Origin of the sequence: Niallia laureatilytica, assembly GCF_046613985.1 — a bacterium.
Lineage (GTDB): Bacteria > Bacillota > Bacilli > Bacillales > Cytobacillaceae > Niallia.
Window position 1 is genome coordinate 346030 of the sequence record NZ_JBKKHP010000003.1, and the last position, 50556, is coordinate 396585.

47 protein-coding genes and 2 pseudogenes (1 of these 49 only partly in view) are annotated in these 50556 nt (G+C 39.4%); 38 read left to right on the top strand and 11 right to left on the bottom strand.

The genetic code is table 11. From position 1 onward, the window contains the following. Positions 1-822, bottom strand: partial view of an aminotransferase-like domain-containing protein gene (locus ACLIJJ_RS11420; protein ID WP_411410891.1) — the 5' portion only. It extends 609 nt beyond the left edge of the window; 822 of the gene's 1431 nt are visible here — the first part of the coding sequence; the start codon lies at positions 820-822; its stop codon lies beyond the left edge, outside the window. 123 nt (positions 823-945) lie between these two features. On the opposite strand from ACLIJJ_RS11420, the gene ACLIJJ_RS11425 reads away from it, so the two are divergent. From ACLIJJ_RS11425 to ACLIJJ_RS11445, 5 genes are all read left to right on the top strand, one after another. Beyond that, entirely contained in the window at positions 946-1548 is a 603-nt protein-coding gene (locus ACLIJJ_RS11425) for a LysE/ArgO family amino acid transporter (RefSeq protein ID WP_237942027.1), read from the top strand. Between the two features lie 72 nt (positions 1549-1620). Further along, on the top strand, positions 1621-2163 hold the full coding sequence (locus ACLIJJ_RS11430) for a YdhK family protein (RefSeq protein ID WP_233315847.1): 543 nt from the start codon (positions 1621-1623) through the stop codon (positions 2161-2163). A 683-nt stretch (positions 2164-2846) separates the two neighbouring features. Next, the gene (locus ACLIJJ_RS11435; protein ID WP_233315846.1) at positions 2847-4244 is read left to right on the top strand and encodes an NCS1 family transporter; all 1398 of its coding nucleotides are present in this window, start codon (positions 2847-2849) and stop codon (positions 4242-4244) included. Between the two features lie 29 nt (positions 4245-4273). After that, a complete protein-coding gene (gene allB, locus ACLIJJ_RS11440) occupies positions 4274-5647 on the top strand; it encodes an allantoinase AllB (protein ID WP_411410913.1) in 1374 nt (457 codons plus the stop codon). Between the two features lie 81 nt (positions 5648-5728). Next, on the top strand, positions 5729-6988 hold the full coding sequence (locus tag ACLIJJ_RS11445; RefSeq protein ID WP_411410892.1) for a hypothetical protein: 1260 nt from the start codon (positions 5729-5731) through the stop codon (positions 6986-6988). Between the two features lie 39 nt (positions 6989-7027). Here ACLIJJ_RS11445 and ACLIJJ_RS11450 read toward each other — a convergent pair whose 3' ends face one another. Further along, on the bottom strand, positions 7028-7654 hold the full coding sequence (locus tag ACLIJJ_RS11450) for an FMN-dependent NADH-azoreductase (protein ID WP_233315844.1): 627 nt from the start codon (positions 7652-7654) through the stop codon (positions 7028-7030). 215 nt (positions 7655-7869) lie between these two features. On the opposite strand from ACLIJJ_RS11450, the gene ACLIJJ_RS11455 reads away from it, so the two are divergent. Further along, positions 7870-8448, top strand: coding sequence for a TetR/AcrR family transcriptional regulator (locus ACLIJJ_RS11455; protein ID WP_233315843.1), 579 nt, complete (start codon positions 7870-7872; stop codon positions 8446-8448). Positions 8449-8542: 94 nt separating this feature from the next. Here ACLIJJ_RS11455 and ACLIJJ_RS11460 read toward each other — a convergent pair whose 3' ends face one another. Continuing rightward, positions 8543-9436 carry a helix-turn-helix domain-containing protein gene (locus ACLIJJ_RS11460; RefSeq protein ID WP_248574457.1) on the bottom strand — a complete coding sequence of 298 codons (894 nt, stop codon included), beginning with the start codon at positions 9434-9436 and terminating at the stop codon, positions 8543-8545. Between the two features lie 75 nt (positions 9437-9511). Here ACLIJJ_RS11460 and ACLIJJ_RS11465 point away from each other — a divergent pair, with 75 nt between their 5' ends. Then, positions 9512-9712, top strand: coding sequence for a hypothetical protein (locus ACLIJJ_RS11465; RefSeq protein ID WP_411410893.1), 201 nt, complete (start codon positions 9512-9514; stop codon positions 9710-9712). A 61-nt stretch (positions 9713-9773) separates the two neighbouring features. Further along, positions 9774-9935 (top strand): hypothetical protein, encoded by a 162-nt coding sequence (locus ACLIJJ_RS11470; protein WP_233315841.1) that lies wholly within the window; start codon positions 9774-9776, stop codon positions 9933-9935. Between the two features lie 273 nt (positions 9936-10208). Here the strand turns inward: ACLIJJ_RS11470 and ACLIJJ_RS11475 are convergent, their stop codons facing one another. Continuing rightward, complete coding sequence (locus ACLIJJ_RS11475) at positions 10209-11078, bottom strand: AraC family transcriptional regulator (RefSeq protein ID WP_251646563.1); 870 nt, start codon at positions 11076-11078, stop codon at positions 10209-10211. Positions 11079-11286: 208 nt separating this feature from the next. Here ACLIJJ_RS11475 and ACLIJJ_RS11480 point away from each other — a divergent pair, with 208 nt between their 5' ends. The 4 genes from ACLIJJ_RS11480 to ACLIJJ_RS11495 all read left to right on the top strand — a co-directional run bounded on the left by ACLIJJ_RS11480 (position 11287) and on the right by ACLIJJ_RS11495 (position 16137). After that, entirely contained in the window at positions 11287-13686 is a 2400-nt protein-coding gene (locus tag ACLIJJ_RS11480; RefSeq protein ID WP_411410894.1) for a hypothetical protein, read from the top strand. Between the two features lie 5 nt (positions 13687-13691). Next, positions 13692-15071 (top strand): glycoside-pentoside-hexuronide (GPH):cation symporter, encoded by a 1380-nt coding sequence (locus ACLIJJ_RS11485; protein ID WP_411410895.1) that lies wholly within the window; start codon positions 13692-13694, stop codon positions 15069-15071. Positions 15072-15257: 186 nt separating this feature from the next. Continuing rightward, a complete protein-coding gene (locus ACLIJJ_RS11490; RefSeq protein ID WP_251646559.1) occupies positions 15258-15575 on the top strand; it encodes a PadR family transcriptional regulator in 318 nt (105 codons plus the stop codon). Between the two features lies 1 nt (position 15576). Next, positions 15577-16137, top strand: a complete 561-nt coding sequence (locus tag ACLIJJ_RS11495) for a DUF2812 domain-containing protein (RefSeq protein WP_251646557.1) — start codon at positions 15577-15579, stop codon at positions 16135-16137. A 73-nt stretch (positions 16138-16210) separates the two neighbouring features. Here ACLIJJ_RS11495 and ACLIJJ_RS11500 read toward each other — a convergent pair whose 3' ends face one another. Further along, positions 16211-16507 carry a hypothetical protein gene (locus ACLIJJ_RS11500; protein ID WP_285109871.1) on the bottom strand — a complete coding sequence of 99 codons (297 nt, stop codon included), beginning with the start codon at positions 16505-16507 and terminating at the stop codon, positions 16211-16213. A gap of 700 nt (positions 16508-17207) precedes the next feature. Between ACLIJJ_RS11500 and chvE the strand changes: the two genes are divergently transcribed. From chvE to mmsB, 3 genes are all read left to right on the top strand, one after another. Further along, positions 17208-18287 (top strand): multiple monosaccharide ABC transporter substrate-binding protein, encoded by a 1080-nt coding sequence (chvE, locus tag ACLIJJ_RS11505; RefSeq protein WP_233315834.1) that lies wholly within the window; start codon positions 17208-17210, stop codon positions 18285-18287. Between the two features lie 65 nt (positions 18288-18352). Beyond that, positions 18353-19855 (top strand): multiple monosaccharide ABC transporter ATP-binding protein, encoded by a 1503-nt coding sequence (gene mmsA, locus ACLIJJ_RS11510; protein WP_237942019.1) that lies wholly within the window; start codon positions 18353-18355, stop codon positions 19853-19855. 110 nt (positions 19856-19965) lie between these two features. Then, positions 19966-21084 carry a multiple monosaccharide ABC transporter permease gene (gene mmsB, locus ACLIJJ_RS11515; protein ID WP_233316145.1) on the top strand — a complete coding sequence of 373 codons (1119 nt, stop codon included), beginning with the start codon at positions 19966-19968 and terminating at the stop codon, positions 21082-21084. 52 nt (positions 21085-21136) lie between these two features. Here the strand turns inward: mmsB and ACLIJJ_RS11520 are convergent, their stop codons facing one another. After that, a complete protein-coding gene (locus ACLIJJ_RS11520) occupies positions 21137-22159 on the bottom strand; it encodes a zinc-binding alcohol dehydrogenase family protein (RefSeq protein ID WP_251646556.1) in 1023 nt (340 codons plus the stop codon). 122 nt (positions 22160-22281) lie between these two features. Between ACLIJJ_RS11520 and ACLIJJ_RS11525 the strand changes: the two genes are divergently transcribed. Beyond that, the gene (locus ACLIJJ_RS11525) at positions 22282-22632 is read left to right on the top strand and encodes a winged helix-turn-helix transcriptional regulator (RefSeq protein WP_233315831.1); all 351 of its coding nucleotides are present in this window, start codon (positions 22282-22284) and stop codon (positions 22630-22632) included. 28 nt (positions 22633-22660) lie between these two features. On the opposite strand, the gene ACLIJJ_RS11530 is transcribed toward ACLIJJ_RS11525, so the two are convergent. Further along, a complete protein-coding gene (locus ACLIJJ_RS11530; RefSeq protein ID WP_233315830.1) occupies positions 22661-23578 on the bottom strand; it encodes an ArsR/SmtB family transcription factor in 918 nt (305 codons plus the stop codon). A 36-nt stretch (positions 23579-23614) separates the two neighbouring features. Beyond that, positions 23615-24241: a YesL family protein gene (locus ACLIJJ_RS11535; RefSeq protein WP_411410896.1), complete on the bottom strand. Its 627-nt coding sequence runs from the start codon at positions 24239-24241 to the stop codon at positions 23615-23617. Between the two features lie 350 nt (positions 24242-24591). Between ACLIJJ_RS11535 and ACLIJJ_RS11540 the strand changes: the two genes are divergently transcribed. The 4 genes from ACLIJJ_RS11540 to arfA are packed head-to-tail and all read left to right on the top strand — an operon-like array spanning position 24592 to position 29253. Continuing rightward, on the top strand, positions 24592-25893 hold the full coding sequence (locus ACLIJJ_RS11540) for an ABC transporter substrate-binding protein (RefSeq protein WP_411410897.1): 1302 nt from the start codon (positions 24592-24594) through the stop codon (positions 25891-25893). A gap of 55 nt (positions 25894-25948) precedes the next feature. Further along, positions 25949-26878: a carbohydrate ABC transporter permease gene (locus ACLIJJ_RS11545; protein ID WP_233315827.1), complete on the top strand. Its 930-nt coding sequence runs from the start codon at positions 25949-25951 to the stop codon at positions 26876-26878. Further along, the gene (locus ACLIJJ_RS11550; RefSeq protein ID WP_233315826.1) at positions 26875-27717 is read left to right on the top strand and encodes a carbohydrate ABC transporter permease; all 843 of its coding nucleotides are present in this window, start codon (positions 26875-26877) and stop codon (positions 27715-27717) included. Before ACLIJJ_RS11545 ends, ACLIJJ_RS11550 begins: the two co-directional genes overlap by 4 nt. A 48-nt stretch (positions 27718-27765) precedes the next feature. Then, a complete protein-coding gene (gene arfA / locus ACLIJJ_RS11555; protein WP_411410898.1) occupies positions 27766-29253 on the top strand; it encodes an arabinosylfuranosidase ArfA in 1488 nt (495 codons plus the stop codon). Positions 29254-29448: 195 nt separating this feature from the next. On the opposite strand, the gene ACLIJJ_RS11560 is transcribed toward arfA, so the two are convergent. Beyond that, positions 29449-29613 (bottom strand): hypothetical protein, encoded by a 165-nt coding sequence (locus ACLIJJ_RS11560; RefSeq protein ID WP_233315824.1) that lies wholly within the window; start codon positions 29611-29613, stop codon positions 29449-29451. Positions 29614-29698: 85 nt separating this feature from the next. Then, positions 29699-30460, bottom strand: a complete 762-nt coding sequence (ytvA, locus tag ACLIJJ_RS11565) for a YtvA family blue-light photoreceptor (RefSeq protein ID WP_411410899.1) — start codon at positions 30458-30460, stop codon at positions 29699-29701. 316 nt (positions 30461-30776) lie between these two features. On the opposite strand from ytvA, the gene galU reads away from it, so the two are divergent. Continuing rightward, positions 30777-31673 carry a UTP--glucose-1-phosphate uridylyltransferase GalU gene (gene galU / locus ACLIJJ_RS11570; protein WP_233315822.1) on the top strand — a complete coding sequence of 299 codons (897 nt, stop codon included), beginning with the start codon at positions 30777-30779 and terminating at the stop codon, positions 31671-31673. 298 nt (positions 31674-31971) lie between these two features. Here the strand turns inward: galU and ACLIJJ_RS11575 are convergent, their stop codons facing one another. Further along, positions 31972-35499, bottom strand: coding sequence for an Ig-like domain-containing protein (locus ACLIJJ_RS11575; protein WP_411410900.1), 3528 nt, complete (start codon positions 35497-35499; stop codon positions 31972-31974). A 213-nt stretch (positions 35500-35712) separates the two neighbouring features. On the opposite strand from ACLIJJ_RS11575, the gene ACLIJJ_RS11580 reads away from it, so the two are divergent. The 17 genes and pseudogenes from ACLIJJ_RS11580 to ACLIJJ_RS11660 all read left to right on the top strand — a co-directional run bounded on the left by ACLIJJ_RS11580 (position 35713) and on the right by ACLIJJ_RS11660 (position 50051). Then, a complete protein-coding gene (locus ACLIJJ_RS11580) occupies positions 35713-36042 on the top strand; it encodes a hypothetical protein (RefSeq protein WP_233315820.1) in 330 nt (109 codons plus the stop codon). Between the two features lie 90 nt (positions 36043-36132). Further along, the gene (locus ACLIJJ_RS11585; protein WP_233315819.1) at positions 36133-37065 is read left to right on the top strand and encodes a glycoside hydrolase domain-containing protein; all 933 of its coding nucleotides are present in this window, start codon (positions 36133-36135) and stop codon (positions 37063-37065) included. A 166-nt stretch (positions 37066-37231) separates the two neighbouring features. After that, positions 37232-37606, top strand: coding sequence for a YkvA family protein (locus tag ACLIJJ_RS11590; protein ID WP_233316143.1), 375 nt, complete (start codon positions 37232-37234; stop codon positions 37604-37606). A 188-nt stretch (positions 37607-37794) separates the two neighbouring features. Next, positions 37795-39741, top strand: a complete 1947-nt coding sequence (locus ACLIJJ_RS11595) for a T7SS effector LXG polymorphic toxin (RefSeq protein ID WP_411410901.1) — start codon at positions 37795-37797, stop codon at positions 39739-39741. A gap of 5 nt (positions 39742-39746) precedes the next feature. Further along, positions 39747-40232 (top strand): DUF6985 domain-containing protein, encoded by a 486-nt coding sequence (locus ACLIJJ_RS11600; protein WP_034767638.1) that lies wholly within the window; start codon positions 39747-39749, stop codon positions 40230-40232. Between the two features lie 417 nt (positions 40233-40649). Next, positions 40650-41422: pseudogene (locus ACLIJJ_RS11605) on the top strand (recombinase family protein). Positions 41423-41579: 157 nt separating this feature from the next. Further along, positions 41580-42810, top strand: a pseudogene (locus tag ACLIJJ_RS11610) (IS110 family RNA-guided transposase). A gap of 124 nt (positions 42811-42934) precedes the next feature. Beyond that, positions 42935-43207 (top strand): hypothetical protein, encoded by a 273-nt coding sequence (locus tag ACLIJJ_RS11615; RefSeq protein ID WP_411410902.1) that lies wholly within the window; start codon positions 42935-42937, stop codon positions 43205-43207. Beyond that, positions 43200-43550: a transposase gene (locus tag ACLIJJ_RS11620; RefSeq protein WP_376846852.1), complete on the top strand. Its 351-nt coding sequence runs from the start codon at positions 43200-43202 to the stop codon at positions 43548-43550. The genes ACLIJJ_RS11615 and ACLIJJ_RS11620 overlap by 8 nt, the downstream gene beginning before the upstream one ends. Before the next feature lie 479 nt (positions 43551-44029). Beyond that, entirely contained in the window at positions 44030-44806 is a 777-nt protein-coding gene (locus ACLIJJ_RS11625) for a recombinase family protein (protein ID WP_411410903.1), read from the top strand. A gap of 147 nt (positions 44807-44953) precedes the next feature. Then, entirely contained in the window at positions 44954-46189 is a 1236-nt protein-coding gene (locus ACLIJJ_RS11630; protein ID WP_411410904.1) for an IS110 family RNA-guided transposase, read from the top strand. Between the two features lie 194 nt (positions 46190-46383). Continuing rightward, the gene (locus ACLIJJ_RS11635) at positions 46384-46527 is read left to right on the top strand and encodes a hypothetical protein (RefSeq protein WP_411410905.1); all 144 of its coding nucleotides are present in this window, start codon (positions 46384-46386) and stop codon (positions 46525-46527) included. A gap of 35 nt (positions 46528-46562) precedes the next feature. Then, a complete protein-coding gene (locus ACLIJJ_RS11640) occupies positions 46563-46895 on the top strand; it encodes a hypothetical protein (protein WP_411410906.1) in 333 nt (110 codons plus the stop codon). A gap of 18 nt (positions 46896-46913) precedes the next feature. Then, complete coding sequence (locus ACLIJJ_RS11645; RefSeq protein ID WP_411410907.1) at positions 46914-47888, top strand: hypothetical protein; 975 nt, start codon at positions 46914-46916, stop codon at positions 47886-47888. Between the two features lie 15 nt (positions 47889-47903). Further along, the gene (locus ACLIJJ_RS11650; RefSeq protein WP_411410908.1) at positions 47904-48359 is read left to right on the top strand and encodes a DUF6630 family protein; all 456 of its coding nucleotides are present in this window, start codon (positions 47904-47906) and stop codon (positions 48357-48359) included. A gap of 574 nt (positions 48360-48933) precedes the next feature. Beyond that, positions 48934-49413, top strand: coding sequence for a hypothetical protein (locus ACLIJJ_RS11655; RefSeq protein ID WP_411410909.1), 480 nt, complete (start codon positions 48934-48936; stop codon positions 49411-49413). Positions 49414-49418: 5 nt separating this feature from the next. Then, positions 49419-50051: a hypothetical protein gene (locus ACLIJJ_RS11660; RefSeq protein ID WP_411410910.1), complete on the top strand. Its 633-nt coding sequence runs from the start codon at positions 49419-49421 to the stop codon at positions 50049-50051. Positions 50052-50556: the final 505 nt, after the last annotated feature.

The following is a 50556-nucleotide window of genomic DNA, read 5'->3' on the forward strand; positions in this document are numbered from 1 at the left end:
CAGCTCCATCCGTTTCGTTTCTGCCATGCAGTAACCTGTTGGGTTATGAAAGGTAGGCGTCGTATACAGCAGTGCCGTATTATGCAGCCGTTTTGCCCGGCTAATCGCCGAGAAAGACAGCTCACCGTTAAGTGGAACCATCCGAATTCCTGCCGATGGAAACACCATAATGGAATTTAAATAAGACGGTGATTCTGTCAAAATGGCAGAATTTTGGTCGAGCAGGCCGACTGAAATCAGCTGCAATGCCTGAATGGCTCCAGAAACAATCATTATGGAATTTGGTGTCGTGCCAATCCCCTTTTTTTGCAAATAGTCACTTACAGCCTTTCTTAAGAGAAAGCTGCCTTTTCCTTCTGGATAGCTTAATGACAAAGCAGCTGTTTCTGCGAAGGCCTGCTGAATCATCGCAGTCGGCAGAAGGCTTGGAGACAGCTCACCTGTTCCAAGTCTAATGATAGTAGGGGAGAATTCTGCTTTGTTTATCTCTTGAATCATTTGAATATTAGGCAGATGAGTTCCTGATTGAACATAAGTTTTCCAGTCGGCACGTGATCCTGCTGTAAGCGAACTCCATGTATTTTGACAAACGACTGTGCCTCGTCCGACTTGTGATTCAATCCAGCCATCTGCCTTCAGCTCCTCTAACGCATACACAACCGTGCTTCTGTTGACCTGGAAATTGTCAGCTAACTCTCGTTGGGGAGGCAGCTTGTAGCCAACAGGCCAGTTCCCTGAAATAATCTGTTTTTGAATAAATTCGTAAATTTGCTGATAGAGAGGAAGAGCACCCTGCTTGCTTGGCTTCCAGTGATTATCCATACTTGTTCTCCTGTTTTTGTCTCATTATATAAAATGGTTGGGGAGATTACCAACCAATTGGTTGGAGACAAGGACGAAGTGTTGCCGTAAACTGATGGATATTAACGATTTGGAGGGAATATCATGCTAGAAGCAGCTATTCATGGAATGTTATTAGCACTAGGGCTCATCCTGCCTTTAGGTGTGCAAAATATATTTATTTTTAACCAAGGAGCAGGCCACAGGAAGTTCCGCAGCAGTTTGCCTGCCATTTTGACAGCAAGCATTTGTGACACCTTGTTGATTTTGCTTGCAGTATTAGGAGTATCGTTGTTTTTATTTCAATTCATTTGGCTGAAAAACCTCCTCTTTATAGCAGGGGCATGCTTCCTTATCTATATGGGCTATGCAATATGGAAAAGCAAGCCGAAGACAGACGGCGGCCACACACTTACACCTGGTAAGCAAGTCGGCTTTGCCATGTCCGTTTCGCTGTTGAATCCACATGCAATTATGGATACAGTCGGAGTAATCGGCACAAGCTCGCTTATCTACAGCGGCACAGAAAAGCAGCTGTTTACTCTAGCCTGCATCGCCGTATCTTGGGTTTGGTTTTTCTGCTTGGCAATTGCCGGAAGAATGCTAGGCAAAGCAGATAAGTCAGGAAAGCTGCTTGTTCTGCTCAACAAAGCTTCCGCTCTCGTTATGTGGGCAATGGCAATTGTGATGGTCAAACAGCTTCTATAACAACCCTTCATGTTTAAAACCCCTCCTTTAGTGATAACAATAGGAATAATACATAAAGGAGGAATTTTACAGATGAAGTGGAGAATGCTAGGATTGCCAATACTAGCAGTTGCCATCATTATGGGCAGTTGTACTGCAAATAACGATAATGAAACAGACCATAATCATACAGATGAAGAACATACACATACAGGCACTGCTGAACTGCCAGAAGGATTAGAGCTTGCCGCTGAACCAAAATTCATTGACGGCAGCCAAGTGACCATCCTCGCTGATCATATGAAGGGCATGAAAGATGCTGAAGGAACGGTGCTAAGCTCCTATGATACGATTGCATATGAAGTATCCTATACTCCTGTTGGCGGAGGCGAAATGGTGCATAACCACAAATGGGTCGTGCAGGAGGAAATAAAAGACGCCGGCAACGAAAAGCTTGCCCCAGGAACAGAAGTAACCCTAGAAGCGGACCATATGGAAGGTATGAAAGGCGCAGAAGCAGTGATCGATGCAGCGGTAGAAACTACTGTTTACATGGTCGACTATACACCAGCAAACGGTGGAGAAAAAGTGACGAATCATAAGTGGCTGACAGAGGATGAACTCGAGGCTAGATAGTGAGGGAAGGAAGCTTGTTATAAGGACAGGCTTCTTTTTTTTCTTAACTGTAAAAATATGGGGCAGCTAACAAATAAGCTCAGCTGTTGTTAAGCTTATCCATTTATTAGTCTATTAAACGAACATAACTAAGATAACATCCTTCTCACCAATCATTTTTATAATAAAAGAAATATTGAAATACTGCGGCAATAAGGGGTTATCGTATTTAGCATAGCTATTATAAGTAAGATTTATAGTAGTGCATTTATGCTTAAACTTAGTTCGCGTGAATTTTTTTATGATTTTTACCTCTACTTATATGTAAAAAAGCTTACATTTGGTTCTGCCATAATATCACTAATAACTGAAAGAAGTAGAGGTGTATTCAGAATAGGGTAACTCCATTTTTTGTGTTGTTAACTAAATGCTTACTTCAAAAGCCGATCTTCCTCCAAAAATGTGCAAACAGTCTAGAAATCTTGTGTAAATTTTACATTTTCTCCAATGCTTTTCAAAAACAACTCTTATATTATTAACACATATTAAAGTATGTGAGGTTTATTAACAACTATTGTCACTTTTCATAACGGATGGAAAGGAGCATTTGTCAGACTGTAAAAGGGCTCTTTATAACTTAAATTTTCATAATAATCATAATATTCAAGTTGTTGAATCACTTATTTAAAAGGAGATGATGGAACATGTCTACAAACTTGGCAAGTCAACCAATTGCAGAAGCAACACTTCCAAATGGGGGAGATGTAGATGAATCATTAAGACCGAAATCGGTTGAAGAAAGAAGTGTCGGTAAGCTTTCGTACATGTTCATGTGGATTGGTGATGGCGTTAATTTAGGGAATATGACCTTAGGTGCAAGCTTGATTGTCGCTGGAGCAGCAACGCTGAATCTTATGCAAACATTCGTAGCTGCGATTATTGCGATTGGAATTATATCTATATTTTTTACATTGAATGACCGGCTCGGTTATAAAACGGGAGTTCCTTATGTTATGCAGCTGCGGATGTCTTTTGGGATCAAGGGTTCTGCCATTACAGCTTTATTGCGTGGGGTTCCTGCCATCATCTGGTTTGGCTTCCAAAGCTGGCTTGGCGGTACAGCTTTGAATGAGATTGCGAAAATAGTGACAGGCGGTGCTTTTGATAATACGGTTATCTGCTTTGTAGTGATACAGCTAGTGCAAATTGTTCTTTCTTTATATGGATTCCACGCAATTAAATGGGTCGAGATTTTAGCATCTGTTGTTATCATGCTGGGACTTGTTTATGTGTTTTATCTTCTTATGGCATCACACCGCGAAATTATTGCAGAAAGATGGGTTCATTCTGAAGGGACATGGGGGCTGCCATTCTTTGCATTCATCATGGTGTTCCTCGGCAACTATGCAGCCATTTTCCTAAGTGCAGCAGATTACTCTCGTGAGTTGAAATCAGGTGTCAGCAGCACAAAGCGCGGCTTCTTATACTTCTCACCAATCTTCATTGCTTATGGTTTTGTTCTTACAATCGGTGCGATGCTTGCATCAGCAACAGGTATCTCAAATCCGGTCAAAGCATTTGCAGTAGTGGTTGATAATCCTTATATAACGGCAGCTGTTTCGGCATTTATTGTGATTGGTGCTATTGCTGTAAATATGGTAGCGAACATCATTCCGCCAACATATGTGATTACCATGCTGACAAAAGCGAAATACAAAGTTGCTGTCATCATTACGGGCCTGCTTGCATTTGGTTCATTCCCATGGGTGCTTGTCCAAGATGATTCAGCAGCCGGCTTGAACACATTTGTGTTAATCTACTCCGCCTTTTTAGGTCCAATTGTTGCCATCTTGCTCGTAGAATATTATCTATTGCGAAGACAAACGGTGAATGTTGCTGATTTATATGACGAAACCGGCCCGTTTGCAGGCTTCAATCCTTGTGCAATTATTGCGATGCTGCTCGGTGCAGGTGCTGCATTTATTGAAGTAGATCTCGGCTGGATTGTTGGAGTTATTGTTGGCGGATTGTCGTACTTCCTGTTGATGAAATATACCTTTAAAGATTCGGTCTTCAAGAAAGGAACAATATTCGAGCGGTAATGGTATAAACATATGAGAAAAAAGGAGAGATAGTAATGTTTGATATGCTGATTCAGAACGGAAAGGTTGTTTTTCCTGATAAAGTACAGACAACAAATATCGGAGTTAAAGACGGCAGGATTGTGGCGTTTGGTGCTGAGTTAGCAGGAGCAGACTCTGTTATTGATGCAGCTGGACAGTATGTTTTTCCAGGCATGATTGATGTGCATGTTCATTTCAGTGATCCTGGCCGTGATTATTGGGAAGGCTTTTGCACAGGCTCACAAATGATGGCAGCTGGCGGTGTGACAACCTTCTTTGATATGCCACTAAACGGCATTCCTTCTACTGTAAACAAAGAAGCTCTTTACTTGAAAAGTGACAGAGGAAAGGCAGAATCTTACACAGATTTCGCCTTATGGGGCGGACTTGTTCCTGGCAATGAAGAGGATTTAGCAGAGCTTGCAGAAGAGGGCGTGATTGGCTTTAAGGCATTCCTGTCTACAACAGGCAATAAGGAATTCGAAAATGTCGATGATATCACCTTGCTGAATGGAATGAAGATTATCGCCGGCTTAGGGAAGGTGCTTGCGCTTCACTCTGAAAGCGGTCCGATTACAGACTGGCTTGCTGCCCGTAAGATAGAGGCAGGACATGTAACAGCAGATGATTATTTAGAAACACGTCCGGTTGCTGCCGAAGCAGAAGCAGTACAGCGTGCTTTGTATTATGCAGAAGTAACTGGCTGTCCCTTGCATTTTGTTCATATCAGCTCACATGAGGCAATCACAAAGATTGAAGAGGCAAAGAAAAAAGGCATGGATGTTACCGTCGAAACATGCCCGCATTATTTGCTGTTTAACCATGAAGCACTGCGTGATTACGGTCCTGTTGCTAAATGTGCTCCGCCTTTGCGCAAACAAGACGAACAGGAAAAGCTCATCAAACTCCTGATCGACCAGAAATTTGATATGATTTCCTCCGATCACTCCCCATGTACAAGTGATTTGAAGGACTCGGCTGTATATAATATTTTTCAAGCATGGGGCGGCATTAGCGGCGGCCAGTTTTCCTTCTTGTCGATGATGGAATTAGCGTTAAAATACGAGATTCCTTTTGAACAAATCGCCAATATCACAGCCTTAAATCCAGCCGAACGATTTGGACTGAAAGCAAAAGGTAAAATTGCTGAAGGCTATGACGCTGACTTTATCCTTGTGTCTACAGATGAACCATTTACTGTGAGTGAAGATAATTTCTTTGCGAAAAATAAAATCAGCTTATATATAGGCCATACTTTTCCTTGCAGAATAAACAGCACGATTAATCGAGGCAAACTTCTATTTCATGATGGAAGGATTCAGGCAGCTGGCCCTGAAGGAGAATGGATTAAACCAGTACAACAAATAGAAATCAAATCCTAAACCAAAAGTGTTTAGGATTTTTTCTATGTTAGTTAATGGTATAATTTACCTTAAGAGATTATGTACGAGGAGGAAAACAGAGTGGATGCCAGAATACAAGCATTGGTAGATTATACGAAAGAGAAGCTTAGTTTAGGAAACTATTATCTTTACTCCTGTGACCTTGATAGAAAAGTAACAAATCAGAACAAAACAGTGTACTCATTGGAAATGGAATGGCTGCCTGAGCATATTAAAGCATATGATGAGGAGGACGAGGTTCCAGAAGGGACAGCTTCTGTCAGTATTTCAATAGATACAAAGCGGTTTAATAGTATTATATTTGTTGGTGGAAAATCGTATTTAGATAAGCCTGTTCTGCAGGTGAAGAATAAAAAAGAGATAATCCGTTGGATAGAGAGGGAATCGGGTTTAACGTATGAAGAAGATTTTATATCCTGGCAGGAAGATGAGGACAAGCTTTCTTTTATTAGGATAATCGATGGATTGGAGATTCGTCCGAAAGAGTGGATGGAAATTGAATTTGATGAAGCAGGACAACTTGTCTTTTATAGTGTATATGGAAGCTTTATAGATAAGCTGGTAATCAGAAACGAACCGTACACACTTAATCTCCATAAAGCAGAACATTTGGTTAAGAAGCAATTCCAGCAATGGGATTTTTCAGCAATGGAGCAACAGCGAATTGTGCCCGCATATGCGATTGAGGAAGTCTATATCCGTAATGACCTGACCGGAACGCTGCCCTTTGATTTGTCTGAAAATACCCAGAAAGTTAATTTTGTATTGGAATGGGCTGAACCGATATATAAACGATTTAAACGAAAGCCAGTTAAGCTTTTGGAGGAATTAACGCCAGAACAGGCTTTTGCATGTGAACCGCATCCGGAAACCTTCCCAATATCAGATAATGTTGTCCAAATATGCGTGAAAGAGGTGAAATGTTTCCTGCAGAAGATGCACCCAAATGATTCATGCAAGTGGAGAATGACTGAAATTCACCGTCGCTATAATTATATTGGTGTGAAGCTAGTACAGAATCAACAGTCGCGGAATATTTTAAATAGAAAACTACTAATCATGCTGGATGGCAGCAGCTTTAAGGCATTTAATTATATGGACAATGAAATGATGCTAGATAGCTTTCCAGAGTATAAAAAGCCGAGGGAAATCAAAATTTCCCAACAGGAAGCATATGAAGCAATAAAGGATTACCTCATTTTGAAGCCATACTATGTTTACGACAAAGAAAAAGAAGAATACGTCTTATGCGGATTCCTTGACTGCCACCATTATGTAGACGGAGAAACAGGCAAAGTCGGACTCTTAAATGACCTGTGAGAACATAAAAAAGGGCTGCTAGATAGCAGCCCTTTATAATTAGAATTTTGCAGCAGCAGTTGCAGCTTTAGAAACACCAGCAGCAATGATTTCTGCAGCTTGATCTGGGTTTTGGTTGTGTCCTTCAATGATAATTGTTTCAGGATTTTGTACGCCCCAGAATGCAAGGATTGTTTTTACATAACGAACTGCTAATTCAACAGAAGCAGCAGGTCCTTCAGAGTAAACGCCGCCAGCAGCGTTCAATAGCATAACTTTCTTATCGCCAACAAGGCCTTCTGGACCTTCAGCAGTGTAACGGAAAGTTTTGCCTGCTTGGCTCAAGTAGTCAAGGTATGTGTGCAATACTGCAGGCACAGTGAAGTTCCACAATGGGAAACCGAATACTACTTTATCAGCAGCAAGGAATTGATCCAAGTATTTAGTTACTAGGTCAGATGCAGCTTTTTCGCCTTCTGTTAATTCCATTCCTCTAGCAAGCTTGAACATACCGTTGATTTTGTCGTTGTCCAAGTAAGGAAGGTTTTCTTGGAAAAGATCCAATTCAGTGATTGTGTCTTCTGGATGAGTTTCTTTGTAGCTTTGCAAGAAAGCATCATATAACTGAACGCTCACTGCTTGATCAGCTGGACGTGAGTTTGCTTTTATGAATAATACGTTTGCCATTCTTAAACACCTCTATTTTAAATTTTATATATTTCTAGCAGTTATAGTTAAACGCTTATCGTTTAAACAACATGTGTTGCTTACTTTATGATAGAATATAATTATACTAGTAGCAATCGTCATTATTTTTAATATGTAGCCTAAACAACATAAGTCGAAAAATGTCGTTTAGTTCAATATATAGAACATTTTTTTTACATATGGAGGTGGGGAAAATGGAAACGACCACAACAAAAAGCGACCCAAGAGTACTTAGAACGAGACAGCTTATTTTGGATGCCTTTACTGTTTTAATCCAGGAGAAGGATTTCAAAGACATAACCGTCAAGGATATCACGGAAAAAGCAACCATCAACAGAGCAACCTTTTATGCACATTTCCTCGATAAATATGAGCTGTTGGACCTGACATTACTTGATGGTTTCAGAGAAACACTGCATCAGCGTCTTTCTTGTCATGCCGTCTTCAACGAAAATTCACTGAGCAGCCTATTTTACGTGATGTGCCAATACCATCAAGAATTAAGCGGCCAATGTGCCAAAAACTATGAATCTCTCGGCGACCACTTCCAGAATAAGATGATTGAGGCAGTTTACGATGTCATCCTTCATCTTCTGGAGCATGAGACAAATCCGAAGGACGAGCATATCGCAATAGCCACCTCATTAAGCTGGGGCATTTACGGAGCGAGTTACACTTGGAATAAAGAAGGCAGAAAAAGATCTGTAGAAGAGCTTATTGAGCAGGTTGTACCGATGTGGACAAGCGGTTTAGAGCATTATTTTAAGGGATAAGTTAAAACAGAAAAAACACCGTCGATTCGGATGATATTGGCGGTGTTTTTTCTTCTATCTTAAATTAGGAATTTAGTTTTTTCCAAGTACATCTTTACATAGAAGAGAAGATATCCTGTTTTTGTTCCTTCACCATAGCTGCATACTGTTCATTTCCAAGCAGTTCAAAGATAAAAAGCGACTTCCTGTATGCCTCTTTGACAGCATCCAAGTCCTCATCCAATTCTTCTAAGCATTCTCCCCGCTGGAAATACAGCTGGCCGGCCATTGAGATATCTTCCTTTTGTTTAGTAAGAGCGATGCCGCTGTCGGCATGCTCTAAGGACCGTATATATTCTTTTTGCAGAAAGAATAATTTCGAAATATTATAATGAAGCTTAATTTGGAATTTATGCTGCTGTTTCAAAAATTCTTGATAAGAAAGGATTTTTTTATATTGCCGCAGGCTTTTCTGAAACAGGCTGTTTTCTGCATAGATGATAGCGATGCTGTTTTGAATACGGAAATCAATGAAGTCTTGCCCGAAAAGGGGATGATCATCATCGAGAAGATTCTCCAGTTCCTTGATAGCGATTCGATAATCGTATTTTTGCAGATAATAACCAGACACAATATGCACCCACGCTATCAGCTGTTCGAATTTATAGCCGAGATTTCTGTTTCCTTGCTTTCGTTCACTTTGACAAATTTCATAGGCTTCTTTATAATTTTTTTGTTTCATTAAATCTTCCAGAAGCTCTTCTGTTTCTTTAATATAATCCTCGGCATCATTTAAGAGAATTTTATATAAATATTCTAGCGTTACCTTCAAGCGAATAGAGATAATATACAGAATATCCACACTTGGATAGCCCCTGCCAGCTTCAATGCCGCTGATTGTCGCCTGTGTACAGATTCCGTCTGCAAGCTGTGTTTGTGAAAGCTTATTCAGTTTCCGCAGCCGCTTAACCTCTTCCCCAAGTGCTTTAGCGTTCAACTCTACCATCATTCTCACCATTTTATAAAAATTTTTATATTTTTTGAGGGAAATCCAGCTTTTCTGCCTCTCATTATAGCATATCCGTTGAGACAAGCTCTCATCATAAACGCACCGATTCTTCAGCCAAAGTATACTGGAAAAAAAGCGAAAGATGAGGGTGATCTTATGAAAAAACTATTTGCAGCCATTTTGTTGTTTGGTCTATTGATCTCACCATTTGGAAACATAACTCAATCCTTAGACACTTCAGTCGTTAAGGCAGCCGGACTGCCATTTGAGCATTGATAAGTTTTGCAGATATTCACCATGAGTCGCTAATCTCATTCTAAATAGGAGGTTCAACCATATGCTGTCATTGGGAAAAAAGGTCAAATATAAAGGGAGAAAATACCGAATTATACATATCTATAACTCTGGTTTCCTGGAAATAAAGGATCTTCAGCAAAACAGCTATACGGTAGAGCTTGTCAGACGGTCAGAAATTGAGCTGGTTGGTGGAACAGAATAATAGATAGTGAGCTGCTAATTTGCGGCTCTTTTTTTATGCAGTTTTGGTATCATTCGCTAAACAATGATGTTATTAATATTTCAATTATGGATTGTTTAGTTTCGTAAAAGAATTACTGGCAATTGAACCTTATGCATATAAAGGGGACTATACAGCCGTGATTAATTGGATTTTTATGATGCACCGTAATAAACTTGCATATTATGAAAAAAGGGGCATACTAGCTGCCAACAAATGAAAATAAAGGGGAATAAAGCCATACGAAGTTTGGCTTCATTTTTCTTTCCCCATATGCTTCTTCCGATAATTCAATGGCGAAATGTCATAAGTTTTTTTAAAAGCACTGGAAAAATAAGGACCATAGCTAAAGCCGCACTGCTCTGCAACAGACTGAATTGGATAATCTGTTTTAAGGAGCAGAATTCGGGCTTGCTCTAGGCGGTACGTATTTAAATATTCCAGTGCCGTTACTTTATAGAATCTTTTCATATACTTTGCAATCGTATTTTCATGAATATTAAATTCTTTTGCCAGAATCGTGTTCGTAATTGGTTTGTGATAATGATCGCGTATATATTGGGCAACTTTTTCAGAGATAATGTAGCCGCTGTCCTTTGCCATGCCTTGTGATTCTAATAGATTGATAAGAGAGAAGAAGCTGATCTGAATATCCCAGAAAGACAAATCCTTATTTTCCTTCGTGGTGGCCGCTAACAGCTGGTCTATTTTTTTATAAATTTCTTCATAATCAACTAGAGTGCATTGTTTTTGCAGGTGCAGTGTGTAACTGTGATTATGGAAATGCAATGCTGGGATGGGAATCGTTGATTCTAGCTTCACAGGTTGATTTTCTTCTGTATAGTAGCTGTTTGTATAGAAATGCAGCCAATAAAACTCTGTCTCCTCATCTGCCGGAATGGTGGAGAAATGGTGTTTGAAGGGCAGTAAGAGCAGCATCTCATTCTTATTAACTATAAATTCTTTCTTATTCTCCGTTAAATACAGCCGGCCTTTCTTCACAAGAATAATATCAAAATACTCTAATTCGCTTCTGTCCGGATGGCTTGTTCCTTTTTCATATAACGTTATATTGCCTTCAATAAAGATAGGAAAGGGCGGTACAGCGATTGAAACTATTTCCATCCAACTCACCTCTTTCTCTAAAAAAATTTTGTAAATCGAGTGAAATATCTTAAAAAATGATTAGAATCCTTTATGTTCAATGATAATTTATTTTGTTATATTTTAGTGGCGATATTAAAAGTTAGCGCTTTCAACTTATTATACCTTCAAAAACACCGTTGCGGGATAGGAAATTACCACAGTATTTTAAATAAAGGAGGTATTTTTTATGGAGAATAACCATTTTACATTAGAAATTTCACCGAGTGGAAATTTAACAAATTTAGTTTTAAAAGAAGATACACATCAAATGAATTGGGTCATTGACTCAAACTATCTTACGCAAACAGGATATGAAGAAAAAGATAAATTATTTGGGAGCTTTTCACTGACAGTTGACGGTATGAAGCTTACTAGTGCAGATACAGCCCCAGCAATTATAAGAGAAGCGGCCCAAGCTTTAGTCACATACACCTTTGAACAGATAGAAGTCATCATGAAGTACGATTTAAAGCAAGCTGAAGACAATCTCGTCTGGAATATAACGATAAAAAACCTGCAAGCAGAGGAAGTGAATATTTCTGATTTTGCCATCTGGTCTTCCTTTTCTTACGTGATGTTCCGCAAGAATGACCTTAATCAGCAAACCAATCATTCTGCGGCTGTATTTACTTTTATCTCTGCCGATTATTCGAAGCTGGCATGTATTCGCAGAAGTAATGAAGCCCCGCATTTAGGTATGTTTCAAACAAAAGGACAAACATTATCGGTAGGAACATACTGTGCGTATAATAATCTCTTTTTTGAAAGCGTTTCCCCATCTCTTGATGGTCTGCTTTTTCATCAATTAATCTTGGCAGGCGGATATCCAGATAGTTTTGAGAATGCCGATTGGTTATACAACAAAACTGACTTTGCGCTGTCTGGCTTAAGTGAGAAGGAATGGGAATACAAGCTGCAATCATTTGAAAGTCAGCAGGACTTCTATCAAATTGGCCAAGAGCAGCACGGCCATCCTGTTTTTAACTTTGAGCCCCTTGCGATAGCAGGTAAATATTATGATTTTTCGGTACAGCTGCCTGACAACAAGTATTTAACAGATGCCTATATCGAGTATTTGGACCGGAATGGCAACCGAAAGAAAGAAAATATTGTCGGTAAAATTAAACGCATGAAACAAACATACGCTGGGAAGCTGCTGTTCACTGTACCTGGCGAACATAAAATTACGATTGAAATAGATGACCAGTCTTTTGACAGCATTATCTTAAATGTAATGGAGCCAATCAAAACCATCATTGAAAATCGCTCCCGCTATATTAGCGATGTGTTATTTAATGGAGCAGACAGCGAAAATCCTTACAGCTATTCGCCGCTATCTAATCAAGGTGAGTCATTAGGAAAATTAAGCTTAGTATTGAAAAATAACCTGCTTGGTAAAGTGAATGCGAAAGAAGTACAGCAAGTAGAAGCAAGCTGCGTTCATTATATTCGTGAAAAATGGTTCGAAAACGGTGAGTTTACAAAGCCTGTTTACCTTTATGGCGACTTCTATCGCTGCATGGATTTCGAATATATAGCCCATGTTTTCTATCTTCTTTCCCAGTTCGATCAAGATATTTTGCAGCTGAATGAGCCAGATACCTATTTATCTTGGGCTGCCGACGTGTTCTCTTTAAGAGTAAACCCTGATCTCCACAATACGCCAAGAGGAAAAGAAGAAGCGCAAATGTTAGGGGTGTTTTTCTTATACATTGACGAATTAATGGCAGAGCTGAAAAATCGCGGACTAACAGAAAAATATGAAGAAATCAGCGCACTATGGTCTAACATAGCACAGACTGTAGCTAAAGACAGCTCGACATATAAAGCGGCCGTCACAGAGCATTTCTATGATAATGCCGGATTTGGGCCAGCTGCAGGAGCGTTGGCAAGCACAAAACATCATAACGCTGCCAAACGATATGGAGAATTAGTGCTTGCGAATATTGGCTTTTCTAATGACTTCCGCGCCCAAAGCCCTGACCGCTGGTGGGAGGCATTATCTTATATGATTCATTCCCTTTGGGGAGGAGTTACAGCAGCTGCCTGCTTGAAAGTTTACGAGGAATTACAGGATATCCGCTACTTAAAAGCGGCATACCGGGCAACAATCGGGATTCTTTACTGCTATGACACGAATGCAAAAGCAACAGATACGAAACTAACTACTGGAGAGGCTGCTTCCACTTACAGCATTGCTGGTCCTCATATAAACAGGCCAGACCTGTCTCGCAATCGCTTTGGTCAATCAACCTTCTTCCGAGATGGCGGTATATTTACCCGCTTATTTACAAAAGAAGAAGAGACAGCGGATTGGGATATGGGGGAAGAGCTGGTTGCCTATTTAGACGGATTCGGCAAGAAGACATTCTTGTATGAGGAAGACGGTAAAATCGCTGTTGTGAATGGTTCTATTGAAGATACAGAGGATGGACTGTTAGTCACAAGCTATGCCCCATACCCTTCTGAATATTATTTTTATGAAAAAGACTTACACTTCGTTTCAGAAAACGGCCGATTAATGCCGCAAATTTTGTTAGTAGATGGACAGTTCAAAGCGAAAGAACAATTACTGACTAGGGAGTGAGTGAGATGGAACAAAGCAGCACAGCTAAACAGTTACCAGAAAATAATATCGATGATAATAATTCAAAAATGCCCCTAAAACGCGTGTTAGCTTATGCAAGTACAGATACAGCCGGAAATTTGCTTTATTGTACGCTTACTAGTTTTATCATGTATTTTTATACCGATGTCTTTGGGATTTCTATTGCAGCAACAGGAACAATATTGCTGGTTGCCCGGATATTCGATGCATTAGATGCACCTATCTGGGGATTAATCATCGACCATACGAACACAAAACACGGAAAGAACCGCCCGTATTGGCTCTGGCTGGCCGTTCCTTTTGGTGTCATGTTCTTTTTAACATTTTTAGCTCCAGACTTATCGGGAAATGCGAAGGTAATTTACGCTTTAATCACCTATATTCTAATGGGGATTGTCTACACAGGAATTGCCACACCAATTACAGCGATTTTGCCGAACTTAACAAATAACTCCAATGAGCGTGTGCGCTTAAATTCATGGAGAAGCAATGGCGGCATGATCGGTTATTTAATTACTGCGTCCTTCACTCTGCCGCTTGTAGCCTTTTTTGGAAACGGAAACGATAAACTAGGCTTCCAAGTAACGGTTGGAATTTACGCTGTTATAGCAATTGCTTTAATGCTGTTTGCCTTCGCAGGAACAAAGGAAATCAATACAAAAACAATCAAATCCATCCCAATTCGCCAAAGCTTCAGAGCAGTTAAAGGAAATTGGCCATGGATAACATTAGTGCTTGCCTTCATCTTTTATTGGTTAGGCAACACATCAAGAACATCGACATTAATCTATTACTCCCAGTACAATTTAGATCAAAAATCTTTAGCATCCATACTAAATGGATTGGTCGTTTTCCAAATGATTTCAATCACGATTATTCCATTTATCGTGAAGAAATTTTTGAAAACGCACACACAAATCTTAGGCTTTGCTGTAGCAGCAATCGGTCAAGTAATTATTGCCTTCGCAGGAGCAAGTACGTCAATGATTATCTTTGGCTGGGTTATTGCTTCACTAGGAACAGGAATCGCCGTTACCTTGCCGTTTGCCATGCTGTCTGACACAGTCGACTATGGCGAATGGAAAACAGGTATCCGTGCCAGCGGCTTCCTAACAGCAATCGGCAGCTCCTTCTGTATCAAAATCGGAGCAGGCTTAGGCAGCTTTATTCCATCCATCATTATGGATAAAGCAGGCTATGTAGCCAACGCCACCCAAACAGCTTCCTCACTTGCAGCGATTAAGTTCTGCTTCACATGGCTGCCGGCAATCTTCTTTATAGTTGGAGCAGTAATTATGCTTAATTATAAAAAGTATGAGAAGAATGAGGAGAAGGTTCGGAATGAGTTGTTGTTGAAGCGGTAAATAGAATAGATTACGAGGCTTAAGTAAAACAGAGATGTTTTGCTTGAGCCTTTTTTATATGTTGGAGTTGTAAAAAGGACACTGAGAAACATGACAAAATTATCCAACTATATATTGACCTCCGATATATCGTGTGTAATACTATGTGTATAAATATATCGTCACTCTGAATATTAAGGAGACTGTATGAAACCACTAACTGAATCAACATATTTAGTAATGCTGGCTCTTTATAATGATCCCTTACATGGTTATGGGATTATTAAGATGATAGAGCGCATAAGTGAAGGGAATTTAATAATCGCACCAGGAACCCTTTATGGGATACTTAGCAATTTAGAAAAGCAAAAGCTCATTAAAGCATGGAAAGAAGAATTGGATAGTCGTAAAAAAAAGACATACACTCTTACAGAAAAAGGGAAACAGGTATTTCAAGAGGAGTTTAATAGATATCAAAAGATGGTGAGTTTTACAGAACGCATCATTGAACAGAGGGAGAAGTGAAATGAGAAAAGATAAAAATTCTAAAAAAATTAGTGCGAAATTTATTAATTTAAATGAAGAAGAAAAATGGTTGCAAGACATGTTAATGGATGGCTGGGTCCTTAAAAAGTATGATTCTGAAGAAGTGGAGAAATGTGAATATGAATTTGAACGGATGGAGAGTAATGATCAGAAAGAATTAATTTATAAAATTGACTATCGTTTATTTAATAGAAAAAGAGATTACATAGAATACAAGTCTATTTTTGAAGATGCAGGCTGGACAATTCTCTCTAAGAATGTTTTCTATTCTAAACATATTTTCTACTCTGATAGTACAAATGAGTATAAAGAGATATTTTCTGATAGTGATTCCTATAAAGGACGCGACAAACGAAAAATGAATGGATATCTCCTTAATATTGTTATGTACATTGTATTTTCTATTATCTTATTCTCTTTATACTTTCAATTTGATAAAAGTGCATTCGGAGCTGGTGGATTTTTTACGATTTTTTGTACAATTAAATGCTTAATAGATTTCGTTAAGCATAAAAAGATATATCAGTCGTTAAAACAATAATGAGGGAAGTTTAATAGTTACATACTAAATGGAAGTAAAGAAGCTCAGCCTGACATAAAATAGAGCTTCTTTATTAACCCCTAAACTTCTCCTGTTCCCTTCTGCAATAATCAACAAACTCTCCCCAGCTTTCACCATTAAGGATAGTCGGTTGCTTTGTTTTAATTCTCCACATCCCGCTGCCAGGATTATTTCGTTTAGCCTCCAGTATCCCTTCGTGACAATACTTTCTGATTACTTCTGGAGGTAACTGCAAAATTTTAGCTGCATGTGTCACTTTTATATAATCTGGTAAAGGAACATCCGGTTCTAATTTTCCGTGTGAATTAATAGTGCTAGCTTTCATTTCTTCATTAAAATTAAGCTTCATTTCATTCACCCTTTTCCTACTGCTAATTTTAATTCTCTATTTCTATAAGTCTCTTAAACTCCTAAAAATTTGTCTTTATAAGGCTCATCTTATTTTTTTGCGTTTATACATAATCTATTATCTTAAACTTCCATTTTTTCTCCTGTAAGGAATTGGTGGCAGATGTTGAAAAGCAATAAGCAAAACACAATCATTTTTCATGACCAACTCTCTTTTTTTATCTTTATGTCATCAGGAAGCCCTTTTATATGAATTTCTATATACACTATTATATTAATACAATTTCACAGCAGGAATATTTCAAAAAAGAAACAGCTTATTTTAGAATTGAAACTGCTCTTTCATCCGTTTCTGAAATCCAGAAAATTCACCTTCATATGAATATCGAAAGTCTCAAATCATGAGCATCCTTAAGTAAATATTATTAACCATAGAATTAGCTGAAACTCTGCAGCTGTTAAAACTATCAATTTCCAATCCAACTTTTCCACTCCCTGTCCCGCACACCGGAAAAAATAAACTGGCATATTCCAAAATGGTGGCACATAGCAATATTATTGGGCTTTCGTCGGAGAGATAAGCTCCTTTTTTAGAGATTCAAATGAAAGCGTATACTTGCTTGCGAGAGTCTTTAAAAAAGACAAGTATGGCACCAAGCACAGAAGGCCCAAGAAATAGACATATGGGAAGGGGTTCACGGATGAAGAAGCTTTTATCTGTAATTTTAGCTGCTGTTTTATTGTTTGCGCTGGCTGCCTGTTCGGGGGGCGGCGGAGGCGGTGAGGATGAAAAGGGCTTTGTTGGTGTCAGCATGCCTACGAAATCATCTGAGCGCTGGATTAGTGATGGTAAGTATATGAAGGAAGAGTTTGAGAAGAAAGGCTATAAGGTTGATCTTCAATATGCAGAGGATGTTGTGGAAAACCAGGTTTCCCAGATTGAAAACATGATTACAAAGGGTGTAAATGTGCTTGTTATTGCAGCGATTGACGGCGAGGCGCTGACAAATGTTTTAGAAAAGGCGCATAAGCAGGAAATTAAAGTAATTGCCTATGACCGTTTGATTAAAAAGAGTGAGTATGTCGATTATTATGCTACATTTGATAACTTCCAGGTTGGTGTGCTGCAAGGCAGCTATATAGAAGAGCAGCTTGGCTTGAAGGATGGCGAAGGCCCATTTAATGTGGAGCTGTTTGGCGGTTCTCCTGATGATAATAATGCGTATTTCTTCTTTGATGGGGCGATGTCTATCTTACAGCCTTATATTGATTCAGGCAAGCTTGTTGTTCAAAGCGGACAGACGAAGTTTGAGCAAGGTGCAACATTAAGATGGGATGGAGCGACAGCTCAAGCACGGATGGATAACTTGTTGAGTGCTCATTATACGAAGGAAAATGTGGATGCAGTCTTATCTCCGTATGACGGGATCAGCATCGGTATTATCGCGTCCTTAAAAGGTGTCGGCTATGGTACAGCAGATAAGCCGCTGCCAGTCGTGACTGGACAGGATGCAGAATTGGCGTCTGTTAAGTCCATCATTGCAGGCGAGCAAACACAAACCGTCTTTAAGGATACGAGAGAGTTAGCGAAGAAAGCAGTTGAAATGTCAGAGGCTGTTTTGAATGGTGAAGAAGCGGAAGTCAATGATACAGAAACATATGATAATGGCGTTAAGGTTGTTCCTGCTTATCTATTAGAGCCAGTGTCAGTTGATAAGGAAAACTATCAAGAAATTGTTATCGACAGCGGCTATTATGATGAGTCTGAATTGAACAACTAAAACTATTTCGGCAGTTCCTCTTCATTAAAGGGGAACTGCCGCAAGTAAGAAAGGGGGAGGACAGCATGGGGAATATTCTCGAAATGAGAAATATTACGAAGGAATTTCCCGGCGTCAAGGCGCTTGATGATGTGAACTTGAAGGTTGAAGCAGGCGAGATTCACGCATTATGCGGCGAAAATGGAGCGGGAAAATCAACGCTCATGAAGGTGCTGAGCGGTGTGTATCCTCATGGCACATATGCAGGAGATATTCTCTTTCAAGATGATGTCTGTATGTTTAAAGACATAAAGAGCAGTGAAAGCTTAGGGATTGTTATCATTCACCAAGAGCTTGCCCTGATACCAGAGCTGTCGATTGCAGAAAATATTTTCTTAGGAAATGAACAGGCGAAAGCTGGTGTTATCAATTGGAATGAGACCGTAGTAAAAGCAAGAGAGCTATTGAAGAAGGTCGGCCTGTCTGAAAATCCGAATACACTCATATCACAAATTGGTGTCGGCAAGCAGCAGCTTGTGGAGATTGCTAAAGCTCTGTCGAAGGATGTTAAGCTGTTGATTTTGGACGAACCTACAGCGGCGCTAAATGAAGAAGAAAGCGAAAATTTGCTGCAGCTGCTGCTTTCCTTTAAGAAAGAAGGTATGACGAGCATCATGATTTCCCATAAATTGAACGAAGTCTCAAAGGTTGCTGACAGCATTACTATCATCAGGGATGGAAGGACAATTGAGACATTGAAATGGGAGGAAGTCTCAGAGGACAGAATCATTAAAGGCATGGTCGGCAGGGAGCTGACGAACCGCTATCCAGACAGAACGCCGAAGATTGGCGAAACCATTCTTGAGGTGAAGGATTGGGAAGTGCTGCAAAGTGACAGGAAAGTCATCGACAAGATTAATATGCATATTAAAAAAGGTGAAATCGTCGGGATTGCTGGGGTAATGGGCTCTGGAAGGACCGAATTTGCAATGAGCATTTTCGGCAGGTCGTTCGGCACGAAAATCTCTGGCCAGCTTTATAAGGATGGCAAAGAAATCACTCTCAAAAATGTTCCAGAAGCTATTGAGAATGGACTGGCTTACGTGACAGAAGATCGAAAGAATTATGGACTTATTTTAATAGAAGATATTAAACAAAATATATCGCTGCCTAACTTAAAAAAGCTTTCAAAATTCACTGTTTTGAATGAGCAAGTGGAAGTGAAAGAAGCGGAAAACTATCGAAGGAAGATGAATATTAAAACACCGTCGATTCTGCAAAAGACAGGGAATTTAAGTGGCGGCAACCAGCAGAAGGTTGTGTTAAGCAAGTGGATTTATGCAGAGCCAGATATCCTCATCCTCGACGAACCGACAAGAGGGATTGATGTTGGCGCGAAATATGAGATTTATACAATCATTAACCAGCTTGCCGAAGAAGGCAAAGGCATTCTTCTTATTTCCTCGGAGATGCCAGAGCTGTTAGGAATGTGTGACAGAATTTATGTGATGAACGAAGGCAGGATAAAGGGAGAGCTAGAAGCAGCGGAAGCGACACAGGAAAGCATCATGAAATATATCACAAGCTGATATTTTCCTATAGTAGGGAAGGGGGAATTAAGGTGAATACACCGTTGGAAGATTATCGAAATAAAGGCTCTGTGTTATCACTGATTCAGAGTAATTTACGCCAATATGGAATGTTTACCGCATTAGTGCTTATTATGATATTGTTTCAAGTTTTAACAGAGGGAATTCTGCTGCGGCCGCTGAATATCACCAATCTGATTTTGCAGAACAGCTATATTCTCGTCCTTGCAATTGGGATGGTCCTTGTTATTATTACAGGCCATATCGATTTGTCAGTCGGTTCTGTTGCTGCCTTTGTTGGCGCCATTTCTGGAATATTAATTATCAACCATGATATGCCCGTCTTTTTGGCCGTTATTCTTTCCTTATTAGTAGGCGCAGTAATCGGTGCATGGCAAGGCTTCTGGGTTGCATATGTCAAGATTCCCGCCTTTATCGTCACACTTGCAGGGATGCTTCTGTTCAGAGGCTTGACGATGCTTGTCCTTAAAGGCAAGTCAGTTGCGCCATATCCACAGTCTTTCCAGGATATCAGCTCAGGCTTTATTCCTGATATTTTTGGCGGCAGCACCTTGCATATGCTCACAATCGTCGCGGGCATTGTCTTTTCAATTATTTATTTGCTGCTTGAAGTACGAAATCGCCGAACACAGCTTCGTTATGATTTTGAAGTTTCTTCAAAAGGACTGTTTATCACGAAAATAGCCGCTGTGATTGTTTTGATTAATGTGTTCACATATGTATTAGCAACATATGAAGGGATACCAATGATTCTAATTATCCTGATTGCTTTAGTTGCTATCTACAGCTTTGTGATGAAGAAAACTGTAATGGGCAGACATATTTATGCGATCGGCGGCAACGAAAAGGCTGCAAGTCTTTCTGGAATCAAAACAAAGAAAGCTACTTTCTGGGTGTTTGTGAATATGGGTGTTCTTGCTGCACTGTCTGGCTTGATTTTCGCAGCAAGGCTTAACGCTGCAACACCAAAAGCCGGGAACCTGTTCGAGCTGGATGCAATCGCAGCCTGCTTCATCGGCGGTGCGTCCGCATATGGCGGAATCGGCACAGTCGGCGGGGCCATTGTCGGCGGTCTTGTTATGGGTGTAATGAATAATGGTATGTCCATCATCGGCCTTGGGATCGACTGGCAGCAGGCCATTAAAGGACTTGTGCTGCTGATTGCGGTTGCTTTTGATATTTATAATAAGAATAAATTAGCATCGTAAATGCTTAAAACCCAAGCTCTAGTAGAGCTCGGGTTTTTGCTTTTATGAGTGATTATGCAAAGTCCTCTAACACTATTTTTCCTATTGTTTTTCCAGACTCGACTAAAGCATGTGCCTTCCTAATATTTTCAGCATGAATAGGAGACAATGTCTTCTTTAATGTTGTTTTAATAACACCTATATCAATTAGCTCACTCAAATGGTTTAAAAGCTGTTGCTGTTTCTCCATATCTTCTGTTTCATACATAGATCGTGTGAACATAAACTCCCAAACAAATGTAGCACTTTTATTTTTTAACACATTTAAATCAAGAGGCTGGGCATTTTCTACAATGGAACAAATCATTCCTTGTGGTTTAATGGCATCTGCCATGGCTAGCCAATGCTGGTCAGTATTATTCAAGCATAGAATGAAATCAACATTTTCCATGCCATGCTGTTTCAATTGTTCCTGAAAGGAATGATGATGGTTCATAACAAAGTCTGCTCCCAGTTCTTTGACCCAATCGCTTGTACTTTGACGAGAGGCGGTGGCAATGACAGTAAGACCGGCCCATTTAGCAAGCTGAATCGCGATAGAACCAACTCCGCCAGCTCCGCCGATTATTAGAATGGTCTTTTGTTTGTTGTTTTCCTTGTCACTAGCTTCAATGGCTAATCTGTCGAATAAAGCTTCCCATGCTGTAATCGAGGTAAGCGGCAATGCTGCCGATTCGGCAAAAGTTAATGTGTGCGGTTTTTTGCCGACAATCCTTTCATCCACTAAATGGAATTCGCTGTAAGTTCCTGGACGGATAAGGCTACCGGAATAATAGACTTCATCACCGACTTGGAAATCGTGACAATCTTCTCCTGTTTCAACGACCACGCCACTTGCGTCCCAGCCAAGAATCTTTGGCTGTTCTTCTGTTTTTGATTTTGGGGAGCGCACCTTTACATCAACAGGATTTATCGATACAGCCTTGACCTTAACAAGCAAATCCCTTCCTGTTGCACGAGGCTTCGGCAGCTCTACATCAAACAAACTTTCTTCATCCTCAATAGGCAAATATTTTAATAGTCCAACAGCTTTCATACTAATGACAACTCCTTTAATCTTTGTTAATTGAAATTATAGGATGATAATCAAAATAATGTAAGAAGGCACATTTATGTTGTATAGTATCATTAATGTTACTAACTGTGAGGTGAGCTTTTATGCGAAACAGAAAAAGCGGGTATGGATGTCCAGAAGGATGTCCTGTCGAATCAACTCTTGATGTGATAGGGGGAAAGTGGAAGGGAGTAATTCTTTATTACCTCCTAGAAGATAAAAAACGATTTAATGAATTGCGGCGCCTGATGCCGGGAATTACTCAGAGAATCTTATCCCTCCAGCTAAGCGAGCTTGAAAAAGATGGAATTATTCACCGTGAGGTTTTTCCAGAGGTTCCTCCAAGAGTGGAATATTCCATGACAGAGTTTGGCAGAACATTAGAGCCAATTATCACCCAAATGAAGGACTGGGGCGATAAATACAAATCAAGAATCGAAAGCGTCAAAGAATAATAAAAGCGGGCAGAAAACCCCGCCCCTATCACTCCGGCAATACTTCCTCATAAAGAATCCGCGCCGTGATATCCTGTTCATAATTCCCAAAGCTTCTGCCGTAAAGGGTCAGGCCGCCAACTGTGCCTTCATCTGTGACAGCAAACTTCAACTTGATGTCAGGATGGTCTTGCAAACCGACATCCTCAATGGTTACATCAGAAATGCGGCAGCCATCAATAAATGTACCGCTTTTATTGATGCGCAAGAGCTTTAACAGCCCATACTGATTCAAGTGAGGCGGCCACCAGCTTGGGTTGCAGGCGCCTTTCGTTCCGCCGAAATCTCCTGGTGAATTCCAATAGCCCAGCTCAACATTATTTAAAGAAAAGAAGATATCAGAAGGCCAGTCATTATTATAGAAGGGTGCTTCTGAGCTGATTTCAAAAATGAATTGGATTTCTTTGAACTGTTGATTTTTCTTTAAATAGTTAGGAATTCGGTATTCTAGATAGCCTTTCTTCAGCCAGACGATTTCGGCATGAATATGGTCAGGGTCGGCAAAGTAGCGGGGGTTGTCAAACTCGCCGATAATGCTGTCCTTTGTCGCAAGGCCGCAGGTTGGATCTGCGGCATAATCACAGTAATGACCGACCTTTATTTCGTATTCGTAAAAGTTCTCCACCCCCTTGTCCTGCAGCTCGATTGTGAGGATATCTTCATTTAAATAACAGATTTTCTGGATTCCATGCTTGCCCCCTGCAGTTGTTATGTCAATCAGCCCGCTTTCCTCAAGCTTTTTTATATGCATTGTTACCGCTCCGTTCGAGAGCTGGAGCTTTTGGGCGATGTCGTTTAAATTTAAACTTTGATTTCTTTGCAAAAGGGTTAAGATTTCAAGGCGGATTTCAGAGCTTAACGCTTTGTAAATATTTAAGCCAGACCGGAGATCTTTTATATGTATCATCGATATTACCTTCTTTCTAAATAGTAAGCAGGCTTGTTATTTGCCTGCCCGTTTTTGTTCATATTGAGTAAATGTTTTTAAGCTGATCCACATCATATAAAATGCCGGCACACTTGCGCCAAAGAGAATAATGCTTCCTGGAAAGGTAATAAACAGATAGACGATGACAAGGAGTCCGCCGACCAGCTTTAATCCTGCTAGCGGCATCGCCAAGGTGAACAGCAGCGCATTTTTAATGATATGAAGTCCTTTCAGCTCGTAATGAACATAAATAGAGAAGAAATGGAGAATGCTGCAGGCATACAGTAAAGCGATAAATAACACTGGAAAATAGAGATACTGCAAGAAAGGAATGGACGTATGCTGAAGCGCCAGTAAATCAGCATATAGAACAAGTCCGCCAAAGCTGAGCAGCATACCTAGCAGATTGCTTTTCATAAATTCCTGCTTAAAAACAGACAAAAAAGTCGCAAAAATCGGCATGTCTGTTTCGCCAAGGAGCCATTTCCGTGTCACTGCAAACAAGCTGACAGTGGCAGGGAAGACACCGAATATTACTAGACCCAGCAAAGAAAATCCCATCCATAATAGATGAATATATAAAAAGCGCAGAATCCAGTTGGAGATAGAATAGATAGAATCAATGAGCACAGCTCTTTTCATAGAAGACACTCCTTTTCTTTTAATAAAATATAAAATAAGCAGCTGCTTCTCTTTCATGTTTATGTGAAGGAATCTATAAAAATATAAAAAAACGGAAAAATCCTCCTATTTTCCTTTGCATAAGGAAAGAATATGTCAATTTGTAAGGGAGTAAAAGGAATTTCCTTTAAAATATTCCAAGTGATTACCGACTATTTTCACTTTATGACAGCGTTTTCCTAGACCATCTTCTTAATTATGAAAACGCATACATTTTTAAAGGGATGGCTTAATACTATGTAAATGTGTAAAACATTTTATGTTCTTTTAAAATAAACTGTTTTCCCAACAAGCTAAGAGGAGGAAAAAGGATGAAAAAGGGTCTTTTAGGAATGCTGGCTATCATTCTAGTAAGCTCCATGTTTTTAGCAGGCTGTAATAAGGGCAGTTCGGATAAAGGCTATTCGAACAGTGGAAAGGGAACAAAGATTGAATTGTGGACCTTCAACGAGCTTCATGAACAATATTATGAGCATATGGCGGACAAGTGGAATGAAGAAAATCCTGATGATCAAATCAGCATCAAGGCCACTACATACCCATATGAGGATTTGCATAACAAGCTGCTTGTTGCCTTGCAGTCAGGCAAAGGTGCCCCGGATATTTCTGATGTGGAAATCTCTAAATTCGGCAACTTCCTGAAAGGTGAACCGCAAATCCTGTCTTTAGATGATGTAATTGACCCAGAAAGAGAAAATATCGTGCAATCACGACTTGATATTTACGCCAAAGACGGCAAGACATATGGAATTGACTTTCATGTCGGCGCTGCCGTTATTTATTACAATAAAGAAATTTTAGATAAAGCCGGAGTCAATCCAGATGACATAAAAACATGGGCTGATTACAAGGAAGCTGGCAAAACAGTCCTTGAGAAAACTGGCATTCCGATGACGACACTTGATATTGAAGATCAATGGTCGTTCTGGCCGCAGGTTGCTCAGCTTGAAGGAAAAGACGATCTTTTGAAGGAGAATGGCGAGGTTAACCTGACAGATCCGCGCATTGTGGAGGTGCTTCAATATGAACAGGATCTTGTTAAAGAAGGAATTGCGATTCCATCTCCAGGAAATGACCATCATTCTGAGGAATATTACGGCTTCATGAATAATGGTGGAGCAGCCTCTGTGTGGATGCCGATGTGGTATATGGGCAGATTCACTGATTATATGCCTGATTTGAAAGGGAAAATCGTCATCAAGCCAATGCCTGCTTGGTCTGAAGGAGCACCGCGTTCAGCAGGGATGGGCGGTACAGGCACTGTTGTGACAAACCAGTCTAAAGATCCAGATGTAGCGAAGAAATTCCTTGCTTATGCAAAGCTGTCGAAGGAAGGCAATATCGAAATCTGGAAGCAGCTTGGCTTTGACCCGATTCGTTCTGATGTATGGGATTTGCCGGAAGTCAATGAAGAGAATAAATTCACAGAATACTTCGGTCCCAATATTTTCGGCACATTGCTGGAAGTGAAGAATGAAATTGAAGGTGTCAATATTGGCGAAAGAACACCAGATGTCTCAAATGCTGTTAAGACAACGATTTTATTCCAGTCATTAGTCGAAATGAAAGATCCGAAGCAAGCGCTGGAGGAAGCAGCAAGCCAGATTAAATAAATCATCTTCAGGAGGCTTTGCCTTTGCCTCCTGATTCTAAAGGGGGGATCTTTACATGGAAGCAAGCAGCAGACAGGGCGGGAGGAAACAGAAGAAAAGAAGTCTCCTTTATTCTCAAAATGCAGCACCTTACTTTTTCATCTTTCCTTTCATTCTGTCTTTTTTCATCTTTTTTGCGTATCCCGTTGTCACGACGATTATCATGAGCTTTCAGGAAGTGCTGCCAGGGCAGACGACCTTTATCGGCTTAGACAACTATAAGGAATTATGGAATCCAACCTTTCTGACAGCCATCCGCAACAGCACTGTTTATACAATTTTGACATTAATTATCTTAATCCCAGTGCCGCTGATTCTTGCTGTGTTCCTTAATTCGAAGCTGATGTTTGCGAAGAACTTCTTTCGGTCTGTTACGTTCATTCCAGCACTCACATCTGTCGTTGTTGCAGGGATGATCTTCCGCTTAATCTTTGGCGGACAAGAGGGTGCATTGCTGAACTCTATTTTGATTAATTTTGGGATGGAGCCGAAAGCATGGCTGAACCATGGGGGCACAAGCATGTTTGTTCTTGTTGTGCTGGCAACATGGAAATGGATGGGCATCAATATCCTTTATTTCCTGGCAGGACTGCAAAATATCCCGCGGGAGTTGTATGAGTCGGCAGAGGTGGACGGTGCTTCAACATCACGGAAATTCTGGCATATTACCTTACCGCTGTTAAAGCCCATCAGTATTTATGTGTTTACCATCAGTATTTACGGCGGTTTCTCGATGTTTGCTGAAAGCTATATGCTTTACGGAAGCAACAGGTCGCCTAATAATATCGGGCTGACAATTGTCGGCTATTTATACCAAAAAGGCATCGAGCAAAATAATCTCGGCTTCGGTTCTGCAGTCGGCATCGCTTTGCTTGTGATTACGCTGATTATTACGTTAATTCAGCTTAAATTCTTTGGAATGTTCAAAAAGGAGGAACAAGGATGAAAACGAAGAAAAAGCTGAAGCTGTCGTCCATCCTATTGATCCTGCTCTTTGTGGCAATCGGTATTTTCGCCTTATTTCCGCTGTTTGCGATTACACTCGGCTCCTTGAAGCCGTCAACAGAAATTATGAGATACGGACTCAATTTAAAGCTGCAGGCAGACCTGTTATCATTCGATAACTATTCTTATTTGTTCAACGGGGAAACAGACTATTTCATATGGTATAAAAACAGCATAATCATCACCATTGCATCTACTTTATCCTGCCTGCTTTTAACAAGCATGGTCGGCTACGGTCTTGCTGTTTATGACTTCAAATTTAAGAACCTTGTGTTTGGACTCGTTTTAATTGTGATGATGATTCCTGTTGAAATCATTATGCTTCCATTATATAAGCTCACGATGAGCCTTGGCTTAATGGACACATTAGTCGGTGCCTTTCTGCCATTTGTGGTTGCACCGATTCCAATTTTCTTCTTCCGCCAGTATGCGAGTGGGCTGCCTCGTGATTTGCTTGATGCAGCAAGGGTCGATGGCTGCACCGAAATCGGCATTTACTTCCGGGTGATGATGCCGTTAATGACACCAGCCTTTTCCTCGATGGCAATCCTGCAGGCATTAGGAAGCTGGAACAACTTCCTCTGGCCGTTGATTGTTTTACGGTCAAGCGAAAATTTAACATTGCCGATCGGCTTATCTACATTGCTTACACCGTACGGCAATAACTATGATGTGCTGATTGCCGGGTCTGTGATGGCGATATTCCCAGTGCTGATTCTGTATATTTTCTTCCAGCGCTACTTTATTGAAGGCATGACTGCCGGCGGTGTGAAGGGTTAATCTAAAAAAATGTGAAGGGAAGAAAGATATATGTACAAAAAAGCGAAGATGATTTTAGAAAAAGATTTTAAAATTGCTGAAGTCGATAACCGAATATACGGCTCCTTTATTGAGCATCTTGGCAGAGCCGTTTATGGGGGGATATTTGAGCCAGGTCATCCTGAAGCAGATGAAAAGGGGTTCCGCAAAGATGTAACAGGATTAATAAAAGAGCTGCAAGTGCCGCTAATCCGCTATCCTGGCGGCAACTTCGTGTCAGGCTACAATTGGGAGGACGGTGTCGGGCCTGTTGAAAGCAGACCAAGCCGCCTTGAGCTTGCATGGCGGACAACAGAACCGAATGTCGTCGGCACAAATGAGTTCATGGAGTGGGCGAAGCAGGTTAATGCGGAGGTGAATATGGCAGTCAACCTTGGCACAAGAGGGATAGATGCAGCCAGAAACCTTGTCGAGTACTGCAATCATGACAGCGGCTCGTACTATAGTGATTTGCGCATAAGCCACGGCTATCGAGAGCCTCATAAAATTAAAACATGGTGTCTTGGCAATGAAATGGACGGTCCATGGCAAATCGGGCATAAAACAGCGGCAGAATATGGCCGCATTGCCCAAGAAGCGGCAAAGGTCATGAAATGGGTAGACCCGAATATTGAGCTTGTCGCCTGTGGCAGCTCCAACCGAAATATGCCGACATTTGCAGAATGGGAAGCAACGGTTTTGGATCATACGTATGACCATGTCGAATATATTTCCTTACACCAGTACTATGGCAACCGTGATAATGACATCAGCAACTACTTGGCTCTGTCTCTAGAAATGGATGATTTTATTTCATCTGTCATCTCGATTGCAGATTATATTAAAGCAAAAAAACGGAGCAAAAAGAAAATCCATCTGTCCTTTGATGAGTGGAATGTTTGGTATCACTCTAGAGAAGCAGATAAGCTGATTGAACCGTGGACAGTCGCACCGCCGCAGCTTGAGGATATTTATAATTTTGAGGATGCGCTGCTTGTCGGCTGTATGCTGATTACGATGCTAAAGCATGCCGACAGAGTAAAGATTGCCTGCCTTGCACAGCTTGTGAATGTCATTGCGCCAATCATGACAGAAGAGAATGGGCCTGCGTGGAAGCAGACAATTTTCTATCCATATATGCATGCGTCCGTTTACGGCAGAGGTGTTGCCTTAAATCCAGTTATCTCCAGCCCTAAATATGACAGCAAGGACTTCACCGATGTGCCAACATTAGAATCAACAGCAGTATATAATGAGGAAAACGAAGAACTGACAATCTTTGCTGTCAACAGAGATCTTCAAGAAGGCTTGCTGCTTGAATGCGATCTGCGCAGCTTTGAAGGCTATAAAGTTATCGAGCATATTGTGTTAGAGAATGACGATATTAAACAAACGAATTCTGCTACAGCTGAAGCAGTGAAACCACATACTAATGGAGATGCTGCCATAAGCGGAGGACAGCTGGCTGCGATGCTGCCTAAGCTGTCATGGAACGTCATCCGCCTCGTAAAAGCATAATGGATAACAGCCATGCTAAATTTTTAGCATGGCTGTTTATGTAGAAGAAACTTAAATGTAAAAGTTAAGTAGCACAGGCCCCACCTACGCCTTATGCCATTGATAGCCACTCATGCTATCCACGCTATCTTTATCATAATGGACAAATATGAACAGAATACGGACATACTGTAAAAGGTATGTTAAAAAAATATGTCAACTATGTCTTTTTGTTCGAAAAACAATATATTCTGCCTGAAGCAGCAAAGCGATAAAGAAAATAGGGAAGGAGATAGCTACTAACCTTCTGTGCCAATCTAAATTTCGCTTCAGCAAGCCTCCAGAAAAAAGCATTTCTATTAATGAAAACAAGAATTGCATGTTCACTCAACTCCTTTTTCTTAGTTTGCAATCTTCTGAAGCTGTTATACATAGCCCATAAAAAAAAGCCCGAAACTCCGGGCTGTTATTTCAAGGCAAGAAGCGCCTGTTTACATGATTGGAAGAAACGGATATTCAAGTCATTGCCGTTCGTATAAGTAATCGTATCCTGTGCCATCTTAACCTGCACACCGCTGATAATCAGCTCTGTGCCCATTAAGCCAAGAATATCATTGATCATTTTGAGACCATTATGTACAACTTCATCATATTTCAATAAACCTTGCAAGTCGATAATGAAATAATCTTCCTTAGAATTGCCGACATATGTTGATATATCCTGAACAAGCTGTTCAAACCGATCCATTGTTAAATCGCCAATAAGCGGTAAAATAGATGTTTTTTCGTTAATGGAAATAATAGGAGTAGAAAGATTCGCTATTTGCTCTAAATATTGGTTGATAAGCTGCTCTGATTCTTTTCTGTCAGTAATATCTTTTTGAATGCCAACAAAAAAGAGCTTACTGTCGTCTCCAATGCGAATGGGAGAAAGCTCAAGCTCATTCCAGAACATTTCACCGTTTTTGCGATAGTTACGCAGCTGAACAACAATATGTTCTTCATTTCTGATCGCATCCCGCAATGCTGTTACTGATCCTTGCTTTTTATCATTTCCTTGTAAGAACCGGCAGTTTTTGCCGAGAATGTCTACTGCCGCATACCCCGTCAACCGTTCGAATCCTCTATTTACATAAATGATGGGGTTATCCAGTAAGCTTGGGTCTGTGATGACAATACCGGTTCCAACTCTTTCCACTGCTTCTCTGATAAAGCTGTCTCTAAACATGTCAGGATACTGATTTGATTGGATGTTATTCCCCTCCTCGAAAGTTAAATTCCATTTAATAATAATCATTATAACAAAATGGAAAAGACAATAACATCACAGACTCTTATAGATATGTTAAAATGACAAATGCAAGCAATATGTCACATTATTTTCCATTATTTTTAAAAATTATAAAATAGTGCTAAAAAACCTTTGCAATACTAAGAAAAAGTGTTACTATAATTGTACGTTATTAAGAACATTTTGTTAAGTAAAAATTAAAGTGTACATATTATTATTTTTTAGATAGAGAGAGAAGATTGGAGAGGTTAAAATGAAACAAGTAAAAAAAGCGATCATTCCAGCAGCAGGATTAGGAACAAGATTCCTGCCAGCAACAAAAGCAATGCCAAAGGAAATGCTGCCAATTGTTGATAAACCGACAATTCAGTATATCGTTGAAGAAGCAATCGCTTCTGGCATTGAAGACATCATCATCGTAACAGGAAAAGGCAAAAGAGCAATTGAAGATCATTTCGACTATGCTCATGAGCTGGAGCAAAATTTGCTTGAGAAGAAGAAGTTTGATCTTTTGGAGAAAGTTCAATACTCCTCCAATCTTGCTGATATCCACTATATTCGTCAAAAAGAGCCGAAAGGACTTGGCCATGCTGTTTGGTGTGCGAAAAGCTTTATCGGCAACGAGCCATTTGCTGTCCTGCTTGGTGATGATATCGTTCAAAGTGACACACCTTGCTTGAAGCAGCTGATTGACCAGTATGAAGAAACACTTTCACCTGTCATCGGCGTACAGACTGTTCCAGACAGTGAAACAGACCGTTACGGCATTGTTGACCCTATCGAGCAAGAAGGCAGACGCTATCAAGTAAAGAACTTTATTGAAAAGCCGAAGCGCGGAACAGCACCATCTAACCTGGCTATTATGGGCAGATACGTGCTGACACCAGAAATCTTCATGTTCTTAGAAAAGCAGCAAACAGGAGCTGGCGGTGAAATTCAGCTGACAGACGCTATCCAAGAGCTGAACCAAATCCAACGAGTATTTGCTTACGACTTTGCAGGCAGCCGCTATGATGTTGGGGAGAAGCTTGGCTTCGTGAAGACAACATTGGAATTTGCTCTGCAACAGGACGAAATGAAGCAAGAGCTGATTGATTATATGAAGCAATTGATGAAAAAGCATGATAATGCAGAAATTAAAATTCTTTAATTAGAGCTAAGAACAGGGCATAATGGATGTCCTGTTCTTTTTTGTTCTATAACGCTATCATTCCATAATTTTACTGTATAATAATTACAGTAGAAAGGTGGAGGGAAATGAGTAAGGATACAAAGCAAAATGAAAAGAAGGATTTCACTGATTCAAGCTGGTTTATTTTTGTAGTTGTTTTGGTGGCGGGTCTTATTAATGTTTTTATTATTAAATAAAAGACGAGGGAGTCGCATCTTCGTCTTTTTTTACAACAAAAAAAGACAGACGGAAGATTAGCCTCCGTCTGTCTTGTCGATTATTTCGCTTTTGTGACTGTTTTTTCTGTCACTTTGCTAGTGTTCCCAGCTTTGTCTTTTGCTGTTGCAGCAAGCACTGTTTTTTCTTTTTGCTTTTTAATTTTAATCGAGTAGTTGCCTTTTTTATCTGCTTTCCCACTGGCAATAGCTTTTTTATTTACTGTGATAGTAACAGTTGCATTAGCTTCTGTGCTGCCTTTTACCTGTGTTGTAGCAGTTGTGACATTGTTAACCTTTGGAGCCTTTGGCGCTGTTTTATCAGCAACCGTGATTGTTTTGGCTTTGCTGACATTGCCAGCTTTATCCTTCGCTGTGATGCTCAGCTTCGTGCCGGCCTTTTGCTTTTTGATGGCGATAGAATAAGCGCCTTTACTGTCAGCTTTTCCACTCGCAACTGTCTTTTTGCCATCTTTAATGGTGATAGAAGCATTTGCTTCTGCTTTACCAGTTATTTTTGTGCTGTTATCGCCGACTGTGCCGCTGACGGAAGGTGCGCCAGGTGCTGTTTTATCAGCCACCGTAATGGTTTTAGCTTTGCTGACATTGCCAGCTTTATCTTTGGCTGTAATGCTCAGCTTCGTGCCAGCCTTTTGTTTTTTAATGGTGATAGCGTAAGCGCCTTTGCTGTTCGCTTTCCCGCTGGCAACAGCTTTTTTGCCATCTTTAATTTCAATGGAAGCATTTGCTTCTGCTTTGCCTTCAATTTTTGTGCTCTTGTCACTGATTGTGCCAGTCACAGAAGGAGCAGCTGGCGGTGTGCTGTCGCCAACAGTGATAGTCGCAGCTTTGCTTGTCAGCTTCGCACCGTCTGTTGCTGTAACACTTAGCTTCGTGCCCATTTTTTGTTTAGCAATCTTAATAGAGAACTTACCTTTGCTGTCAGCTTTGCCTGTGCCGATTGATTTTTTACCAGCTTTAACGGTAATCGCTGCGAATTCCTCTGCTGTTCCTGTCACCTTCGTATCATTGTCACCAACTTTATTAACTTTCGGTGCATTAGGTGCTGTTGTGTCTTCAAGGACAGCTGTGCGGATCGTTGCTTTTGCTGGTGTTCCATTTACTGTCTTTTCAAATGTTACCTCCAAAATGCTGTCTGTTTTTTGCAGCGGAATTTCGATAGCGTAATTGCCATTTTTGTCTGCTGTTGCTTTTTTTACGTCCTTGCCGATTTTTACGCTAACAGCAGTGCCGCTTTCAGCTGTGCCTTTAAGAGCATAGCTGCTGTTGTAAACATCAGCGACAGTTGCTTTCAGCAATGCTGTGCTGTATGCCCCGTAAACATCGAGTCTGCCCCAGCCGGAAACATAATCATAGCCTGGTGGGAGGCTGTCTCCTTCTTCGTAAATAATTTCGCCGTCCTCTGTGATTACTTCTACTATATCTTCAAACTTGTACGGGTTGTCCTGCTCTTCAAAAGCAATGTTTGTTGCTGTTTCTGTCAGGATTTTTTCGACTTGCACAGGCTTCAAGCTGCTGTCTAATGACAGAAGCAATCCTGCAGCTGCGGCAACATGCGGTGTTGCCATTGATGTACCGCTGTAGTAAGTAACATTACCGTTTGGCACAAGGCTTGGGATATTAGTGCCTGGAGCGACTAAATCAGTGCCGATACCATAGTTGGAATAATCGGAAACAATATCCATGTCATTAGTAGCGCCGACAGATGTAGCATACTTGCTTGATGCAGGATAGCCGACTTCTTCCATACCGTCATTTCCTGTCGCAGCAACGATAGTTACATTATGGTTGTACGCATACTGCATCATATATTCCAATGTTCTGCTGTAAGGTCCGCCAAGGCTCATGTTAATGACTTTAGCACCTTTATCAACAGCATATTTAATTCCTTTAGCGATTTGTTCTGTATCACCTGCGCCGCTTGCGTCCAGAACTTTTACAGGAAGAATCTTCGCATTAGCATGAACACCAGAAATCGAATAGCCATTATCCATACCTGCTGCGATAATGCCGCTCACATGTGTTCCGTGACCGTTATCGTCAAGGACATTATTATTGTTGCCAATATAGTTATAGCCTTCAGAAGCTAATACATTGCTGCTTAAGTCAGCAAGTGTGCTGTCCACACCTGTATCTACAACAGCAATTACCGTTTCACTTGGCTTAGCTGCTGTCAGCAAGGAATGAAGGGGACCGAACTGAATATCTGCACCGCTTGTTCCTTGTGTTTGGCCAGTGTTAGATAAAGACCATTGGTATGGATTAGAGACGTCATTTGTTGTCTTACCTAATGCTTTATATGTTTGAATTTGTTCTACATATTCAACTGCCGATGATTTTTTGACAGAGTTCACAATGCTGTTCTTTTGCTGTGTCGAATAGCTGTTGTCTTTTACTTCACTGCCAAGGTCGATTACATATAAATCATCTGCGATTTTATCTGAGTTGTTTAAACCTTGGATTGTTTCACTTTGAGCAGCTTGTGCGCTTTTCTTAAAAGTTGATAGGCTTTTGCCTGATTTCAGTTTGACGATGTACTTGTTAGAAGTATTCTTGTTAGAAATAGCTGTTGTAGAAGCTCCCAATTTATTAAATACAGTTGAGAGTGTTTTATCTTCTAAGTTGCTGATGTTGATTTTTGCTTCCGTCTTTTTCAGCTGTTCCTTCAATGTCTCAGGTGCAGCATCATAAGCATATTTGTACAAGCTGTTGATTGCTTTCACGTCTGCGCTTGTAAAGGTGTAAGTAGAGCTTGTGCCGTTTTTAAGCAATTCCGTGTAAATTGGCTTAAGCTGACGCAAGTTCTTTAACACATCACTGCGCATGCCTTCATCAAAAACGATTTTTGCACTTAAGAAAGGTGCCACCTTGTAGTATAAAGAAGACAGCTTTTTGCCTTCATCTGTTTGCGATAAAATCGAATCTCTGATTTCACGCAAGTCCTTCAAGATAGACAAACCATCCTTCTGCTCGCTAGTGCTCAATTCAACAGGGCATTCTTCCGCTGTTTCTGTTGAAGGCTCAAGCACTTCGCCTTTCACATTCAGTGTAAAGGAAGTATCAGCTTCGATAGGCTCTGCTTCTTCCGTTTCTTCACCTTCTGGTAATCCTTCTTCTGCTAGCTTCTCTTCTGAGACCTCTTCTTCTAAGACCTCTTCTTCATATGGATAATACTCAACCTTCACATAGTAAGAGCCAATCCATGCTAACGGAAAATGAATAACCGCTGGCGATTCGATAAAGCTGTAGCCTTGATACTGATCAAATGTGTTTTCAGCATTTGCATTTTCAAGACTAGAGTAAACGGAAACATTCATTTCCTCTGTTGAATCTAATGTGAATTCATAGTGCGAAAAGTTCTTAATGTCTTCTGCAGTCGGCGTGAATTTAAACCATTTAACATACTCTCCGTCTGCGAAGCTGTCTTCAATTAGCTTCCCGCTAACTCCAGTGTCTGCTTCATCTGCAGTCGAGGCTGCCGCTGCTGGAAGTGCTGTCCAATTGCTGACAACTAAAACAAAGGCTAGTAAAAAAGTAAAGATCGAACCAATGCGTTTTTTGCTTTTCATCACGTTCCCCCTAGGAAAATTAATAGATTACAAATCTATTAAAGCATGTTTTTGGGAGAAGTGTTAATAATATCTAGTAAAAATGGAAAAATTATTCAGTTATTCCTATTTGTTAAAAAAGTTCGTAGGCATTAAGTCTGGAAATAGGAAATGACAGAAATTTTCTACTATTTATGGTAAAATAAACATTATCTGTAAATAGGAGGAGAAGAAATGAACAAAAAACTGATTCTGCCAATCCTCACACTCGTGCTGGAGGCAGTTGCCACCTTCCTCGTCGCTTCGTTTTTTTCAATTCGCTTTATTGAAGTAATGTTTTTTACTGGACTTGTGTTTACACTGATTATTTTTACCTTTTCCAGCAGCGGCGGAGCATGGACAAGATTTATCGACAGCCAGACAAGTGCACAAACAGGCATTATGCTCGAAAAAGAGCCGTTTTATTTACGAATGAATCTTTCCCTTATCACATCTGCTGTGTATACAGCAATCGGACTTATTCTGTTTATCTTATTAATCGCAAAGGTGATTCCGCCTGCTTAACTTGTAATTAAAAGCCCTCAATTGGGCTTTTTTATAGTTTGCCTGTCTGAAAAACTGTTTTTCTTCTATATATAAGGTAAGAAAGGAGAGATGATGATGGCAAGAGGATTTGATTGTGCAACAAAGCTCAACACTAAATCAGCAAGTGCCTTAAAGAAAGAAGGATTTGACTATACGGCCCGCTATCTTGGGAACAGCTGGAAGACATTTGATAAAACAGAAGCAGAAGCCATCAGCAAGGCCGGCTTAAAGCTGATCAGCATCTTTCAGAAAAGCGCCGACAGAGCAGCCTATTTTACAGAGGCACAAGGCAAGGCTGATGGACTGGAGGCGGTGAAAGCGGCAAAGGCAGTCGGCCAGCCACCGGGAACAGCGATTTATTTCGCAGTTGACTTTGATGCCAGAAGCAGTGCTATGCCAAACATTCTAGCTTATTTCAATGGAGTCAAAAAAACATTCGAAACGTATAAGCTCGGCATTTACGGGTCCTATGCCGTCATGCTTGCAGTAAAGGGCAAGGCCGATTATTACTGGCAGACATATGCCTGGTCGAATGGAAAGATTGCTGACTTCATTCATATGCACCAATATGAAAACAATATTAAAGTCGCAGGGGTGCTGATAGACAGAAATGATGTTCGCAAAGAACCAGGGCACTGGAGTTCGACAGGAAAAAGCTCCGCCACTAAAAGCTTTGAGGTGAAAACAGAAACAGCTGCCTATTTAACAGCAGCAGATGCAAAGCTTGGCAAGCACAAAAAAGGGATTGTAAAGACTGGAAGCTACTATATTTTCAATGAATCAGCAGGAATGGTTAATGTCACGAAACAACAGGGAGTGCCAGGCTCATGGATTAACCCAAAAGCAAGTGGCTCAACAGAATACCATACTGTCGCAAAAGGAGACAGTCTTTCAAAGATTGCCCAACAATATGGCATAACCCTCGCCAATCTCCAAAATCTAAACCCGCAGATTAAGAATATTCATCTTATTTATCCAAACCAAAAAATTAAAGTAAAGTAGGCCAATGCTGCTCCCTAATTCTGAAGGGGGCTTATTTTTTTGTGAAATTTTTTCCAAGTAAGGCGAACAGCAATACATTTTCCCTCTGTTTTTAGTATGATAGAAGTAGATAAATAACAAGGAGGCGATATGGTTGGAGAATAAGCAAGAAGAACTTCAAGTGACGATGAATGCTGCCGGAAAACATTTCTCAGAGGAGAAGTTCTGGGGAAAGCTCGCGAAGTTTGCCAAAAAGGCAGGCGCATCTGTCGTGTATGCAGTGCTGCTCTTGTATTTCACATTAAAGAAGCCAGAAGTGCCGGTTAAAGCGAAAACCACGATAATCGGGGCCTTAGGCTATTTCATTCTTCCCATTGATTTAATTCCAGATATGGCAGTCGGAATCGGATTTACAGATGACCTCGGAGCGTTAGGAATTGCACTGATTCAAGTAGCCATGTATATAGATGAAGATACAAAGCAAAAAGCAAAGCAGAAATTAGCAGACTGGTTTGGAGACAATGTCAGCACAAAAGAGATTGACGCTAAAATCGGCGGTTAACGATAGGTGATAAGAAAGTTGTATGAACAGTGATAGTAAATTATGGGTATTTCGACTGGTGTAAAATGAACCTTTTGGCATATGAAAACAGCTTTTTTCTTTTTTACAATAAAAGGATATTAGGTAATATATCGGATAATGAGGCTTTACATGTTCGAAATCCTTTGTGAAAAAGAGAGGAGAGTTTCGTGAAAATACTAGATGCTTCCAGTTTACAAGATACAATGGAACAGAGGGCGAAGCATTATGATAAGCTTCGCGACCAGTTTACCGCACTACGAAAGGCCTTTCAGGAAATCATTGATTTAGACGACTTCGAAGGAAGAGGCGCCGAAGCAATCAAAGCCTTTTACCAAGGCCAAATCGAAGTAGTCGAAGCATGGCAGCGCCTGTTTGACAGACAAATCGCCTTTTTTGAAAGCGTCGGCGGCAAGCTCAGCGACAAGGATTTAGACGGCAACACAAGAGTAGAGACAGCCTTTCTGGAGGAAGATCTTGTCCAGAAAGAACGCCAAGCAGATGAAATGATAACCGAGCAGCGCCGCGCACTCGAAAACATCTTTCGGGATATCGATGATCTCGTCTCATTAGATGCCTTTTCCCGAGATAAATTCGATGATTTAATGATGGACGCAAGCAAAAAACGCACAAAAACAATTGAAGCAGTCGAAGATACAGATCAAGAGCTCAAAGAAGAATATCTGACCTCAGAAGGGGAAGAAGCCTATGCCATTCAGCTGTTCAGTGCCCTACTTGGCGCAACAAAACAAGGCAGCAGCATCTCCCCCATCCATTTCGACGCAGATGCCTATCAAGCAAGCGACATCTACAAGCTGAAAGGAGAGGCAGAAGCCGCCACCTTAAGCTACATTACATACAAAAAAGAAGAACAACAAGCAAGAGAAATCGCCGAACAGCCCACATCCGAAAAAGTATGGGGCGGCATCAAAAGCTTCGTCGGCGAATTCACCGGCTATTATGATTACAAGCGCGCAGTCGAAGGCGTCGATCCCGTCACAGGCGAAAAGATGTCAACCGCACAGCGCTTAGCAGCAGGAGGTATGGCATTAGCCGGCTTCATTCCAGTCGTCGGCTGGGCAGGCAGAGCCGTCAAAGGCGGCAAAGGCATCTATTCGGCAACAAAAGGAATCAGCGCCGCCGAAAATGCCATGAGCACCTACAAAAACGTAAAAGCCTTTAGCACCCTAGAAAAAACCGAAATGGGCATCTACGGCCTCCTTTCCGCCAACGGCCTGTCCGAATACGTAACCGGCAAAGACATGTTCGGAAACGAACTCACAGACCAGCAGCGCCAAGCAAGCCTAACCCAAAGCATCTTCGCAGGCCTACCATTTGTGCCAGGTATGGCGAAAGAAGCAAACCGACTCGGCCAACAAGCCTTGAACTCAACCGTGCAAATGAGCAAGCAAGGAGCGGACGTTTCAAGAGCGTTTATGGATGATCTTGGACGTAGTCTTAATACTTCTCCTAATGCAGCGTTTGCGGGTGGGGTTGGTAATATGAGTTCCTACTTGAAAGCTGAGAGCAGGGCTGATGTTGGGAAGGTTAGTGGGGATAAGGAAGAGTATTTGAGTATGTTGAGTGGGCGTGCTAGTGGTGTTGTGGATAAGGGTACGGATAATTATAGGCAAATAGACTTTACAAGAGGTTTTGACGTAGACCCTAAATACAGTACTTATGAACAAAGGGTAAAAACTACCCCTGTTAACAAAGGTGAATGGAGTAACGAACGAGCAGAATCGTTATTTATCTCCGATAAGACCGGTGAAATAAAAAAATACCTTGATGAAGCTGGTGTTGATGGAGTTGAGTATAAAAACGGAATGCCAGACTTTTCTCCATTTTCCAAAGGTGAAATTAAATTAGAAAATATGACTAATGATAGAAAATCAAACTTTTCGACTGCTGATGAAGAATTGGCTAAAAAGTGGAGTACACCAGAACAAAAATGGACAGCAGAAGATATAGCTGATTGGCGAGAAGATAATAAATATACTTGGCATGAACTTAACGACTTGGAAACAATACAATTGGTGCCAAGTAAAATCAATAGTGTTTTTAAACATTTGGGTGGAGTTGGAGAATATAATATAAAAGTTAAGTTAGGAGAGTAATTAGGATGGCTATAATCAATGATGAATTATTTGGAAAGCTTGAATATAAAAACAATTTTTGGAGAGGAAAAACAACCATTAGAATGTTTGATTTGGAAAGAGAAATACTTTTAAGTGTTGATGCACATGAAAACGCTGATTTTTCAAATGTGCAAAGAGAAGCATTTATTAACTTTAATCAAGAAATGAATAACATAATACATGAGGCTGAAAAGCAAGTCTACGATTACTATATTGAGAACTATGAAGAGTATAGAGAGATGTTAGGTAATGAATCAGAAGCAGATAAATTTGCACCAAAGATTGATTCTATCTCAGATTTAAAAGGAATAGTAAAGCCAGTTGAATTAATTGTAAGAAGAGTAAGAAAGAATGGAAAAAGAAGATTAGGTTTACTTTGTGATGTTTCCTGGGATATTGACAATGGGATGGGAATAAAAATCGAAGATGAAATGGTAGAAGAAGTAGGTTATCAAGATATTGTATTATAACTTTCGAAATATTCTGGACGATAAAGTTGACCTTGAATGGAAGTGAGTTCCTTCAAGGTTTTTTCCATAATTAATAGATGAGAGGTAATTTAAAAAGACTGTATGAAATTCATAACTCATGAAGGTTGTACCATCATGGAGTATCGGTTTAATACTTGGATAGTAAAAAAAGTATGATAATTAGGCGAGATGACATTTTACATGGCAGGGGTAGTTATGACAGGGAATGGCTAAAAAACTAACGAGAATGACAAAGCTCGTGGCGATAAAAGGTAGGTTACGTAAGAAGGTAACTAGTTTAGCGTCAAGGCAGACAAAAATTGGGTTGTGTTTTTACAAGAGACGGTTGTATAATACTCGCTATTCGTTTAAAAAGCGTTACACAAATTACAATTTATGTAACGGGAGGGTGAAAAGTTGAACGTTGTTGGGTATATACGAGTCTCCACTCAAGGGCAGGCAAGAGATGGATATAGCTTGAAATATCAAGAAGAGGAAATTAAAGCATATTGTAAGGAACAAGGCTTAAACTTGATTCATATTTTTAGAGACGAAGTAGTGGCGCAAAACTAAATGAAGAAGCATTAGAAATTGACAGGGTGGGCTTACAGGAGATGTTGGCTCACCTTTCGTCTGTCCAAATTGATTATGTGGTGGTGCTCAACACAAGCCGATTATGGCGGTCAGATATTGTGAAGGTGCTGATTCAACGAGAGCTGAAAAAATATGGTTGTGACATTAAAAGTATTGAACAACCCTTTTACAGTATCCATAAGAAAGACCCTAACGACTTTTTGGTGAATGGCTTAATGGAATTGTTAGACCAATACCAACGGCTTGAGATAGCACTAAAACTAACGAAAGGCAGAAATAAAAAGGCGAAGGAAGGTGGATATGCAGGGGGAAGGGCAACATTTGGCTATACAAAGCTAAAGGGTGAAAAGGAATTAAAGATACATAACGAGCATGCAGAAGTAGTAAAACGGTTATTTGAGTTAAAAGAGCTACATAAGAAATGGTCACTGTCTAGGTTGGCAGAAGCATTGAATGAAGAAGGGTATCAAACAACGCAAGGGAAAGCATTTACGAAAGTACAAGTGAAGCGAATATTAGACCGAGAAAGTTTTTATCAAGGGATCTATACCTACGGACAAATACAAGCAAATGGCAAACATGAAGCAATAATTTAAAAGGTTACTTAAAAAAGCGACTCATTTTCTTATAAGTTCTTTTGTAAGGTTGAAAATGGATAGGCTTTCGTACCAATGCGCACCGATAGGTGAACGCTCGAACTAAGGTTGCCGGCATTTTCATTCAATAATTGACAACTGAATAGGAGGATGAACGATGAATGAAAAGCAGAAACATATTTATGTGGGTGTAGACTTGCATAAACAGCATCATGTGGCAGTGATCATAAATTGTTGGCAGGAGAAGTTAACTGAATTAACATTAGAAAATAAACCATCTGCTTTCTCCACGTTTTTACTAGATATTGATAAACTGATGGAAGAAGGATTAACGCCTGTATTTGGCTTAGAAGATGTGGGTGGTTACGGTCGAGCGCTGGCACAATATCTAACGGACCATGGACAAGTTGTAAAAGAGGTTAATCCCGCACTTTCATACGCTGAACGAAAAAGCCATATGACCACACAAAAGAGTGATAGCTGGGATGCAGAATGTGTGGCACGCATATTGGTAAATAAACTAGACCAATTGCCAGACGCTAAACCACATGATTTATTTTGGTCGATACAACAATTAGTTACTAGAAGGAATGCATTAGTAAAAGCACAAGGAGCTTTGAAGAACCAACTGCACATTCAATTGAGCCACCATTATCCAAGCTATAAGAAGTTTTTCTCCGAAGTAGATGGAAAAACAGCTTTGGCATTTTGGGAACGATACCCATCACCGTCTTGTTTAGAAGGTGTGAGTATAAAACAATTGACCACCTTCTTATTAGAAGTGAGCCATAATACTTGTTCGGTGAAAAAATGAAATATTGAAGCTAGTGAAAGAAGATGGAAATACAACCAAAGAACATCAAGAAACACGAAACTTTTTGGTAGAAAGTATGGTACGCCGCATTTTGTTTGGAAAGCAGGAAATAGGCAAGGTAGAAAGAGAATTAAAAGAGTTAATGAGCTTACTAGACTTTCAACTAGACTCCATGCCAGGCATTGACCTCGTAACAGCTTCCGCTTTAATTGCGGAGATTGGTGACGTTAGACGTTTTCCAAATGCCAACAAATTGGCACGATTTGCGGGCATAGCGCCTGTTTACTTTGGCTCTGGTGGGAAAGGCAAGGAACAAAAAAGCAAACAGGGAAATCGGGCGCTACACGCTTTATTTTACAACCTCGCAGTCCAGCAAGTGCAAGTAGCAAAAGGAAGTAAACTGCCACGAAACCCTGTGTTTCATGCTTACTACCAAAGGAAACTAAAAGAAGGTAAAACAAAGGGACAAGCATTGGTTTGTATAATGAGAAGGCTTGTGAACATTGTTTACCGCATGATGAAACATAAAACAGCCTACAAATTGCCGATAGTGCAAGAAAAAGAAGTAGTTTAATAGTGTGGTAAAATGGCTGATTTTTTTATTATTAGCCTTTATGATTACAACATAGGGTACGGGTAAATATCAAGTTGGAGCATACAAAGATATTAAGGGAGTAGAAGGGCTTGATGCACATCACGTGGGACAAAAAGCATTAATGAAGGATTTTGTGGAAAATTATGATTTAAACACTGCTCCTGCAATAAATGTTCCGAAGGTCGGTCATACAATAAAAGGCCCTAATGGTATAGTTTCAAGAAGTACCAAAGGAATAGAGAATCCTAGACAGCTATTGGCAAGGGATATAATGGAACTAAGAAGAGTTTATGATGACATACCAAATTCTGCGTTAAAAGAACTTATTGAATTAAACAAAAAAATGTATCCAGAAATGAGGAAAAAAAATGAATGAGATTTTTGTTAAATCACTTTATGAGTCTATAGTTAAAGAGAACCTTCAACTATACAAAAACTTGTATGAAACAACGAATGTTACCCCTAAAACAGATGATTATTGGAGAAAAGCTATTGGTTTTTACGATAGTTTAACTGACGAAAATAAAGATACATTAATGAGGATAATTGAACAAACCATGATTGATACTATTTCAAATATGCTAGGAGTAATTGATGGAAGTTCAACTTTAAAAGATTGTTCGTTTGAACCTAAATTACTGCTTGATTCTATTGATACAGAAGGAGAACTGCAAGATTCGTTTTTAGAATTCATAGAGGAAAGAGATAGCAACAGCTAATTGTAGTTTTTATTACAGAGGTTTTTATAAAGAGCACAGTTAAATAGATAAATAGTTTAAATGAATCTATTACCTTGATTGGCTAAATGCCTTTCAAGGTTTTTTTACTTTATTTTACATTAAATCAGTTAATATTTGAGTGAGACAATAAGAAAATTAATTGTTTGAGAATCGAGAGCTCATGAAGGTAGTACCATCATGGAGTTTAGTTTTAATGCAAGGATAGTGTGACAAGTAGGATAATTGGGCGAGATGACATTTTACATGGCAGGGGTAGTTATGACATGGAATGGCTAAAAAACTAACGAGAATGACAAAGCTCGTGGCGATAACAACGGGTAACGTATAAGAGTGTTTCTGATACTGCTTTGGCATATAAATTTTGGGTTGTATTTTTCCTAGAGACGGTCGTATAATACTCGCTATTCGTTTAAAAAGCGTTACATATATTGTAATTACCGTAACGGGAGGGTGAAAAGTTGAATGTTGTCGGGTATATACGAGTCTCAACTCAAGGGCAAGCAAGAGATGGATATAGCTTGAAATATCAAGAAGATGAAATTAGAGCGTACTGTGAGGAACAAGGCTTGAACTTGATACATATTTTTAGAGATGAAGGAATAAGTGGTGCAAAATTAAATGAAGAAGCATTAGAAATTGACAGGGTGGGCTTACAAGAAATGTTGGCTCACCTTTCGTCTGTCCAAATTGGTTTTGTGGTGGTGCTGAACACAAGCCGATTATGGAGGTCGGATATTGTGAAGGTGCTGATTCAACGAGAGTTAAAGAAATATGGTTGTGACATTAAAAGTATTGAACAACCAATGTATAGTATCCATAAGAAAGACCCCAACGACTTTTTGGTAAATGGCTTAATGGAGTTATTAGACCAATATCAACGGCTTGAAATAGCGCTAAAACTAACAAAAGGGAGAAATAAAAAGGCAAAGGAAGGCGGATATGCAGGAGGAAGAGCGACATTTGGCTATACCAAACAAAAGGGTGATAAGGAACTGAAGATACATAAAGGGCATGCAGAAGTAGTAAAAAGATTATTTCAACTTAAACAAAAATATAAGAAATGGTCACTGTCTAGGTTGGCAGAAGCATTGAATGAAGAAGGGTATCAAACAACCCAAGGGAAAGCATTTACGAAAGTACAAGTGAAGCGAATATTAGACCGAGAAAGTTTTTATCAAGGGATATATACATACGGACAAATACAAGCAAATGGAAAACATGAAGCAATAATTTAGAAGGCTACTTAAAAAAGGGACTCATTTTCTTATAAGTTCTTATGAAACGATGAAAATGGATAGGCTTTCGTACCAATGCGCACCGGATGGTGAACGCTCGAACTAAGGTTGCCGGCATTTTCATTTAATTGAATAGGGGATGAGAAAATGCATGAAAAACAGAAATACTTGTATGTTGGAGTAGACTTGCATAAGCAACACCATGTGGCAGTGGTCATTAATTGTTGGCAAGAGAAGCTAAAGGAAATAAAATTTGAAAATAAACCGTCTGCCTTCCCAACTTTTTTATTGGATATTGATAAACTAATAGAAGAAGGAATTACACCTGTATTTGGTTTAGAAGATGTAGGTGGATATGGACGATCGTTAGCACAGTTTTTAACCGATCATGGACAGGTTGTCAAAGAAGTAAACCCAGCTCTTTCATACGCTGAACGAAAAAGCCATATGACCACACAAAAGAGTGATAGCTGGGATGCAGAATGTGTGGCACGCATTTTGTTGAACCAACTGAACCATTTGCCTGACGCGAAACCGAATGATTTATTTTGGTCAATACAACAATTGGTCACTAGAAGAAATGCATTGGTGAAAGCACAAGGGGCTTTAAAGAACCAATTACATATTCAATTGAACCACCATTATCCCAGCTATAAGAAGTTTTTCTCAGAAGTGGATGGAAAAACAGCATTGGCTTTTTGGGATCGATACCCTTCACCATCTTGTTTAGAAGGTGTGAGTGTAAAGCAATTGACCACATTTTTATTAGAAGTAAGTAACAATACGTGTTCTGTGAAAAAAGCGAATGAGATTTTGAAGCTAATGAAAGAGGATGGGAATACAACAAAAGAACATCAGGAGACAAGAAACTTTTTGGTAGAAAGTACTGTGCGCCATATTTTATTTGGAAAGCAGGAAATAGGCAAGGTGGAAAGAGAATTAAAAGAGTTAATGAGTTTATTAGACTTTCAACTAGACTCTATGCCAGGAATTGACCTTGTGACAGCTTCCGCTTTAATTGCAGAGATAGGTGATGTAAGACGCTTTCCTAATGCCAATAAATTAGCACGATTTGCGGGGATTGCACCTGTTTACTTTGGGTCTGGTGGGAAAGGTAAGGAACACAAAAGCAAACAAGGCAATCGGGCGTTACACGCTTTATTTTACAACTTGGCAGTACAACAAGTACAAGTGGCTAAAGGAAGTAAACTGCCAAGAAACCCAGTGTTCCAAGCTTACTATCAACGGAAACTTAAAGAAGGCAAAACAAAAGGACAAGCATTGGTGTGCATTATGAGAAGGCTTGTGAACATTATATACGGCATGATGAAGTACAAAACAGCCTATGAATTACCGATAATAAAAGAGAAAGAAGTAGTTTAATAAGGTAATAAACAGCTGAATTTTTATTATTAGATTTTAAGATTACAACATAGGGTACTAGTAATGTTGGATCTGGCAGTAGCAAATCAGACAATATTTCGAAAGTTATTCAAAAGTTAGATAAAGAAATAGAAAGATTTAAAAATGAAGGAAATGCAAAAGAAGTCAAAAGTTTAACACGAGAAAGAAATAAATTGGCTAACAAGTTGGATACTAAAGATGATATTAGTGATCGTTATGGCTTGAAGGCTGCAAAGGAGTATGAAAGAAAAATCGCAATACTAAATATTTCTCTCATGATAAAGGTGATTTTGGGGAAGAAGCAACAAAAATCGTAGCTAGAGATAATAATTTAGGTCAAGACATTTCTGAGATGTTCCAAGTGGGAAGAAACGGCATAGATGCAGCGTTCTTATCGGAAGGGCCACCGCCAAAATTAACAATTATTGAATCAAAGGCATCAGATTCGGGTAGTTTTAGTTACTCGGATAAACAGAAAAAGGGTGGAGATAAGTACTTCCAAGCCATGATAAATAGTGACGATCCTAGGTATGCCAGTTTTGGAGATAACTTAGAGGAATTAATGGAGGAGTATCCTGATCTACAATTCGATTTTATTAGAGTTGAAACAGATATCAAGATAACTGATACTGGATTCGGGGTTGATGAGTTAAAGGTAAAAGACTGGAATAAGGAAATAGATTAAACTTATAGGGAGGATGCAATGTTAAACCAAAAAAAGTTAGAAATGGCTTTTAAAAGATATAGTAATAATTTTGTAGATGGAATCAAATTTGAAAATGTTAAAGATAAATATAATGTAAGTAGAAAAAAGATTGAGAAAATCGTAGAGCAAAATGAAACAGAGAAAGATCACATACTTTTAATTAATCTAAACAAAATTTTCTCATATTACGTGTCACTATGGAAAAACGATGTGTTAATCAGCGGTGGAAACGATGCAGAAGGATTAAAGAACATGCAGATGACCATATTTTACCAGTGCATGGGGCAGGACCTCTATAAAATTAAATATCCCGAGATGATGTTGGGATATTCCTTTAGAGAAGTAGTTCTCGCATTAGTGCATTTTTCAATGTATGGATGGGAAAAAGAAGAAAATATATTATATGATTTTATTGCTGAACACTTCGGGGGACATTTAATAGATGCAAATGAAGAGAACAAACATATTTGGTTTTTGTTAGAACTATACTTGCAGTATAAAAATAAAACAATCATAGGAACAAATGAAAAATTGTATCTAAACGTAAAAAATAAGTTTAAGAAAGCTGAAATGCGATGTGACTCAATCCCTGAAGACCTGAACATTTATGATGAAGTATTAGAACGTTGGGCGACTGGTGATATAGAAGAAACAGAACATTTAATTTCATTAATGTCTGATTACCATTCTAAATTAGCTTCTGAAATCGGACAGCTAGGTGAATTTGGCGATTTTAGATACGGATTTTATCCTATTGAAATCTTATTCTTGATTCATGTAAGGATACAACTTGGGTTGCAAGTACCTGCTCAAATCGATAATTTTCTGATGAATACTCCAGAAGCGAAAATGGTATTAGGAGAACATGAGCCATACCCTAAATGGGACCCAGCGCTTCAGATGATCGATCAATTTTATCGCAAAAATTATCCGGAATATATTCCTAACAAGCATGGAGAGTTGTTTCAGTAAAGGGAGGAAGTTAATATGCCTGATCGAGGGATAGCACAGATTATATTCCCTGATATCAAGGATTTGGAATCATTTTTGAGAGAACAAGGAAGTTATGATTTACATGAAGATCTATTAAAATATGGATTAAAGACGAAACAATTTATATACGTTGACTATAAAGGTGAAGAATATCAAGAAATAGTCAATTTTATTCTTGATTATGAATTTTCTCACCATATTGAATTAGCAAAACAAGAAGAATTAGAAAAATTAGAAGCATTTAATTATGAATTTTTGCCTGAAAAGATAAGGGAGGCAAACAAAATACTGTCACAAAAAGGGTATGGATTATTTTCATATCCGAATTCAGGTGACTTCTTCGCACTTTTCATTGCAAAAATAGAGGACATAACAAAATTGCTGCAAGAAGAAGTGCTGTTTGATGACAGAATCCCTTTCCAAGAAAGATGTATCCAGTATTACAGATAGACCTAGGATTTATAGATATACTTGAAAACCTTCTAAAGGAAGATGTTATAAGAATTAGAGAAATTAATGTTCTTAACAATACTGGGTTAGACAACGATGGAGAAGAAATTTATTAAAGGGATATAAAATTAATAAAGAATAATTATCTCACCCTTGATTGGCTAGACGCCTTTCAAGGTTTTTTAATATATGAGCCATTATATTTGGAGATTATACTGGTAATTCACAAAACTAAAGGAAGTACTTACCTAAACTTCCAGCGTTATCCGGATAGTGATTTGGCTACCGAGCATTCAATGAACTACTCTGCATAAGAAGGATTCATTTTGAGAGATGGGGATTACGAAGAACTGTTTGAGGAAATACATGAGGACTACCAGGAATTTTTAGCTACAAATAGGGGATAATGGAAAAATTATTCAGTTATTCCTATTTGTTAAAAAAGTTCGTAGGCATTAAGTCTGGAAATAGGAAATGACAGAAATCTTCTCCTATTTATGGTAAACTTGGACGTAGTCTTAATACGTCGCCTAATGCAGCGTTTGCGGGTGGGGTTGGCAATATGAGTTCCTACATGAAAGCTGAGAGCAGGGCTGATGTTGGGAAGGTTAGTGGGGATAAGAGCGAGTATTTGAGTATGTTGAGTGGGCGTGGTGAAGTCGTCAGGAATAGTGATATTCAAACGTATATCCCTGTTCCCAGCGATTTAATTGCTTTTCAGAAGTATAAAAAATTATTGATGAAAGATGACATTATCAATAATTCAAACAAAATAATTAATGGGGCAGATTTATGGGGCCAAAAAGCTATTGATATATTGACTAAAAATGACACCGATATAAATGACTGGTGGAAAATGGAGTCTAAACATTCATATGCTACAGAGTTTGGAGAAGGAAAAATTCATTTCTATCAAAATGTAAAAACTGGTGAAATTAGCTCATTTGATAGTAAATTAAAAATACCTAAACCAAAAAACTTAAGAAATAATCCAAAAGATTTATTTTGGATTATCGATTTAGATGAAAACTTTATTCCTGTTAAATTGAGGTGAATGGAATGCGAGTAAAATGTATAGATAATAGTAAAAATTTATATCTAACTGAAGATAAAATCTATACAGTTTATGAGGGAGAGTTTAAACAGGCTAATGAGGAAAAGGAGTTTACTCTCTTAAAAATTGAGGATGATTACGGCAGTATAATTCCCTATGAAGCACAATTTTTCGATGTCTTTTCAAACAACATTGAAAATTATGCGATTAGTAAGATTGAGGAAGAAAAATATAAATTAACGCATAAATATATTTCATATAAAGGATTCTGGTCGATGTTATATGAAGAAGCAGGGACATCTCTAGATGATTTCTGGGCAGCAAAAAAAGATATTTATAAACAAGAAATGAGTAAAGAAGAAATGAAGGAGATTCTAGAAGGAATTAATGAAAATGAAAAAGATTTCATACTAGAATTATTAATTGAAATTAAAGATGATAAATTTATAGACCAAGTAATTGGCATATGTAGAAAGAAACTTAATAAGCATGCAATACTTGGAAGTGATGATTTGTTGTTTAAATATTTACATGAGTTTCAAGATGATAGAGTTAATGATTTTTTTATAGAATATTTAACAGAGTACTATGACGGAAATGAAGAAATAAATAAGATAGTGAGTAGCTACTTTAATTAAATTGAAATATTAGTTAGGTTAGTATCTTTTATATAGAATAAGCTATAGAAACTTAGATTTAATAAGCAAGTTTAGATAGTAAAATGAAATCATTAATAAATACAAAGGCACTTGATTGCATCCTAGGCAGCAAGTGCTTTTGTATTTGTTTATGAAACCATAAAGAATGTTTTAAAACTTGAGCATTAAAAATGGGCGGAAATAAGTAGAAGCTAAGTTAACAACTGAAAAGGTGTTTAAAACAGCAAATGGTTACGAACTAACAGGTTCAATAAATAGCAATCTAGAAGGTTCCTCTGAATTATATAATTGTTTTATGCTATTACGGGATTTTTCCTGGTTAGTGTAAGCTAGTATCCTGCTATATTTGAAGATGATAAAGAGTATACAAATCGTCGGCTGGGCAGGCAGAGCCGTTAAAGGCGGAAAAGGCATCTATTCAGCCGCAAAAGGAATCAGCGCCGCCGAAAATGCCATGAGCACCTACAAAAACGTAAAAGCCTTT

Bases quoted from the DNA above. Each gene is read 5' to 3' on its own strand.
- ACLIJJ_RS11425 (WP_237942027.1), top strand. From the start codon at position 946: ATGCTAGAAGCAGCTATTCATGGAATGTTATTAGCACTAGGGCTCATC.
- ACLIJJ_RS11430 (WP_233315847.1), top strand. From the start codon at position 1,621: ATGAAGTGGAGAATGCTAGGATTGCCAATACTAGCAGTTGCCATCATT.
- ACLIJJ_RS11435 (WP_233315846.1), top strand. From the start codon at position 2,847: ATGTCTACAAACTTGGCAAGTCAACCAATTGCAGAAGCAACACTTCCA.
- ACLIJJ_RS11450 (WP_233315844.1), bottom strand. From the start codon at position 7,654: ATGGCAAACGTATTATTCATAAAAGCAAACTCACGTCCAGCTGATCAA.
- ACLIJJ_RS11455 (WP_233315843.1), top strand. From the start codon at position 7,870: ATGGAAACGACCACAACAAAAAGCGACCCAAGAGTACTTAGAACGAGA.
- ACLIJJ_RS11460 (WP_248574457.1), bottom strand. From the start codon at position 9,436: ATGATGGTAGAGTTGAACGCTAAAGCACTTGGGGAAGAGGTTAAGCGG.
- ACLIJJ_RS11470 (WP_233315841.1), top strand. From the start codon at position 9,774: ATGCTGTCATTGGGAAAAAAGGTCAAATATAAAGGGAGAAAATACCGA.
- ACLIJJ_RS11475 (WP_251646563.1), bottom strand. From the start codon at position 11,078: ATGGAAATAGTTTCAATCGCTGTACCGCCCTTTCCTATCTTTATTGAA.
- ACLIJJ_RS11480 (WP_411410894.1), top strand. From the start codon at position 11,287: ATGGAGAATAACCATTTTACATTAGAAATTTCACCGAGTGGAAATTTA.
- ACLIJJ_RS11485 (WP_411410895.1), top strand. From the start codon at position 13,692: ATGGAACAAAGCAGCACAGCTAAACAGTTACCAGAAAATAATATCGAT.
- ACLIJJ_RS11490 (WP_251646559.1), top strand. From the start codon at position 15,258: ATGAAACCACTAACTGAATCAACATATTTAGTAATGCTGGCTCTTTAT.
- ACLIJJ_RS11495 (WP_251646557.1), top strand. From the start codon at position 15,577: ATGAGAAAAGATAAAAATTCTAAAAAAATTAGTGCGAAATTTATTAAT.
- ACLIJJ_RS11500 (WP_285109871.1), bottom strand. From the start codon at position 16,507: ATGAAGCTTAATTTTAATGAAGAAATGAAAGCTAGCACTATTAATTCA.
- chvE (WP_233315834.1), top strand. From the start codon at position 17,208: ATGAAGAAGCTTTTATCTGTAATTTTAGCTGCTGTTTTATTGTTTGCG.
- mmsA (WP_237942019.1), top strand. From the start codon at position 18,353: ATGGGGAATATTCTCGAAATGAGAAATATTACGAAGGAATTTCCCGGC.
- mmsB (WP_233316145.1), top strand. From the start codon at position 19,966: ATGTTTACCGCATTAGTGCTTATTATGATATTGTTTCAAGTTTTAACA.
- ACLIJJ_RS11520 (WP_251646556.1), bottom strand. From the start codon at position 22,159: ATGAAAGCTGTTGGACTATTAAAATATTTGCCTATTGAGGATGAAGAA.
- ACLIJJ_RS11525 (WP_233315831.1), top strand. From the start codon at position 22,282: ATGCGAAACAGAAAAAGCGGGTATGGATGTCCAGAAGGATGTCCTGTC.
- ACLIJJ_RS11530 (WP_233315830.1), bottom strand. From the start codon at position 23,578: ATGATACATATAAAAGATCTCCGGTCTGGCTTAAATATTTACAAAGCG.
- ACLIJJ_RS11535 (WP_411410896.1), bottom strand. From the start codon at position 24,241: ATGAAAAGAGCTGTGCTCATTGATTCTATCTATTCTATCTCCAACTGG.
- ACLIJJ_RS11540 (WP_411410897.1), top strand. From the start codon at position 24,592: ATGAAAAAGGGTCTTTTAGGAATGCTGGCTATCATTCTAGTAAGCTCC.
- ACLIJJ_RS11545 (WP_233315827.1), top strand. From the start codon at position 25,949: ATGGAAGCAAGCAGCAGACAGGGCGGGAGGAAACAGAAGAAAAGAAGT.
- ACLIJJ_RS11550 (WP_233315826.1), top strand. From the start codon at position 26,875: ATGAAAACGAAGAAAAAGCTGAAGCTGTCGTCCATCCTATTGATCCTG.
- arfA (WP_411410898.1), top strand. From the start codon at position 27,766: ATGATTTTAGAAAAAGATTTTAAAATTGCTGAAGTCGATAACCGAATA.
- ACLIJJ_RS11560 (WP_233315824.1), bottom strand. From the start codon at position 29,613: ATGCAATTCTTGTTTTCATTAATAGAAATGCTTTTTTCTGGAGGCTTG.
- ytvA (WP_411410899.1), bottom strand. From the start codon at position 30,460: ATGTTTAGAGACAGCTTTATCAGAGAAGCAGTGGAAAGAGTTGGAACC.
- galU (WP_233315822.1), top strand. From the start codon at position 30,777: ATGAAACAAGTAAAAAAAGCGATCATTCCAGCAGCAGGATTAGGAACA.
- ACLIJJ_RS11575 (WP_411410900.1), bottom strand. From the start codon at position 35,499: ATGAAAAGCAAAAAACGCATTGGTTCGATCTTTACTTTTTTACTAGCC.
- ACLIJJ_RS11580 (WP_233315820.1), top strand. From the start codon at position 35,713: ATGAACAAAAAACTGATTCTGCCAATCCTCACACTCGTGCTGGAGGCA.
- ACLIJJ_RS11585 (WP_233315819.1), top strand. From the start codon at position 36,133: ATGATGATGGCAAGAGGATTTGATTGTGCAACAAAGCTCAACACTAAA.
- ACLIJJ_RS11590 (WP_233316143.1), top strand. From the start codon at position 37,232: ATGAATGCTGCCGGAAAACATTTCTCAGAGGAGAAGTTCTGGGGAAAG.
- ACLIJJ_RS11600 (WP_034767638.1), top strand. From the start codon at position 39,747: ATGGCTATAATCAATGATGAATTATTTGGAAAGCTTGAATATAAAAAC.
- ACLIJJ_RS11620 (WP_376846852.1), top strand. From the start codon at position 43,200: ATGAATGAGATTTTTGTTAAATCACTTTATGAGTCTATAGTTAAAGAG.
- ACLIJJ_RS11630 (WP_411410904.1), top strand. From the start codon at position 44,954: ATGCATGAAAAACAGAAATACTTGTATGTTGGAGTAGACTTGCATAAG.
- ACLIJJ_RS11640 (WP_411410906.1), top strand. From the start codon at position 46,563: ATGTTCCAAGTGGGAAGAAACGGCATAGATGCAGCGTTCTTATCGGAA.
- ACLIJJ_RS11645 (WP_411410907.1), top strand. From the start codon at position 46,914: ATGTTAAACCAAAAAAAGTTAGAAATGGCTTTTAAAAGATATAGTAAT.
- ACLIJJ_RS11650 (WP_411410908.1), top strand. From the start codon at position 47,904: ATGCCTGATCGAGGGATAGCACAGATTATATTCCCTGATATCAAGGAT.
- ACLIJJ_RS11655 (WP_411410909.1), top strand. From the start codon at position 48,934: ATGAAAGCTGAGAGCAGGGCTGATGTTGGGAAGGTTAGTGGGGATAAG.
- ACLIJJ_RS11660 (WP_411410910.1), top strand. From the start codon at position 49,419: ATGCGAGTAAAATGTATAGATAATAGTAAAAATTTATATCTAACTGAA.